The 57,288-nt window shown below is 38.9% G+C and carries 57 protein-coding genes, 1 tRNA gene, 1 other RNA gene and 2 pseudogenes (1 of these 61 only partly in view); 44 read left to right on the top strand and 17 right to left on the bottom strand.

What is annotated here, in order from left to right:
- The 16 genes from CDOM16188_RS05270 to CDOM16188_RS05195 form a co-directional block, all read left to right on the top strand.
- Positions 1-728, top strand: the final stretch of a protein-coding gene (locus CDOM16188_RS05270) for an STT3 domain-containing protein (RefSeq protein ID WP_172199891.1). Its footprint begins 1,627 nt before the window's first position; the window shows 728 of its 2,355 coding nt (coding positions 1,628-2,355); the start codon falls outside the window, past its left edge; its stop codon occupies positions 726-728.
- Between the two features lie 244 nt (positions 729-972).
- Positions 973-2,088 carry a glycosyltransferase family 4 protein gene (locus tag CDOM16188_RS05265; protein WP_172199888.1) on the top strand — a complete coding sequence of 372 codons (1,116 nt, stop codon included), beginning with the start codon at positions 973-975 and terminating at the stop codon, positions 2,086-2,088.
- Positions 2,081-2,686 (top strand): sugar transferase, encoded by a 606-nt coding sequence (locus tag CDOM16188_RS05260; protein ID WP_172199885.1) that lies wholly within the window; start codon positions 2,081-2,083, stop codon positions 2,684-2,686. The genes CDOM16188_RS05265 and CDOM16188_RS05260 overlap by 8 nt, the downstream gene beginning before the upstream one ends.
- Positions 2,673-3,278, top strand: a complete 606-nt coding sequence (locus CDOM16188_RS05255; protein WP_172199882.1) for an acetyltransferase — start codon at positions 2,673-2,675, stop codon at positions 3,276-3,278. The genes CDOM16188_RS05260 and CDOM16188_RS05255 overlap by 14 nt, the downstream gene beginning before the upstream one ends.
- Before the next feature lie 11 nt (positions 3,279-3,289).
- A complete protein-coding gene (gene pglE / locus CDOM16188_RS05250) occupies positions 3,290-4,378 on the top strand; it encodes a UDP-N-acetylbacillosamine transaminase (protein WP_172199879.1) in 1,089 nt (362 codons plus the stop codon).
- Positions 4,378-6,153 (top strand): nucleoside-diphosphate sugar epimerase/dehydratase, encoded by a 1,776-nt coding sequence (locus tag CDOM16188_RS05245; RefSeq protein ID WP_172199876.1) that lies wholly within the window; start codon positions 4,378-4,380, stop codon positions 6,151-6,153. The genes pglE and CDOM16188_RS05245 overlap by 1 nt, the downstream gene beginning before the upstream one ends.
- Before the next feature lie 2 nt (positions 6,154-6,155).
- Positions 6,156-7,055, top strand: coding sequence for a PDC sensor domain-containing protein (locus tag CDOM16188_RS05240; RefSeq protein ID WP_172199873.1), 900 nt, complete (start codon positions 6,156-6,158; stop codon positions 7,053-7,055).
- Positions 7,052-7,672, top strand: a complete 621-nt coding sequence (gene hisH / locus CDOM16188_RS05235) for an imidazole glycerol phosphate synthase subunit HisH (RefSeq protein ID WP_172199870.1) — start codon at positions 7,052-7,054, stop codon at positions 7,670-7,672. The genes CDOM16188_RS05240 and hisH overlap by 4 nt, the downstream gene beginning before the upstream one ends.
- Positions 7,672-8,382 carry a 1-(5-phosphoribosyl)-5-[(5-phosphoribosylamino)methylideneamino]imidazole-4-carboxamide isomerase gene (gene hisA / locus CDOM16188_RS05230; RefSeq protein ID WP_172200105.1) on the top strand — a complete coding sequence of 237 codons (711 nt, stop codon included), beginning with the start codon at positions 7,672-7,674 and terminating at the stop codon, positions 8,380-8,382. Before hisH ends, hisA begins: the two co-directional genes overlap by 1 nt.
- 64 nt (positions 8,383-8,446) lie before the next feature.
- Positions 8,447-8,812: a chemotaxis response regulator CheY gene (locus CDOM16188_RS05225; protein WP_169940107.1), complete on the top strand. Its 366-nt coding sequence runs from the start codon at positions 8,447-8,449 to the stop codon at positions 8,810-8,812.
- Positions 8,812-9,648 carry a 50S ribosomal protein L11 methyltransferase gene (locus tag CDOM16188_RS05220; RefSeq protein ID WP_172199868.1) on the top strand — a complete coding sequence of 279 codons (837 nt, stop codon included), beginning with the start codon at positions 8,812-8,814 and terminating at the stop codon, positions 9,646-9,648. Before CDOM16188_RS05225 ends, CDOM16188_RS05220 begins: the two co-directional genes overlap by 1 nt.
- A 15-nt stretch (positions 9,649-9,663) precedes the next feature.
- Complete coding sequence (gene ftsH, locus CDOM16188_RS05215; protein ID WP_172199865.1) at positions 9,664-11,628, top strand: ATP-dependent zinc metalloprotease FtsH; 1,965 nt, start codon at positions 9,664-9,666, stop codon at positions 11,626-11,628.
- A gap of 3 nt (positions 11,629-11,631) precedes the next feature.
- Positions 11,632-12,261, top strand: a complete 630-nt coding sequence (locus CDOM16188_RS05210; RefSeq protein ID WP_172199863.1) for a phosphatidylserine decarboxylase — start codon at positions 11,632-11,634, stop codon at positions 12,259-12,261.
- Positions 12,261-12,995, top strand: a complete 735-nt coding sequence (pssA, locus tag CDOM16188_RS05205) for a CDP-diacylglycerol--serine O-phosphatidyltransferase (RefSeq protein ID WP_253908137.1) — start codon at positions 12,261-12,263, stop codon at positions 12,993-12,995. The genes CDOM16188_RS05210 and pssA overlap by 1 nt, the downstream gene beginning before the upstream one ends.
- 139 nt (positions 12,996-13,134) lie before the next feature.
- On the top strand, positions 13,135-14,658 hold the full coding sequence (locus tag CDOM16188_RS05200) for a 2-isopropylmalate synthase (protein WP_172199861.1): 1,524 nt from the start codon (positions 13,135-13,137) through the stop codon (positions 14,656-14,658).
- Between the two features lie 100 nt (positions 14,659-14,758).
- Positions 14,759-15,478, top strand: a complete 720-nt coding sequence (locus CDOM16188_RS05195; RefSeq protein WP_172199859.1) for a vWA domain-containing protein — start codon at positions 14,759-14,761, stop codon at positions 15,476-15,478.
- A gap of 182 nt (positions 15,479-15,660) precedes the next feature.
- On the opposite strand, the pseudogene CDOM16188_RS11285 reads toward CDOM16188_RS05195, so the two are convergent.
- The 6 genes and pseudogenes from CDOM16188_RS11285 to der all read right to left on the bottom strand — a co-directional run bounded on the left by CDOM16188_RS11285 (position 15,661) and on the right by der (position 22,698).
- Positions 15,661-16,154 (bottom strand): annotated as a pseudogene (locus CDOM16188_RS11285) (DUF1963 domain-containing protein).
- Positions 16,155-16,209: 55 nt separating this feature from the next.
- Positions 16,210-18,573 (bottom strand): tetratricopeptide repeat protein, encoded by a 2,364-nt coding sequence (locus tag CDOM16188_RS05180; RefSeq protein WP_172199854.1) that lies wholly within the window; start codon positions 18,571-18,573, stop codon positions 16,210-16,212.
- Complete coding sequence (gene serS, locus CDOM16188_RS05175; protein ID WP_172199852.1) at positions 18,573-19,817, bottom strand: serine--tRNA ligase; 1,245 nt, start codon at positions 19,815-19,817, stop codon at positions 18,573-18,575. The genes CDOM16188_RS05180 and serS overlap by 1 nt, the downstream gene beginning before the upstream one ends.
- An 8-nt stretch (positions 19,818-19,825) precedes the next feature.
- A complete protein-coding gene (gene trpS, locus CDOM16188_RS05170; RefSeq protein ID WP_172199850.1) occupies positions 19,826-20,791 on the bottom strand; it encodes a tryptophan--tRNA ligase in 966 nt (321 codons plus the stop codon).
- Positions 20,792-20,795: 4 nt separating this feature from the next.
- Complete coding sequence (locus CDOM16188_RS05165; RefSeq protein ID WP_172199848.1) at positions 20,796-21,320, bottom strand: shikimate kinase; 525 nt, start codon at positions 21,318-21,320, stop codon at positions 20,796-20,798.
- Positions 21,310-22,698 carry a ribosome biogenesis GTPase Der gene (gene der, locus CDOM16188_RS05160; RefSeq protein WP_172199845.1) on the bottom strand — a complete coding sequence of 463 codons (1,389 nt, stop codon included), beginning with the start codon at positions 22,696-22,698 and terminating at the stop codon, positions 21,310-21,312. Before der ends, CDOM16188_RS05165 begins: the two co-directional genes overlap by 11 nt.
- Before the next feature lie 107 nt (positions 22,699-22,805).
- Here der and CDOM16188_RS05155 point away from each other — a divergent pair, with 107 nt between their 5' ends.
- The 14 genes and pseudogenes from CDOM16188_RS05155 (at position 22,806) to CDOM16188_RS11275 (ending at position 33,051) form a co-directional block, all read left to right on the top strand.
- Positions 22,806-23,696 (top strand): DMT family transporter, encoded by an 891-nt coding sequence (locus CDOM16188_RS05155; RefSeq protein WP_172199843.1) that lies wholly within the window; start codon positions 22,806-22,808, stop codon positions 23,694-23,696.
- Positions 23,696-24,496, top strand: coding sequence for a 3-deoxy-8-phosphooctulonate synthase (gene kdsA / locus CDOM16188_RS05150; protein WP_172199841.1), 801 nt, complete (start codon positions 23,696-23,698; stop codon positions 24,494-24,496). The genes CDOM16188_RS05155 and kdsA overlap by 1 nt, the downstream gene beginning before the upstream one ends.
- Positions 24,497-24,503: 7 nt before the next feature.
- Positions 24,504-25,739, top strand: coding sequence for an adenine-specific methyltransferase EcoRI family protein (locus tag CDOM16188_RS05145; protein ID WP_172199839.1), 1,236 nt, complete (start codon positions 24,504-24,506; stop codon positions 25,737-25,739).
- Positions 25,736-26,872 carry a DUF262 domain-containing protein gene (locus CDOM16188_RS05140; RefSeq protein WP_172199837.1) on the top strand — a complete coding sequence of 379 codons (1,137 nt, stop codon included), beginning with the start codon at positions 25,736-25,738 and terminating at the stop codon, positions 26,870-26,872. The genes CDOM16188_RS05145 and CDOM16188_RS05140 overlap by 4 nt, the downstream gene beginning before the upstream one ends.
- Before the next feature lie 50 nt (positions 26,873-26,922).
- The gene (ribH, locus tag CDOM16188_RS05135) at positions 26,923-27,393 is read left to right on the top strand and encodes a 6,7-dimethyl-8-ribityllumazine synthase (protein WP_169940120.1); all 471 of its coding nucleotides are present in this window, start codon (positions 26,923-26,925) and stop codon (positions 27,391-27,393) included.
- Position 27,394: 1 nt separating this feature from the next.
- Positions 27,395-27,790, top strand: a complete 396-nt coding sequence (gene nusB, locus CDOM16188_RS05130) for a transcription antitermination factor NusB (RefSeq protein ID WP_172199835.1) — start codon at positions 27,395-27,397, stop codon at positions 27,788-27,790.
- Positions 27,787-28,488 carry an orotidine-5'-phosphate decarboxylase gene (gene pyrF / locus CDOM16188_RS05125; protein ID WP_172199833.1) on the top strand — a complete coding sequence of 234 codons (702 nt, stop codon included), beginning with the start codon at positions 27,787-27,789 and terminating at the stop codon, positions 28,486-28,488. The genes nusB and pyrF overlap by 4 nt, the downstream gene beginning before the upstream one ends.
- Positions 28,475-28,718: pseudogene (locus CDOM16188_RS05120) on the top strand (helix-hairpin-helix domain-containing protein). The gene pyrF and the pseudogene CDOM16188_RS05120 overlap by 14 nt, the downstream one beginning before the upstream one ends.
- A 147-nt stretch (positions 28,719-28,865) precedes the next feature.
- Positions 28,866-28,956, top strand: a tRNA-Ser gene (locus CDOM16188_RS05115).
- Positions 28,957-29,327: 371 nt separating this feature from the next.
- Complete coding sequence (gene hutX, locus CDOM16188_RS05110) at positions 29,328-29,816, top strand: heme utilization cystosolic carrier protein HutX (protein ID WP_172199831.1); 489 nt, start codon at positions 29,328-29,330, stop codon at positions 29,814-29,816.
- Between the two features lie 440 nt (positions 29,817-30,256).
- On the top strand, positions 30,257-30,961 hold the full coding sequence (gene pepE / locus CDOM16188_RS05105; protein WP_172199829.1) for a dipeptidase PepE: 705 nt from the start codon (positions 30,257-30,259) through the stop codon (positions 30,959-30,961).
- Positions 30,962-31,050: 89 nt separating this feature from the next.
- A complete protein-coding gene (dcuC, locus tag CDOM16188_RS05100) occupies positions 31,051-32,340 on the top strand; it encodes a C4-dicarboxylate transporter DcuC (RefSeq protein WP_172199826.1) in 1,290 nt (429 codons plus the stop codon).
- 259 nt (positions 32,341-32,599) lie between these two features.
- The gene (locus CDOM16188_RS11280; RefSeq protein ID WP_253908134.1) at positions 32,600-32,845 is read left to right on the top strand and encodes a LysE/ArgO family amino acid transporter; all 246 of its coding nucleotides are present in this window, start codon (positions 32,600-32,602) and stop codon (positions 32,843-32,845) included.
- Positions 32,842-33,051, top strand: coding sequence for a LysE family transporter (locus CDOM16188_RS11275; protein ID WP_253908133.1), 210 nt, complete (start codon positions 32,842-32,844; stop codon positions 33,049-33,051). The genes CDOM16188_RS11280 and CDOM16188_RS11275 overlap by 4 nt, the downstream gene beginning before the upstream one ends.
- A gap of 45 nt (positions 33,052-33,096) precedes the next feature.
- Here CDOM16188_RS11275 and pepT read toward each other — a convergent pair whose 3' ends face one another.
- On the bottom strand, positions 33,097-34,329 hold the full coding sequence (gene pepT, locus CDOM16188_RS05090; protein ID WP_172199823.1) for a peptidase T: 1,233 nt from the start codon (positions 34,327-34,329) through the stop codon (positions 33,097-33,099).
- Positions 34,330-34,755: 426 nt separating this feature from the next.
- On the opposite strand from pepT, the gene CDOM16188_RS05085 reads away from it, so the two are divergent.
- Complete coding sequence (locus CDOM16188_RS05085) at positions 34,756-36,045, top strand: dicarboxylate/amino acid:cation symporter (protein WP_172199821.1); 1,290 nt, start codon at positions 34,756-34,758, stop codon at positions 36,043-36,045.
- A 67-nt stretch (positions 36,046-36,112) separates the two neighbouring features.
- Here the strand turns inward: CDOM16188_RS05085 and CDOM16188_RS05080 are convergent, their stop codons facing one another.
- From CDOM16188_RS05080 to CDOM16188_RS05070, 3 genes are all read right to left on the bottom strand, one after another.
- Positions 36,113-37,438: a cation:dicarboxylase symporter family transporter gene (locus CDOM16188_RS05080; protein WP_172199819.1), complete on the bottom strand. Its 1,326-nt coding sequence runs from the start codon at positions 37,436-37,438 to the stop codon at positions 36,113-36,115.
- 135 nt (positions 37,439-37,573) lie between these two features.
- The gene (locus CDOM16188_RS05075; protein WP_172199817.1) at positions 37,574-38,068 is read right to left on the bottom strand and encodes a peptidylprolyl isomerase; all 495 of its coding nucleotides are present in this window, start codon (positions 38,066-38,068) and stop codon (positions 37,574-37,576) included.
- A 9-nt stretch (positions 38,069-38,077) separates the two neighbouring features.
- A complete protein-coding gene (locus CDOM16188_RS05070) occupies positions 38,078-38,785 on the bottom strand; it encodes a YebC/PmpR family DNA-binding transcriptional regulator (RefSeq protein WP_172199815.1) in 708 nt (235 codons plus the stop codon).
- Positions 38,786-38,905: 120 nt separating this feature from the next.
- On the opposite strand from CDOM16188_RS05070, the gene CDOM16188_RS05065 reads away from it, so the two are divergent.
- From CDOM16188_RS05065 to CDOM16188_RS05030, 8 genes are all read left to right on the top strand, one after another.
- Entirely contained in the window at positions 38,906-39,460 is a 555-nt protein-coding gene (locus CDOM16188_RS05065) for an N-acetyltransferase (protein ID WP_172199813.1), read from the top strand.
- Positions 39,457-39,660, top strand: coding sequence for a heavy-metal-associated domain-containing protein (locus CDOM16188_RS05060; RefSeq protein WP_172199811.1), 204 nt, complete (start codon positions 39,457-39,459; stop codon positions 39,658-39,660). The genes CDOM16188_RS05065 and CDOM16188_RS05060 overlap by 4 nt, the downstream gene beginning before the upstream one ends.
- Positions 39,661-39,662: 2 nt before the next feature.
- Positions 39,663-41,831 (top strand): cation-translocating P-type ATPase, encoded by a 2,169-nt coding sequence (locus CDOM16188_RS05055; protein ID WP_172199809.1) that lies wholly within the window; start codon positions 39,663-39,665, stop codon positions 41,829-41,831.
- 35 nt (positions 41,832-41,866) lie between these two features.
- Positions 41,867-42,424 (top strand): hypothetical protein, encoded by a 558-nt coding sequence (locus CDOM16188_RS05050; RefSeq protein ID WP_172199807.1) that lies wholly within the window; start codon positions 41,867-41,869, stop codon positions 42,422-42,424.
- Positions 42,421-43,248 carry a prolipoprotein diacylglyceryl transferase gene (gene lgt, locus CDOM16188_RS05045; protein WP_172199805.1) on the top strand — a complete coding sequence of 276 codons (828 nt, stop codon included), beginning with the start codon at positions 42,421-42,423 and terminating at the stop codon, positions 43,246-43,248. Before CDOM16188_RS05050 ends, lgt begins: the two co-directional genes overlap by 4 nt.
- Before the next feature lie 93 nt (positions 43,249-43,341).
- Complete coding sequence (locus CDOM16188_RS05040) at positions 43,342-44,043, top strand: fumarate reductase cytochrome b subunit (RefSeq protein ID WP_172199803.1); 702 nt, start codon at positions 43,342-43,344, stop codon at positions 44,041-44,043.
- 16 nt (positions 44,044-44,059) lie between these two features.
- Positions 44,060-46,066 carry a fumarate reductase flavoprotein subunit gene (locus tag CDOM16188_RS05035; RefSeq protein WP_172199800.1) on the top strand — a complete coding sequence of 669 codons (2,007 nt, stop codon included), beginning with the start codon at positions 44,060-44,062 and terminating at the stop codon, positions 46,064-46,066.
- Complete coding sequence (locus CDOM16188_RS05030) at positions 46,059-46,778, top strand: fumarate reductase iron-sulfur subunit (RefSeq protein WP_169940168.1); 720 nt, start codon at positions 46,059-46,061, stop codon at positions 46,776-46,778. Before CDOM16188_RS05035 ends, CDOM16188_RS05030 begins: the two co-directional genes overlap by 8 nt.
- Positions 46,779-47,176: 398 nt before the next feature.
- Here the strand turns inward: CDOM16188_RS05030 and CDOM16188_RS05025 are convergent, their stop codons facing one another.
- The 6 genes from CDOM16188_RS05025 to panB form a co-directional block, all read right to left on the bottom strand.
- Positions 47,177-48,004, bottom strand: a complete 828-nt coding sequence (locus CDOM16188_RS05025) for a substrate-binding domain-containing protein (RefSeq protein WP_172199797.1) — start codon at positions 48,002-48,004, stop codon at positions 47,177-47,179.
- 116 nt (positions 48,005-48,120) lie between these two features.
- On the bottom strand, positions 48,121-49,455 hold the full coding sequence (locus CDOM16188_RS05020) for an OprD family outer membrane porin (protein WP_172199794.1): 1,335 nt from the start codon (positions 49,453-49,455) through the stop codon (positions 48,121-48,123).
- A gap of 272 nt (positions 49,456-49,727) precedes the next feature.
- Positions 49,728-50,774, bottom strand: a complete 1,047-nt coding sequence (locus tag CDOM16188_RS05015; protein WP_172199791.1) for an AI-2E family transporter — start codon at positions 50,772-50,774, stop codon at positions 49,728-49,730.
- A gap of 197 nt (positions 50,775-50,971) precedes the next feature.
- Positions 50,972-51,985: a Holliday junction branch migration DNA helicase RuvB gene (gene ruvB, locus CDOM16188_RS05010; protein ID WP_172199788.1), complete on the bottom strand. Its 1,014-nt coding sequence runs from the start codon at positions 51,983-51,985 to the stop codon at positions 50,972-50,974.
- 232 nt (positions 51,986-52,217) lie between these two features.
- The gene (locus CDOM16188_RS05005) at positions 52,218-53,060 is read right to left on the bottom strand and encodes a tetratricopeptide repeat protein (RefSeq protein WP_172199785.1); all 843 of its coding nucleotides are present in this window, start codon (positions 53,058-53,060) and stop codon (positions 52,218-52,220) included.
- Positions 53,061-53,083: 23 nt separating this feature from the next.
- Positions 53,084-53,890, bottom strand: coding sequence for a 3-methyl-2-oxobutanoate hydroxymethyltransferase (gene panB, locus CDOM16188_RS05000; RefSeq protein WP_172199782.1), 807 nt, complete (start codon positions 53,888-53,890; stop codon positions 53,084-53,086).
- A gap of 81 nt (positions 53,891-53,971) precedes the next feature.
- Between panB and CDOM16188_RS04995 the strand changes: the two genes are divergently transcribed.
- The 3 genes from CDOM16188_RS04995 to CDOM16188_RS04985 all read left to right on the top strand — a co-directional run bounded on the left by CDOM16188_RS04995 (position 53,972) and on the right by CDOM16188_RS04985 (position 55,300).
- Entirely contained in the window at positions 53,972-54,379 is a 408-nt protein-coding gene (locus CDOM16188_RS04995; RefSeq protein WP_169940175.1) for an Hpt domain-containing protein, read from the top strand.
- 39 nt (positions 54,380-54,418) lie between these two features.
- Positions 54,419-54,776: a transfer-messenger RNA gene (ssrA, locus tag CDOM16188_RS04990) on the top strand.
- 218 nt (positions 54,777-54,994) lie between these two features.
- Entirely contained in the window at positions 54,995-55,300 is a 306-nt protein-coding gene (locus tag CDOM16188_RS04985; RefSeq protein ID WP_172199779.1) for a hypothetical protein, read from the top strand.
- A gap of 401 nt (positions 55,301-55,701) precedes the next feature.
- On the opposite strand, the gene CDOM16188_RS11470 is transcribed toward CDOM16188_RS04985, so the two are convergent.
- Positions 55,702-55,935: a GNAT family N-acetyltransferase gene (locus CDOM16188_RS11470; protein ID WP_172199776.1), complete on the bottom strand. Its 234-nt coding sequence runs from the start codon at positions 55,933-55,935 to the stop codon at positions 55,702-55,704.
- A 516-nt stretch (positions 55,936-56,451) separates the two neighbouring features.
- On the opposite strand from CDOM16188_RS11470, the gene CDOM16188_RS04975 reads away from it, so the two are divergent.
- On the top strand, positions 56,452-56,700 hold the full coding sequence (locus tag CDOM16188_RS04975; RefSeq protein WP_172199773.1) for an EexN family lipoprotein: 249 nt from the start codon (positions 56,452-56,454) through the stop codon (positions 56,698-56,700).
- Positions 56,701-56,727: 27 nt separating this feature from the next.
- On the top strand, positions 56,728-57,246 hold the full coding sequence (locus CDOM16188_RS04970) for a hypothetical protein (protein ID WP_172199770.1): 519 nt from the start codon (positions 56,728-56,730) through the stop codon (positions 57,244-57,246).
- The last annotated feature ends 42 nt before the right edge of the window (positions 57,247-57,288 follow it).

Raw genomic sequence — 57,288 nt, 5'->3', positions numbered from 1 at the left:
TTCGTTATTATGCCGATACCAAGACGTTAATTGACGGCGGTAAGCACCTTGGCAGGGATAACTTCGCCGTTAGTTTCGCTCTTGGAGAGCCTCAGAGGGCTTCTGCAAATATGGCTCGTCTTGAGGTTGAGTATACGGAGCGAAAATTTAGCGAGAAATTCGGCTCAAATTTAGCTCAAATGATGAAAGAATATAATTTTACCGATGTGAATTTATTTTTAAACTCATTAAACGATAAGGAATTTAAGCTACCAAACAAGACGCGAGATATATATTATTATCTTCCCGATGCGATGATGCATATATTTCCGGTAGCGCTTCAGTTTTCACGTCTTGATCTAAGTAGCGGCAAGAAGTATGAAGACTTGCTTTTTCATATAGGAAGACCTTATTCGCTGAGTAAAGACAGGATAGATATCGGTAACGGCTTTAGCATATCAAATGACGCTACTACGCTTAGCTTTGCGGGTGAAAAGATACCTATGAACACATACTATGAAACAAACTATAACGAAAAAGAAGAGCTTGTAGTAAAGAAATTTGAGCGTGATAAAGACGGTAAAATTTATGTAGTTTATATGAAAGATTACGGGCGATTTTTAGTGCTTGACAAGCAGAGTTTAGACTCGACCTACGTACAGCTTTTTGTCTTTGAAAATTACGATAAGGAGTTGTTTGAGCCTGTGCTTTTAAACGGAGCGGTAAAAATTTATAAACTGTTAAAGTAGTTGATGTATCGTATCTAAAATTTAAAAAGTGAAATTTGATGATGAAATTTAGGTATTTTAGCAGATTTTGCTTGAGCTATCTTGCAGGCTGTTTTATCTTAAAGAAAGCTATGAATCATGGCTAGAATAGGCTTTTTATCTCACGCTGATATGAGCAAACAAAGCAAAGATACAAATTATCTTTGCGGCTTTGCGAACTACTTTGCGCGAATATCGGCGAGAATTTTAAATAAAGTTGCTTTTTATGGCTAAAATAGGCTTTTTATCTCACGCCGATATGAGCATTTACTTCTTTCGCTCGCCTATCATGAGGGCTTTACAAAATTTAGGACATGAGGTTTTTGCGATCTGTCCTAAGGGTGAATTCTCAACTCGCCTTGAAAGCGAGTTTAACTGCGTTTATTACGAGCTTGATAGGGCCAGCCTAAACCCGTTTGTAGTATTTAAAAACACTGAAAAATTAAGTGAAATTCTTCGTTCTTTAAATTTAGACCTCCTTCAAACTTCCGCTCACAAATCAAACGTATTTGGAACGTTTGCAGCCAAAAAAGCTGGCATAAAGCGAGTGATAAATCTTGTCGAAGGACTTGGAAGCTTTTACATAGACGATGACCTAAAGACAAGACTTATTAGAAAAAGTATCGAGTTGCTTTATAAAAAAGCTCTTAAGCTAAGCGATGCTTGTATCTTCGTAAATGAAGCCGATCCGAGATATTTTTTAAGCCAAAATTTGATAGATAAAGATAAGGTTATAAAGATAAAAAGTGTCGGAGTCGACACCGCAAAATTTGATGAAAATTTGTATCAAAGCATTGATTTTAGCGGCAAAAAAGTAGTTTTGATGATAGCTAGAGCCATGTGGCATAAAGGCGTGCGCGAATTTTACGAAGCGGCTGAAATTTTAAAAGACAGAAAGGATGCTTTGTTCGTCTTTGTCGGAGAGGGCTTTGACGGCAACAAAAGCACTGCAAATTTAGAGTTCTTAAAGGGCGGAAGCGTAAAGTATCTTGGAGCAAGAGATGATGTGGCTAGGCTTCTAAAATCATCTTATATCTTAGCTCTTCCAAGCTATAAAGAGGGCTTTCCAAGAACGGTACTGGAGGCTATGAGTATGGGCAGAGCAGTTGTGGCAAGCGATGTTAGCGGGTGCAATGAGGCTATCATAGACGGGGTAAACGGACTTCTTTGCGAAGTTAAAAATTCCAGCGATCTAGCTAAAAAGATAGAAATTTTGCTTGATGACGAGAGTTTAACTAAAAGGCTTGGGCAAAGTGGCAGGGGCATGGCGGTTATGGAATTTGACGAAAAGATAATAGCTAAAAAATACATTGAAGTTTATAGGAAATTTATAGATGTATAGGGCGTTTTTTAAAAGATTTTTAGACATTTTGGGTGCTGTTTTATTGATAACTTTAACATTTCCCATTGTGCTTGCAACGGGAATTTTTATATATTTTAAGATTAGTAAAGATGTGATTTTTACTCAGGCTCGCCCGGGACTAAATGCTAAAATTTTTAAGATTTATAAGTTTAAAACGATGAGCGATGAAAGAGATGGGAGCGGAGAGCTTTTAAGCGATGAGTTAAGGCTTAATAAATTCGGCAAAATGATAAGAAGCCTTAGTCTAGACGAGCTTCCACAGCTTTTTAACGTGCTAAAAGGCGATATGAGCTTTATCGGCCCGCGCCCGCTTCTTATAGAGTATCTGCCGCTTTATAGCGCCGAGCAGGCTAAAAGGCATGATGTGCGCCCCGGTATAACAGGCCTTGCGCAGGTTAATGGCAGAAACGCTATAAGCTGGGAGCAAAAATTTAGATACGACGTAGAATATGTGCGAAATTTAAGCCTTATTCTAGATGCTAAAATCGCACTTTTAACGATAAAAAAAGTTCTTAAAAGAAACGATATAAACAAAGCCGGAGAGGCTACTACGGTGAAATTTGATGGAACCAACTGAGATTTATATATACGGATGTGGCGGCCATGCTGCGGTTATCGCTGATATAGCGATAGAGTGCGGATATGAGAAGGTTATATTTCTTGATGATGCTAAATTTAATGGCGTAAATATACTTAAATTTAGCCCTGAGTTAAAAAAAGCCGACATCATCATAGGCGTAGGCGATAATAACGCACGCAAAAATTTGCAAAATTTAGTCTGTGAAGCAGGATTTAACGTAGTTAGCCTCATTCATCCAAGTGCGGTTATAAGCACGAGCGCAAAAATTTGTCGTGGAGTGGTTGTCATGCCAAATGCAGTTATAAACGCTCGTGCAGTTATCAAGCAAGGTGCTATCATAAATAGCGCTTCGGTCATTGAGCATGATTGCGTAATCGGCGAATTTGCCCATATCAGCCCAAATGCCGCTCTTGCGGGAGGAGTTGAAGTAGGTGATCTTACGCATGTTGGGATAGGCTCTTGCGTGATTCAAGGCATTAAGATCGGCGCAAGAAGCGTGATAGGTGCAGGAAGCGTTGTGGTAAGGGATATAACAAATAATGTTTTAGCTTATGGAAATCCCGCCAGAATTAGCAAAAACTTAGATTAAGGCAGTTAATTATGAAGCGAGTTTTTTTAAGTCCGCCACATATGAGCGGAAACGAGCAAAAGTATATAGATGAGGTTTTTAAGAGCAATTACATCGCTCCGCTTGGCGAATTTGTGGATAAATTTGAAGCAAGCGTCAAGGAGTATGCAAGCGTAAGTAGCGCACTAGCTCTTAGCTCGGCGACTGCAGGGCTTCATCTGGCGCTTAGGGTGCTTGGCGTAGCTCAGGGCGATTTCGTGCTTGCTTCAAGCTTTACATTTATGGCTTCGGTTTCGCCGATTTTATATCAGGGCGCGACACCCGTTTTTATAGATAGCGATGAGAGTTGGAATTTAAGTCCAGAGCTGCTTAAAAAGGCGATTTTGAATTTGCCTAAAAAGCCAAAAGCCCTAGTTCTTACTCATCTTTACGGACAGGCTGCCAAGATGGATGAAATTTGTGAAATTTGCAAAAATGAAAACATTGCTTTAGTAGAAGACGCGGCAGAAGCGCTTGGCGGATTTTATAAGGATAAAGCGCTTGGAAGTTTTGGCGAGCTTGGAGTTTATAGCTTTAACGGCAACAAGATCATAACAACTTCAGGCGGCGGTATGCTTGTAGGAGATGATGAGCTGGTTAAAAAGGCTAGGTTTTACTCGACTCAGGCTAGAGAACCATTTTTGCATTACGAGCATGAAGACTACGGATATAACTACCGATTAAGTAACGTTTTGGGCGCTATCGGTGTGGCTCAAATGGAGGTTTTAGAAAGCAGAGTGCTTAAAAAGCGAGAAATTTTCGCTCGCTATCAAGAGGCTTTAAGCGAGCTTGAGTTCATGCCCGAACTTGAAAATTCAAGAGGCAACAGATGGCTAACGACCGCTCTTTTTAAAGAAAAGGGCACGCATTTAAAGGTTATAGAAGCTCTTGGTAAAGAGGGTATAGAGAGCCGTCCGCTATGGAAGCCTATGCATATGCAGCCTGTGTTTAAGGGAGCTCTTGGCTTTATAAACTCAGTTAGCGAAGATATGTTTGAAAGAGGAATTTGCCTGCCAAGTGGCACTGCTATGAGCGAAGATGAATTTGAGCGAGTGGTAAAGATAGTAAGGGAAAATTTATAATGTTTAAAGCAACCAAGCTAAAAAGGCTGATATTTTTCTTAAGCTTTGATATCGCGATATTTGTGGGAAGTTTTTATGTGGCGTATCTGCTTAGATTTAGCGGCGTTATACCTGAATTTTTTAAAACAAGCCTATATATCGCGATGGTTACCGTTGTCTTGCTTAAGCTGTTTTTTATGTGGGTTTTTAAAATTTACAAAGTGCCTTGGAGGTTTTTCGGACTTAATGAAGCTAGGAAAATTTTCCTTGTGCATATCTGCACGATTTTAGTGTTTTTCGCTCTGTTTTTTAGCTTTTATGATGTCTTTGATCCTTTCCCAAGAAGCGTAATTTTAATCGATGCTATCGTATCTTGCTTGCTTGTTGGAAGCTTAAGAATTTCAAAGCGGATGTTTCTTGACTTTTCCAAAAAAGACGACACTAGCAAGCCTTGTATCGTAATAGGCGCTACTTCAAAGGCGTTGCACGTATTAAAAGGACTTAGGCAAGGATATGCCGATCTTTACGCTACCAGCGTAGTTGACGGCAGAAGTGAGCTTGTGGGGACTTATTGCGACGGATTTTTGGTGCAGCCAAAGAGTAAAATTTCAAGTTTGATAAAAGAATACAACGTAAAAACGGCTATTATCGCCCTTGCTTTGCCTCAAGAAGAGCTAAAAGAGCTCTTTGACGAGCTTACGGAGCACGGAATTCGCGATATTAAAATTTTCTCTCTTTTTGGAAATGAGCCTATTAAAAATATCTCTATTGAAGATCTGCTTGCAAGGAAGCCAAAGGATTTAGACGAAAAAGCCGTAAGGGAATTTTTAGAAGGCAAGGTTGTGCTTGTAACTGGTGCGGGCGGAAGTATAGGAAGCGAGATTTGCAAGCAGTGTCTGAAATTTGGCGTTAAAAAGCTTATAATGCTTGATCATAGCGAATATAACCTCTATCAAATAGGCGAGATGACAAACAGCGATAAAACCGTAAGCAAGATGATAAATATTACAAATTTTGATGAGATTAAGCCGGTTTTTAGCGAATTTAAACCAGAAATCGTAATCCACGCGGCAGCCTATAAGCATGTGCCTCTTTGCGAACAAAATCCAAAATCGGCTGTTGAAAACAATATCTTGGGCACAAAATTCGTAGTTGATCTATCGCTTGAATTTGGCGTTAAAAAAGTGGTCATCATCTCATCTGATAAAGCCGTTCGCCCGACAAACATCATGGGCGCAACGAAGCGGGTTTGCGAGCTATACGCTCTAAATTCAAATTTGCCCGATAAGACCGAGATCGTTTGCGTGCGGTTTGGAAACGTGCTTGGAAGTAGCGGTAGCGTCATACCGAAATTTAAAGAGTTAATCGCGGCAAATAAGCCGTTAAAGGTTACTCACCCTGATATAACGCGATATTTCATGCTTACTTCGGAAGCCTGCCAGCTTGTGCTTCAAGCAGCCTCGATAGCCGAAGGAGGAGAGCTCTTTGTGCTTGATATGGGCGAGCCCGTTAAGATAGTCGATCTTGCTAAAAAGATGTTGCTTCTTTCAAACAAAGAGCACCTAGGTATCGAATTTGTAGGTCTTAGACCTGGTGAGAAGCTATATGAGGAGCTGCTGATAAACGAAGCTGACGCAAGGACGAAATTTGAGTCGATTTTTGTAACTAAATCTCAAATTTATGATTTAACTAAGCTAAATAACGATATAAAAGAGCTTTTAAATTGCGCTGATATAGCGGGCAAGCTAAAAGAGATCGTTCCCGAGTTTAATCACGCGCTAAATACGAAAGGATAGAGTTGGTTATAAAGGACATTCAGAGGTTTTCGGACATTAGATATAAGGCAAGGGCGTATTTGTGCTATCTTTTTAGCAGAAATTTGCCAAACAAACTGCCCGGCGTTAGCTTAGAGGCTATAAACAAAGGCTTTGATAAGATAGCTCACGAGATAGAGGAATTTGACGCGTTTTACGTGCTTGATGAAAACGGCATTCAGCTTGAAAACTCAATCAGCCTAAACCCAAGCTACATAGAGGGCAAGGGCGGAGATAGAAGCAATAAGGCTTATTATTATAGAGCCGTTCGCGAAAAGCGTTGCGTGCTAACGGATCCGTATCCTTCTACGCTTACTAACGAGCTTTGCGTAACGGCTTCAACACCGATATATGATGATAAAAACGAGCTTAAATTTGTAGCCTGCATAGATATCTCGCTTGAAAAAATTCTAAATTTGGCAAGTCCCGGTGCGGTTGAGAGCTATTTCGGTAAATTTTTAAAAGTTGTTTATACCGCTTTTGCGATTGCGCTTTTTATGGTGGCTTCGTTTTTGTTTTATTACGGAGTGGAGAGCTTTTTATCAAAGAGCTTTATGCTGATAAATGTCGAGGAGATGTTTGAATCAACCATCGTTTTAACGCTTGCTTTAGCGATTTTTGATCTGGTTAAGGCGATCTTTGAAGAAGAGGTGCTTGGCAAGGGCGGGCAAAATGACGATACGGGTATGTATAAGACTATGGTTAGATTTATCGGTTCTATCATCATCGCGCTTGCCATAGAGGCGCTTATGCTGGTCTTTAAATACGCCATAACCGCGCCTGATCATATCATCAACGCTATTTACTTAATAGGCGGCGTTGCTATGCTTATGATAGCGCTGAGCGTCTATCTTGCCGTTGTTAGGCAAAAGAGCGGTCAATGAGCTCAAATATCGGTATCATCGACTATGGAGCAGGAAATTTACAAAGCGTTGTAAATGCTTTTAAATTCGTAGGCTTTGAGGCTAAATTAGTAAAAAATGCCGATGAATTGGCTAAATTTGATAAAGCTGTTTTACCCGGAGTCGGGGCGTTTGCCTTAGCGATGAATAGACTAAAAGAGCTTAATATGCATGAAGCGATAAAGGAATTTACCAAAAGCGGCAAGCCGTTTTTAGGAATTTGCCTTGGCATGCAGCTTTTATTTGATGAAAGCGATGAATTTGGCGTTAGCAAGGGACTTGAGCTCATAAGCGGAAGAGTTAAGAAATTTAACGAAGCGGAATTTAAAACTCCTCTTAAGATCCCTCATATCGGTTGGAACGGTTTAAATTTCACTCGTCAAACTGCTTTAAATGCTAATTTAGGAGCAAGTGAGTATCTTTACTTCGTGCATAGCTATCACGTGGTTTGCGAGCCGAAATTCGCTCTTGCAACAAGTGAATATGGATATGAGTTTATAAGTGCGGTTTGCGCGGATAATATTTACGGATTTCAGCCTCATCCTGAAAAAAGCAGCGACGCGGGGCTTAAAATTTTACGAAATTTCGGGAGGTTGTGATGGAAATTTTTCCTGCTATCGATCTAAAAGAGGGCAAGGCGGTAAGGCTTAGCAAGGGGGATATGGCAACTGCTAAAATTTACTCCAATAACCCTGAAGAGCTTGCGAAGGAATTTGAAAATTTGGGTGCAAAATGGCTTCATGTAGTTGATCTAGACGGTGCTTTTGCCGGAGAAGCGATAAACCTAAAAACCGTTGAAAAGATAGTTAGTGCTACGAATTTAAAGATCCAGCTAGGCGGAGGAATCCGCACAAAAGAGCGTATAAAAAGTTATCTTAACAGCGGAATTTCAAGAGTGATTTTAGGCTCAATCGCACTTAAAAATCCAAATTTCGTAAAAGAAGTGGCTAAAATTTACCCGGTAGCAATAGGCATAGACGCATTAAACGGCTATGTGGCGACTGAGGGCTGGGCTGACGTGTCAAATATGAAAGCGACCGATCTTGCGCGTGAATTTGCAGGAGCGGGAGCTGAAGCGATAATTTGCACCGATATCAGCAAAGACGGAATGCTTGAGGGCGTAAATGTAAAATTTACAAAAGAGATAGCCCTTGCTAGCGGCATAGACACGATAGCAAGCGGAGGCGTTAAGGATTTAAATGATATAACCGCACTTAAAGAGGCGGGAGGAATCTACGGCGTGATAATAGGCAAGGCTTATTATGAAGGAAGGATTGATTTAAAAGAGGCTTTCAGGCTTGCAAGATAACGTTTAAAGTTTATTTAAACAAAAATTTTGATAAAATGGGGCAAATTTAAAAAAGGATGTTATTGTGAAAATTTTGGTAGTAGATGATAGTTCTACAATGAGAAGAATTATAAAAAATACCCTTCAAAGGCTCGGACACGCTGATATTTTAGAGGCTGAGCACGGAGTTGAAGCTTGGCAAATTCTTGGTCAAAATGACGATATAGCAATACTTATAACAGATTGGAATATGCCTGAAATGAACGGGCTTGAGCTTGTAAAAAAAGTGCGTGCAGAGCAAAAATATGTCGATATGCCTATAATTATGGTTACGACAGAAGGCGGTAAAGCGGAGGTTATAACAGCTCTAAAAGCGGGCGTAAATAACTATATCGTTAAGCCTTTTACGCCGCAGGTATTAAAAGAGAAGCTTGAAGACGTTCTTGGCTAATGCAAAATTCCGCTTTAAAAGATAAATTTTACGAACTTACCGTAGTTTCAAAAAGCTCTTGCGAGCTTTTGCGCGATCTTGTTTTTTCGTTTGGCATAACTTGTATTGAAGAGATTAAAGACGGCTTTATAATTCGCGATGAAAATGAGCTTGACGAGATAGAATTCGGTTTAAAAGAATTTGCTAAAAAGCTTGAAGAATTAGGACGCAACGTTGATCTTGAGATAAATTTACAAACAAAAGAGAACAAAGACTGGATAAACGAATATAAAAGAAACATTAAGCCTATTTTAATAGATAAAATTTATATACATCCAAGCTGGAAAGAGCCAAAAGACGGTTTTACTAACATCATAATAGATCCGGCTCTTGCCTTTGGTTCTGGACATCACGAGAGCACTAATGCGTGCGTGGGATTTTTACAAAAATATGCCAAAAGCGACATGAAAGCTATAGATGTGGGTTGTGGAAGCGGGATATTAAGCATAGTTATGGCAAAGCTTGGGTGCTCGGTTGATGCTTGCGATACGGATGAGCAAGCCGTAGATAGTTCAAAACAAAATGCCGATCTTAACGGCGTTAAGATAAATAAAATTTGGACCGGTTCTATATCGAATTTGGATGAAAAGTATGACGTGGTAGTTGCAAATATAATAGCCGACGTTATTTTAATATTAAAAAATGATTTGATAAAATTACTTCAAAATGGCTCTTATCTTATTTTAGCGGGTGTGCTTGATAGGTATAAAGAGCGAATTTTAGATGCTTTCTCGTTGCTTAAGCTTGTTGAGAGTAAGAGCGAAAACGAGTGGAGCAGCTTTGTATTTCAAAAATAGTTTTTAAGGGACATAATGAATAATAAAAGATTTAATGACGATAGAAATTTAAACAATAACAATGGCGGAAATAATTTTTTCAATAAAAATCCGATTTTTATTTTTGCCATTTTTGCAATTGTTATAATTTTGGTTTTTAGAAGTTTTACCGATGGTATGGATATGGGTACGAGCTCTCTTGGAGGCGCGGCAACGACGAAAAACGTATCGTATTCTGATCTAAAAGAAATGATAAAAAACAAGCAGGTATCTCAAGTAGGAATTGCTGAAACTTCTATTAAGGCTGTGGCTAACATGGGCGATGGCAAAGCCGTTTATATAGCAAAAAGAGTAAGCGATCCTACCTTGGTTCCTCTTCTTGAGGAAAATAAAATTCCTTACGGCGCATATAGCGAGACGAATTGGTTTAGCGAACTGCTGTTTTCGTGGGTGCTTCCGATATTTATATTCTTTGGAATTTGGATGTTCCTTGCAAGCAGAATGCAAAAAAATATGGGCGGAGGCATACTTGGAATGGGAAGCTCTAAAAAGCTTGTAAATTCCGAAAAACCAAAGGTTAAATTTACCGATGTCGCGGGTGTTGAGGAGGCCAAAGATGAGGTTAAGGAGATTGTTGATTTCTTAAAGCATCCCGATAGATATATAAATTTGGGAGCTAAAATTCCAAAAGGCGTACTTTTGGTTGGACCTCCGGGTACTGGTAAAACTCTTTTAGCAAAAGCGGTTGCAGGAGAGGCTGATGTGCCGTTTTTCTCGGTATCAGGATCTAGCTTCATAGAGATGTTTGTGGGTGTTGGCGCAAGTCGCGTTAGGGATCTTTTTGAAAATGCTAAAAAAGAAGCGCCTGCAATAGTTTTCATAGACGAGATAGATGCTATAGGCAAAAGCCGTGCGGCAAGCGGAATGATAGGTGGAAACGATGAGAGAGAACAGACTCTAAATCAACTTTTAGCCGAGATGGACGGCTTTAGCTCGGACGCTTCGCCTGTTATAGTTTTGGCTGCGACAAACCGCCCTGAAGTGCTTGATGCTGCACTTTTAAGACCGGGAAGATTTGATAGGCAAGTGCTTGTAGACAAGCCTGATTTTAAGGGTAGAATTGATATTTTACGTGTTCACATGAAGGATATTAAGCTTGATTCAAAAGCCGATATCGAAGAGATTGCTCGTATGACGGCAGGTCTTGCGGGAGCCGATCTTGCAAATATCATAAATGAAGCCGCACTTCTGGCGGGAAGAAAAGAGAAAAATTACGTAGAGCAAAAAGATCTGGTTGAAGCCGTAGAAAGAGCCATAGCCGGGCTTGAGAAGAAATCAAGACGTATAAATCCAAAGGAAAAGCGTATAGTTGCGTATCACGAAAGCGGGCATGCACTGATTTCAGAAACCACTAAAGGTGCCGATAAAGTAACGAAAGTTTCTATCATACCTCGCGGACTTGCCGCTCTTGGATACACTTTAAATACTCCTGAAGAGAATAAATTTATGATGCAGCGTCATGAGTTAATCGCTCGTGTTGATGTGCTTTTAGCAGGCAGGGCTGCTGAAGAGGTGTTTATAAAAGAAATTTCAACTGGTGCGGGAAATGACCTAGAAAGAGCAACCGATATACTAAAAGCTATGGTTTCTATGTATGGCATGAGTGAAGTTGCAGGCCTTATGGTGCTTGAAAAACAAAGAAATACTTTCTTAACCGGTGGACAGAGCATAAAAGACTATAGCGATAAGATGGCTGAAAAGGTCGATGAATTCGTTAAAAGCACTCTTGAAAACAGATACAAAGAGGTTCTTGATACTCTTAGGCTTTATGAAGGTGCGATAGAAAAGATGGTTGAAGCGCTTTATGAGGAAGAGACCATCGAGGGCGCTAGGGTTAGATCAATTATAGAAGAGTATGAGAAGGAAAAAGGCTTGCCTACTCGTCTTGTAAATTTACAAGAGGCTAAAGAGGAAGATCATAAGTCAAATTCTAAAGAATAGATGATGCAAAGTACGAAAATAATCGCTAAAGAGGGCTATAAATATCTGCTAATTTTTGGGATTTTATTTCTCGTAGCGATTGTTTTTGGTGAATTTGAGTGGCTGTTTTTTGTTATTTTGCTAATTATTTTATTTTTATTCAGAGAGCCAAATAGGGCTATAAGCAGTAATGATGAATTTGCTATCTTAAGCCCTATAGACGGCAAGATAATAAGCATAGAGAAAATTTCATATTTTGATACCGAATGCACGCAGATAGTGATTTGCAAGACTATCTTTGGTGCAGGAGCCATAAAAGCTCCTTGCGATATGAATTTGATGGAATTTAAGCAAAGGCACGGACTTTTTTTGTGTAGCTTTATAAAAGCTGCCAATTTCTTAAACGAAAGAGCTCTTTATATAGCCGTAAAAGGTAAAAATAAAATAGCTTTAAGGCTTATTAGCGGCGCTATGAGCAGGAATTTATACGCTGAAAAATTTGATAGTATCAAAGCGGGTGAAAAATTTGGCTTTATGAGTGACGGAAAAGTAGCGCTTATACTGCCTGCAAATACGCGTATAAGCGTAGTTGTGGGAGAGCGCTTGAAGGCTTCAAGCCTAATAGGATTTTTTAACTATGAGGGTAAGAGATGATGGGCGGCGATAAACTTAAGCTTATGTATATATTTCCGAATTTATTTACGGCGGCTAGCGCATTTTTGGGTGTTATTAGCATAATTGCTTCTGTTAACGGACAGTATTTTAAGGCGATATCTTATATCGTTCTTTCTCTTATACTTGACGGACTTGATGGGCGTGTGGCTAGACTTACCAAGACTACTTCAAAATTCGGAGTAGAATTTGACAGTCTTGCTGATATAGTTGCTTTTGGCGTGGCTCCCGCTATGCTTTTTTATTTTTCGGTGGGTCAAAATTTCGGTCGGTTAGGCTCTCTTATAGCGGCACTTTTTGTAGTGTTTGGCGCTATCAGGCTTGCTAGATTTAACGTAATGACAGGCAGCTCCGAACCTTCTGTGTTTATCGGACTTCCTATACCTACGGCTGCTATAGTTAGCGCATTTTGGGTCGGACTTAGTTTGGAGTATGAATTTAGCGCAAATTCAAAATGGTTTTTACTTATTTTACAAGCCGTATTAGCAATTCTTATGGTAAGCAATATCCGCTACCCTAGCTTTAAAAAACTAGATCTAAAAAAGACAAATTCTTTGAAAATTTTAACTCTGCTTATCATAGTTTGTTCACTTCTTTATATCTATCCTATCGAAGCTCCGACAGCGTTAATGAGTATTTATGTTTTTTATGGTATAGTTCGGTTTGTTTATATGTTTATCATAAAAAATCCAAAATTTAAAAAGGAGAGCGAATGAGCGATATCTATTCCGTTAAATTTATCGTAACTTTATCAAAACTACTTTCAAACAGCTCTCTGCTGCTGCGCTAAGCAGCTACTACTAATAAAACTTCATCAAAATTTACAAAACTTAAAAATACCAAAAAGGATACAAAATGGATAATAATAAAATAATAATATTTGATACTACGTTAAGAGACGGTGAGCAAAGTCCCGGAGCATCGATGAATACCGAAGAGAAGTTGCGTATAGCGCTTCAGCTAGAGCGTCTTGGAGTAGATGTCATGGAGGCAGGGTTTGCGGCGGCAAGTCCCGGAGATTTTGATGCTATAACCCAGTTAGCAAAACAAGCTTCAAATATCAGAATTTGCTCTCTTGCAAGGGCTGTTGAGCGCGACATCAAGGCTGCCGGAGAGGCCGTAGCTCCTGCAAATAAAAAAAGAATTCACACCTTCATAGCAACAAGCCCGATACATATGGAATATAAGCTTAAAATGAAGCCCGATGAGGTTATAAGGCGTGCGGTGGATGCCGTAAAATACGCTAAAACTTTTTGTGATGATGTTGAGTTTAGCTGCGAGGATGCAGGCAGAACCGATATAGTATTTATGAAAGAAATTTGTGATGCCGTTATAGAAGCGGGCGCGGGAACTATAAATTTACCTGATACCGTCGGATATAGGTTGCCTACAGAAATAGGCGAGATGATAAAGCAGATGGTTGAGTTTGTAAAAGGAAGAGCGATCGTATCCGTGCATAATCATAACGACTTGGGGCTTGCTACTGCAAACTCATTAGCTGCTATCATGGCTGGCGCAAGGCAGGTAGAATGCACTTTAAACGGACTTGGAGAGCGTGCAGGAAATGCTAGCTTGGAAGAAATAGTAATGGCTATAAAGACGCGCCATGATATATTTGCACCGCTTTATACCGATATAATCTGTAAAGAAATTTATCCAAGCTCAAGAATGGTGGCAAGCATAACAGGCATAGAGCCACAACCAAACAAGGCGATAGTGGGCAAAAATGCCTTTGCTCATGAAAGCGGCATACATCAAGACGGCGTGCTAAAACACAAAGAGACTTACGAGATAATAAGTGCCGAGAGTATCGGTCTTGAGCGAAATTCTCTTGTGCTTGGCAAGCATTCGGGTCGTCATGCGTTTAAAGATAAGCTTGCTAGTTTAGGATTTGAGCTTAATAACGATGCGTTAAACGAAGCGTTTGATAAATTTAAAGAGTTGGCCGATAAGAAAAAAGAGGTGTTTGATGATGATATCAGAGCTCTTGTTACTAGCGAATTTATCAAGATACCTGAAATTTACGAGATCGTTACGCTTGGTCAAAGCAACTGCAACAAAGGTCTTGCAAGCGCGTCCGTAACGATAAAATTTGACAATGAGCTAATAAGTGACGCCGCACTTGGCAACGGAACCGTAGATGCGATATTTAAAGTGATTGACCGTATAAGCGGCATAAACGGACTTTTGAAAGATTATAAGGTAAATGCCGTAAGTCAAGGCAAAGACGCACTTGCAAGCGTAGTGGTTAAGGTCGAATTTGACGAGCAAAATGCAGTTATAGGACACGGACTTGATATAGACACCATGATGGCAAGCGCAAAGGCTTATGTGGGTGCACTAAACAGCTACGTAAGAATTAAAAATTTAAACAGATAATACTTTTTCGGGTTAAGGCTATCTTAACCCGAATTTAATTTGCTACCGATGATTTTAACTAATCTGCTATAATCCATACAAATTCACATAAGGAAAACCGATGAAAAAATTTGCATTTTTGTTAGCTATATTTTTGTCCGTTATTTTAAGTTTCGCTCAAGAAAAACCTCTTGATACAGACTGCAAAGCTCCTTGCGCAAATCATCTTGAGATGGTACTTGTCCTTGATAAATCAGGCTCCATGAGCGGGCTTGAGAGCGATACTATAGGCGGTTTTAACTCGATGATAGATAAGCAAAGAGAGCTTGGGTTAAAAACTCATGTTACGACTATTTTATTTGATACGAATTTTAACGTTATCCACGATAGAGTCGATATAAAAAAGATAGAAAAGCTAACCAATAAAGAGTATTTCGCAAGCGGCAACACAGCCTTGCTTGATGCGGTAGGAAGTGCGATAAATAAGATCGAGCGCGTGAGCGACATATACGCAAGGGACAATAGAGTGCTTTTTGTGATCATCACCGACGGACAGGAGAACTCAAGCAAGGAATTTTCAAAATCTCAAATAAAGCAGATGATAACGGCAAAACAGAGCAAATATGACTGGGAATTTATATTTTTAGGTGCAAACATCGATGCGGTTAGCGAGGCGGAGAGTATCGGCATCAAGGGCTCAAATGCTGTAAAATATCAAAATTCAAGCGACGGAGTAAGGAAGAATTTTGAAGCGGCGGCTGAATTTTCAAAAGATATAATGGATAATAAAAAAGAGAGCTCAAAATGGAAGGAAAAAGTTTTAGAAGATAAACAAAGATAAATTTATCGGCCCGTCTTGTTTGGGTAGCAAGACGGGTTGTTTGAATTTGTCATTTAAGCTATAGCGGGCTTGAAATTTAGGATTTTATTTTAATTCGGTCGGTACGTGCAAACTTACCGAGCTTTAATATTAGTCAAATTTATCAGCCACGCTGTAAAATCAGCCAGCTGTTTTCAAATTTCTTATCTTTTAAATTTTGCTTTGTAATCCACAGATAAATTTTTGCCGTAATCGCACCACATCATATCGGTTTCTTCGTTGCTGTCAATTTGCAAAAGCAACTTCCAATCAGGGATGTTTTTCTCAAATTCAAATCTTTTAGGGCTTTCATACGCTCTTTCGTCTCCGCAATATAGCCCGTTTGTTACAAGTTCGCATTCTAGCTCCATGCCGTCTTGGATATTGTTTGAGTGTCCTAGAATTTTATTGCTGTTTCTTTGTAAGATTCATAGAACATATCATAAATTTCATCTATTTCTTCATTGTAAAATTTTTCGCTATCTATAAGGTCGCTTTCATAATCGGGAAGTTCGATTTGACTGGAAAAATTAAGCTTTGAAGCGGGAAAAATTTCTGTGTTTTCAGGGGCTTGTTTTCTTTCTAGCTCATTTAAATTTCCGTCAAAATAAAATACTTTTTTGCCATATTTATCTTTTGGGTCATAACCCCACGGCATATAAATACAGTCGTAAAACAGATACAAGATGCCGGAATGTGGAGGTATGCACTCTTTATCTTAATCTATCGTAATCAATCCTGAAATCAAAAAATTTGCTCCGGAATTTATCGCTTTTTATAAGGTTGTATTGGATGGCCGCAGCTTCGATATTGCCTACTTCTTGGTAAAGATAAGCAAGTGCAAGGCGACTATCTGATGAGTTTGGATCGGTTAGCTTTGAAAGTTCTAAAAGAGCTATTGCGTTTTGCGGATTATTTGAGCCAATCGCTGCGACCGCAGCCATAAAGAGCGTGCCTGCGTCATTTATCTTAAATTCGTCTATCAAGCGGTTGTATATGCCGTAGCTTTCCTTGAAATCATTTGTAAAAATATCGATATAAGCAAGAGTTTGAAGCAAATTTGTATCATCTTTGTTGCCGTTTAGGATTAAATTTTTAAGCTTTTCTCTTTCGTAATTTAAAAGCCCTGAAATTTGCAGTAGCTTTATGTATTGCTCTTTGATGATGTTTGCACCGTGATAAAACGCTGCTTCATTTAGATTTTTGGTGTGGAAATGAATTTGTATCTGCTTGACGTACTCTTTGATATTTTTATCATCGAATTTGGCGATGAAATTTAAGATATTTGCGATGACGTCATCAGGTAATTTTGATTTTAAAACCTCGCTTTTTGCTACAAATTCGTTATTTCTATTTGAAATTTTAGCGATTATTGCATCAAAGGCCAAATTTAAAGCGTTTTGCTCCTTATCTTCCTCAAGCCATCTTATGAGCGCATTTTGATTTCCGGTGACAAGTTCGGTTAGGGCTTTATATAAATTTACCTCTTTTATCTTGCTGTCGTGCTCTAAATTTTCGCTTATCTCTTGGAGCAGCTTTGCGTTATTTTCGTTATTTATATCGTTTGCTATCGCGCCAAAGACTCCTGCAAGGTGATTTGTAGGATCAAGATGATAGCTTGTGATGAAGTGCTTTGCCGCAAGCGAGAAGTTGCCAAGCTGAGCATAGCTTAAGGCGAGATTGTAATGCAAGACCGAATGCTCTGGGTATAGCGATATTAGCGTTGCAAAGTGCGCATTGGCATCTTTTAGCTTGTAGTTTAATGCGCTTGCGATAGCCTTTGAAAGCTCTAAATTTACTTTTGATATCGTCCCGCTGGCGCTTAGATAGCTACTTGCCGAGCTTGCATCATCAAGAAATAGGCTAACTCCGCCCTTTCTTATGTAGTTTATCGTTTGGCTCGCGTCAAAAACCTTATAAGGTGCGAAATAAAACAGCACTTCATACCGTCTTGTCTTGTCAAAAAATATATCGTTTCTAAAGTGCGTTTGAGCCAAATTTACGTCAAAAAGTTCGGATTTTAAGATCGCTTTTATAGGGAATGTATTTTCGATAAATAGCTTGTCTTTGGCAAAAACCGTCTTTAAGCCGTCCGCTCCTAAGGCATAATTGCCCGTTTTGATGTCGATAAGAGCGAGTATCGTGTCTATTTTATTTATTTCGTCGCTATTTTTAAGGGCCAAATTTAGCTTGCTTCTAGCCTTATCGTACTGAGCGTTTCTGGCGTAGAGCATGCCAAGAGCCAAATTTGCGTCAAATTCTTTTTGATTTTCCAGCTTTTGTATCGCCTCTTCATCTTCTCCAAGATGTGTTAGAATTTTAGCGCTTAAGTAGTCGTATTTGTTTTTATAGTGACGCTCGGTAGGATAAGAAAGAGCGCGTAAGGCCTCGATATACTCTCCTTTGTAGTAGCGTATAAGGGCGTAATAGTAATTATAAAGAGGTGAGCCAGCCTCTTCTTGCAAGAACGAATTTGCCAGATCTATATAGTATTCAAAGCTTTTTGTGTTATTTAGCTCAAGCGAACTTACGGCGGCATTTATAGCACTTACCGCGATATTTTCTTTGTTATTTATCGCTTTTTTAAAGGACTCTATGGCTTCTGTGAATTTCTCCTGCTTCATCTGCGAAACGCCTAAGTTGTAATTAGATAGCGATTCGTTATAGATGGCTACGTTTTCATAAATTTTAAGAGCCTCAAATTTATTGCCTTTTTCGTATAGTATATTTGCTTTTTGTATCATATCGTCAATCTTTGAAGCCCCGAATTTCTCCACTTCAAAACGATCTTCGATATCTCTTGCAAGTTGGCTTGGATCAAATTCGGGCTTTTTATCTCTGGTTATAAAAAATAGTGTCGTTACTAGAGCGATTACAAGCAAAATGCCGATTGCACCAAATAAAAATAGCTTTTTCCTGCTCTTTTTTGGTGAGATATCTTCGCTTGGTGTTTCCTCGCTACTATCTTGCAGTTCATCAAGCGATATGAGGTTTTCTTCTTGGCTTGCGCCTTTTTGCTCATCGCTTGGGCTTTTAGGATCGGCCTCTTCTAGTATTACGACATTATCGTCAGCCACTACATATACCTTTTAAGAACTTCCGGAATTTCGATCGTGCCGTCGCTTTTTTGGTAGTTTTCCATGATGGCTATGAGTGTTCTGCCTACGGCTAGGCTTGAGCCGTTAAGCGTGTGAACGAGTGTGTTTTTCTTACCGTCTTTAAAGCGAATTTTAGCTCTTCTTGCTTGGAAATCGCGAGTGTTTGAAACCGAGCTTATCTCTCGGTATCTATTTTGCCCCGGCAACCAAACTTCAAGGTCGATGGTTTTTGCTGCGCTAAAGCCAAGATCTCCGCTACAAAGAAGCAGATGTCGGTGCGGTAAGCCAAGCGAAGTAAGCAGGTCGCTAGCACACGCCACCATATCCTCAAATACTTTTTCGCTTTGTTCAGGCGCGGTTATGCTTACAAGCTCTACCTTTTCAAACTGGTGCTGGCGTATCATGCCGCGAGTATCTTTGCCCGCAGAGCCCGCTTCTTGGCGAAAGCAAGCCGAGTAGCAAGTCATCTTTATAGGTAGATTGCCGGCATCGATGATTTCGTCGTTATATAAATTTGTAACAGGAACTTCGCTAGTTGGGATTAGATATAGATCTTCGTCGCGAATTTTATAAAGATCTTCTTCAAATTTTGGCAGCTGTCCCGTGCCGTAAAGCGTGCGAGAATTTACTAAAAACGGCACATTTACCAGCTCAAATCCGCGAGACATATTAAAATCAATCATATAATTAACAAGCGCTCTGCTAAGCTTTGCACCGTCTCCCTTTAGCACCGTAAAGCGGCTTCCCGCAAGCTTTGCCCCACGCTCGAAATCAAGCCAACCAAGCTTCTCGCCAAGCTCGTAGTGCTCCTTTGGCTCAAAGTCAAATTTGCGCGGCTCAAGCACTTTTTTAAGCTCGACATTATCATCCTCGTCTTTTCCAAAAGGCACGTCATCATCGGTGATATTTGGCACACCCGAAGCTATGCCGTCAAGCTTTTCGTCAAGCTCGCGAACCACTTTTTCGGCTTCATTCATCGCGACTTTATTTGAATTTAGCTCCTCTTTAAGCGTGCTTACGTCCTCGCCGTTTCTTGCTTTGATGCCAAGCTCCTTGCTTTTAGCGTTTTGGATAGCTTGAAGGCTTTCTAAATTTTGGCGTTTTGCTTTAAGTTCGTTAAAAGTCGCTAAAAGTTCGCTTAGAACCTCTTCTTTTATCTTTTTCCCTCGTAGTTTTGATACGAATTCATCGTAGTTTGTTTCAAGTAGTTTTAAATTTATCATTCTAATACCTATCTATAAATTCCCGTTGCTTCACGCACTCTTTCAATGAGCGGAAGCGCTACTTCGCGAGCCTTTTTTGCGCCCGCCAACAATATCTCATTCACCTCGTTTTCATGACTTAAGTAGTATTCGTATTTTTGCCTTGCTGAAGCAAAATACTCCCACACCAGTTCGTTTAGATACATTTTAAAGTGTCCATGCCCTTCACCGCCGCGCTCGTAACGCTCTTGCAGCGCTTTTTGTCCGCTTTGGTTTAAAAACAGCTTTGCTATATTATATACATTGCAGGTTTGCCACTGCTTAGGGGCTTCAAGCGGTTCAGATGAGGTTGTTATAGAGCCGATTTGCTTTTTAAGCGCTTTTGCATCGCTAAAGATGTCTATTGTATTTCCGTAGCTCTTACTCATCTTAGCTCCGTCCGTTCCGGGCACGGTTGCGACGTTTTCATCAACTTTACTCTCGGGTAGAGTAAAAATTTCTCCATGTTCGTTGTTAAATTTAATAGCTATGTCGCGAGCTATCTCAACGTGCTGAATTTGATCTTTGCCGACAGGAACGACGTTTGCGCTAAATAGCAAGATATCGGCAGCCATAAGCACGGGATAGCTAAAAAGCCCGTGATTTGCGCTTATGCCTTTTGCTGTTTTGTCTTTGTAGCTGTGAGCGCGTTCAAGTAGTCCCATCGGAGTGTATTGGCTTAGCACCCAGTATAGCTCAAGCACCTCTTTTACGTCACTTTGCACCCAAAATACGCTTTTGTTGGGATCAATACCAAGCGCAAGAAACGCACATGCCGCTTCAAAGGTATTTTGCTTAAGTCTGCTCGCCTCGCTAACCGAAGTCATGGCGTGGTAGTTTGCGATAAACATAAACATATCGCTACTATCTTGCGCATCAACCATTTGCTTTATCGAGGCGAAATAGTTGCCAAGATGCAGCTTGCCCGAGGGCTGAAGTCCCGTTAATACTCTCAAATTTCTATCCTTTTTGCCTGTCTTTAAATTTTTTAATAATCTCTTTTGCTATTTTTTCAGGGGTTTTACCTTCGACATCGATGGTGATATCGGCTTTTTTCTCGTAAATTTTCTTTCTTGTTTTAAACAGCTCTTTTGCTTTGTCTCTATCTTTTAAAAGCGGACGTTTGGCAAATTTCTTCTGGGCGTTTTGGCTATTTTCTATGCGTTTTATTATGCCCTCAAAGCTTGATTTAAGATATATAACAGTGCCGATTTTGTTTAAATTTTTAACGTTTACGAAGCCTCCACCGCCTGCTATCACGCAGTTTTGCACGTTAGCGGCTAAATTTTTAGCGACTAATCGCTCTTGCTTTCTAAAATACTCTTCGCCCTTTGTCTCAAAAATTTCGCGAATTTTTAAATTCTCGCTACTTTCGATAAGATCGTCCGTATCAAGCATGAGTCGCTTTAATTTTTTGCAAAGTTCCCTTGTGACCGTTCCTTTTCCAACACCCATGAAGCCGATTAAGACTAAGTTACTGCTCATCTTTTTCCTCGCTGCTTCTGTTTTTTGGTATGAGCACGACAGGAACGCCATTTAGATCAAATCTTTCGCGCAGTTTGTTTGTAAGATAGCGTTTATAACTAAAGTGAAGCGCGCGCGGACGATTCATTATAAGAGCTATCTTAGGCGGCGCAAAGCCAAATTGCACGGCATAATAAATCCTAACGCTCTTGCCTTTTTCACGCGGTATCGGGTGGATTTTGGTAGCTTCTTCAATGAGTTCGTTTAGTTTTGAAGTCTGAATTTTTTGAGTGAAATTTTTATAAACTTCAAAGATGAGCGAGTAAATTTTATGCACTCTCTTGCCGCCAAGCGCGCTAACGCTGATTATCGGCGCGTATGTTAGAAATTTAAACTTATCTTTGATGATTTTTTTCATCTCGTCAAACTCTACTTCGCTTTTGTCCCATTTGTTTAGCACGATTATCACGCCGAGGTTAAATTTGCTCGCAAGCCCTGCGATACGCTCATCAAGCTCGGTTAGGGGCTCGCTAGAGTCAAGCACGAGTAGGGTGATATCGGTGTTTTCAAGCACGCTTTCTGTTCTATTTAGCGCGTATCTTTCGATGCCTTCTATCTTGCCGCGCTTTCTGATGCCTGCGGTATCGACAAATTCTATCACTCTATCTTCATAAACAAATGTTTCATTTACGGGATCTATAGTAGTGCCTGCCACATCGCTAACTACGGCTCTTGCATCCTTAACCAAAGCGTTTAAAAGCGAGCTTTTGCCTACATTTACGCGGCCTATAATTCCTACTTTTATATTTTTTGATTCGAAATTTTGCTCTTGGATAGTATCGCTAAATTCGCCCTCTTCATCAAAATTTTCTAAAAATTCGTCAAAATCATCATCCAAGTCGGGTCTGATCTCGTCTTTAAGGTGTTTATAAATCCAGTCGCTAAGCTCATCCACTCCCGCATTGTGAGTGACGGATATGCTAAAGATATCTTTTGCGCCGAAGCTATCAAATTCCCAAGCTCTCTGCTCGTCTTTTTTGCTATCTACTTTATTTACGACAAGCGCGGTCGGCAAATTTAGCTTTAAAAGTGCATAAAACATAGCCTTATCTTCATCATCAGGGAAATTTTTGCCGTCCACCATGTAGATAATCGCGTCTGAATTCTGCGCCTCTTTGAGGGTTTTTTCCTTAACGTTTCTAAAAAGCTCGCTACTGTCATCAAGTCCGCCGCTATCTACCAAAATACACCTTTTATCATCTATCGTGATCTCGGCCTTGTTCGTGTCGCGAGTGGTTCCGCTTACGTCCGAAGTGATAGCTATGCGCCTTTTTGCCAAGCGATTAAAAAGCGAACTTTTACCTACGTTTGGCTTTCCGACAAGTATGATTTTTTGCACTTTATATTCCTTTAAATTTCGCTATTATACAAATTTTTGCCTGCGATGTTTATAAATTTAAGCCGTTTTGCACTACAATACGCTCAAATTTTAAAAAGGTTATGGAGTTGTTGCATAAATTTTTAATGAGGCATTTGGGCACTTATTATATGATTATCGCTTGTATGCTTTTTGCGATAACAGGAGCTCTTGCAAAAGTAATAAGTGCCGATATGCCGTCTATCGAAGTTGTCTTTTTTAGAAATTTGATCGGCCTTGTGATGATCGTTTATTCGCTTTATAAAAAGCCTGCGCATCAAAAGGGCGGACATCCGTATCTGCTCATATTTAGAGGAGTTATCGGCACGCTTGCGCTCTTTGCGTTTTTTTATAACATCGCTCATATAAATTTAGGCGCGGCATTTACATTTTCTAAAACCAGCCCGATATTTACGGCACTTCTTGCGGCGATGCTTATGGGCGAGAAGCTAAGCTCGCGTGGATGGATGGCGATATTTATCGGATTTGGCGGGATTTTGCTTATCATACAGCCTGAGCTTGGTATCTCAAAGACCGATTGGCTTGGAATTTGGAGCGGAGTAGGGGCTGCGATGGCGTATACGAGCGTTAGAGAGCTTAAAAAGAGCTATGATACTCGCGTTATAGTCTTTTCTTTTATGGGGTTTGGCACGGTTCTTCCGATCGTTTTTATGGCTTTGGCGGAATTTATCCAGATAGACGGCTTTGAATTTTTGTTTTCCAAATTTGTCCTGCCTGATACTAAAAATATCTTTTTGATCCTTTTAATGGGTGTTGCAGGGCTTTACTTTCAGATGTATCTTACTAAAGCTTATGCGGCTAGTAAAAAGGCGGGCACGGTTGCGGCTGTAAGCTATGCCGACGTCATCTTTACTATTATCATCGGGTATTTTATGGGAGATGGACTGCCAAACACTGTTGCATTTTTGGGTATAATTCTAGTAATTCTTAGCGGAATTATAGTGGTAAAGGAGAAATAATGATACTAATCGCAGGGCCTTGCGTCATCGAGAGCGAAGAGCTTGTTTTTGATGTGGCAAAAAGGCTTGTGAAATTTAATGAAGATAATAGGATAGAGTTTTATTTTAAATCAAGTTTTGATAAGGCAAATCGCACGAGTATAAATAGCTTTCGCGGTCCCGGGCTTGAAAAGGGTTGTGAAATTTTAGCTCGCGTGAAAAAAGAATTCGGCTTTAAAATTTTAACGGACATTCACGAGAGCTATCAAGCTAAGCCTGTAGCTGAGGTTGCCGATGTGCTTCAAATTCCTGCGTTTTTATGTCGTCAAACCGATCTGCTTGTGGCTGCGGCTAAGACAAATTCGGTCGTAAATATCAAAAAAGGGCAGTTTTTAGCAGCAAGTGCGATGAAGCATTCGGTTAAAAAAGTGCTTGAAACTCGCGGTGTAGATGGCGACGGATATGAAATAGCTAAACAAAACGGAATTTGGTTAACTGAGCGCGGAAGCACTTTTGGATATGGGAATTTGGTCGTTGATATGAGAAATTTGGTTTTGATGAGAGAATTTGCACCCGTGATATTTGACGCTACGCATAGCGTTCAGATGCCTTCGGCTCTTGGTGAAAAGAGTGGCGGAGATGCAAGATTTGTGCCGTATCTTGCAAGAGCGGCGGCAAGTGTGGGTGTGGACGGGTTTTTTTACGAGACGCATATAAATCCGTGTGAAGCGATGTGTGATGGACCAAATATGTTAAATTTAGACGAGCTAGATAGAGTTGTAGAGCAGACGCTAAAAATTCAAGACTTGCTGCAAATTTGAGTATAAAATGGCAAAAAGTAAAAATGCAAATTTGCACAGGGCAAAAAGCGGAAAGAATGATGAATTTTACACGCAGTTTAACGATATACAAAACGAATTAAAGCATTATAAAGAGCATTTTAAGGATAAAGTCGTACTTTGCAACTGTGATGATCCGAAGCAGTCAAATTTTTTCAAATATTTTGCTTATAATTTCTATCTTTTGGGGCTTAAAGAGCTGATTACGACATGCTATAAAAACGCAAGCGGAGAAGAATTCTCCGCCTTAAACAAACCAGGATTGTTTGACGGCGAAGCCTGTTCTCTCTCTCTCTCTCTCTCTCGTTGCGCCGAAAAATCGTGCTATTTAATCTATAAAGGTGTAGATGAAAACGGCAAAGAGCTAAGAGACGGCGATAAAATTGATGAATTTATCGCTCGTTTAAAGCCAAATTTATTAAATCATGATAAAAATTATCCTGCAGGAGATTTTCGCTCGCTTGAGTGCATGGAGCTTTTAAAGAAAGCCGACATCGTTGTAACAAATCCGCCGTTTTCACTCTTTCGCGAATATGTTGCACAACTTGTTGAGTATAATAAGAAATTTTTGATAATCGGAAATATGAACGCTTTGACTTACAAAGAAATTTTTAGATTAGTTAAAGATAATCAAATCTGGCTAGGAATTTCTATTACAAGCGGAGATAGAAAATTTAATGTACCTGATAGTTATCCGCTTAATGCTGCAACTTGTGGAATAGAAAAAGTTGAGAAAAACGGTGTTATGGTAGAGCAAAAATTTGTGAGAGTTAAAGGTGTTAGATGGTTCACAAATTTACAGCATAAAAAACGAAATGAAATTTTAGAGACGATTTACGATTACGATCCTCAAAAATATCCAAAATACGACAACTACGATGCTATAAATGTGGATAAAACGATTGAAATTCCGCTTGATTATAAGGGTGCAATTGGTGTGCCGATAACATTTTTGGATAAATATAATCCAAGTCAGTTTAACATAATTGCACTCGGAATTATCGGCTCGATAGATTTTTCTTGCAATAAAAAAATGGAAATTTTGGATAAAAATGGACTTCCTACCGGTAAATTTACATTCAATGCAAAAGGCACGCTTTATCGTAAATTTGATCCGCAATTAGATAAAAAACCGGCGTTTAAAGATTGTGAGACAGGAGAATTGTATTCAAGTATTTACGCAAGAATTTTAATCAAAAACAAAATCCCAAGGGGCAAGATATGAAAATAGAGCTAAAGCAAATCACCATAAGAGAACTAGTAAAAGATTATGTAAGAGACGAAGAAAACGGACAGGTAAGCGGCTACGGCGGAGCTTTAAACATACGACCGAAATACCAAAGAGAATTTGTCTATAAAGATAAGCAGCGAGACGCGGTGATAAATACCTGCCTTTGGGGATTTCCGCTAAATACAATGTATTGGGTGAAAAACGGCGAAAATGATTATGAAGTACTTGACGGACAGCAGCGCACGATAAGTATTTGTGATTTTGTAAATGGAGATTTTAGCCTTGATAAAATGGCTTTTAAAGCACAGTGGGCAAGTAGTGTAACGGGATTTCACACTATGCCTACTGATAAAAAAGAGCGGTTTTTAGACTATGAACTTATGATCTATATCTGCGAAGGAAGCGACAGCGAGAAGCTTGAGTGGTTTAAAACCATAAATATAGCGGGTGAAAAGCTAACAGATCAAGAGCTAAGAAATGCGGTTTTTACGTGTGAGTGGCTTAGCGATGCGAAAGTAAAATTTAGTAAACGTAACTGCTTAGCGATGCAAAAAGGCAAAGACTATCTCAAAGGAGAACCCTTAAGGCAGGATATCTTGGAGCGAGCTATAATGTGGAAAGTGGGCTCGAAAGATGAGGCGAATATAGAAAAATATATGGCTCATCAAAAGCAGACAGGTGTCAAAAATGCCGATGAGCTGTGGTTTTATTTTAGTGGCGTAATCGACTGGGTAGAGGCGAAATTTAGCAGATATCGAAAGGAGATGAAAGGGCTTGAATGGGGCTTTTTGTATAATAAATTCAAAGATAACTCGCTTGATGCAAAGGAGCTGGAGGAGAGAATTTCAAAGCTGATGAAAGATAGTGAAGTCGGCAAAAAAAGCGGAATTTATGAGTATGTTTTAAGCAACGATGAGAAATTTTTAAATTTGCGTGTTTTTGATGATGAGATAAAGCGTGAAGCATATGAAAAGCAAGAAGGGATTTGTCCATATTGCAAGCAATTTTTTGAGATTGAACAGATGGATGCCGATCACATAGTAGCATGGAGCAAAGGCGGTAAAACTGTGCGAGAAAACTGTCAAATGCTTTGCGGCGAGTGCAATAGAAAAAAGGGCAATAGGTAAATTTATGAAACTTTCGCTAAAATCGCTATAAATTTTAACGAAGGAAAACTATGAACATAATCGAAGGAAATTTAAAACTAAGCGGAAAAGAAAAAATCGCAATTATCAACGCGAGGTTTAACCACATCATCACCGATAGGCTTGTCGAAGGCGCTAGAGATGCGTTTTTGCGACATGGTGGAGATGAGAAAAATTTAAGCCTTATTTTAGTTCCGGGAGCATTTGAAATCCCTATGGCTCTTGAAAAAGCTCTTGAAAGCGGCAAATGGGACGCGATATGCTGCGTTGGAGCGGTTATTAGAGGCTCAACCCCTCATTTTGACTATGTTTCGGCTGAAACCACAAAAGGCATAGCAAACGTAACTCTTAAATACGGCAAGCCCGTAACATTTGGCGTGCTAACGGTAGATAGTATCGAGCAGGCCATTGAGCGAGCGGGCAGTAAAGCCGGAAATAAAGGCTTTGAAGCGATGAGCGGCGCGATAGAGCTTTTAAATTTATATAAAAATATAAAGGTTTAAAATGGCAACTCGTCATCAGGTTAGACAAGCCGTAATATCGCTGCTTTACGCTCAGGAGATGGGTAGCGAGATGAGTGAATTTAAGGATGAATTTTTAGAAGAAAAAAAGATAAGAAATGAGCAAAGAAATTTCACGACTTCGCTTTATGACGGCGTCAATGGAAATTTAACCGCTCTTGATGAGTTGCTTAATTTCCACTTAAAAGAGTATAAAATCCACGAAATCGGCGTTGTAGAAAGAGCGATACTTCGACTCGGAGCTTACGAGATGAAATTTACGGACACTGATAAAGCGGTCGTGATAAACGAGGCGATAGAGCTTGCCAAAGAGCTTGGTAGCGACTCTGCGCCAAAATTCATAAACGGTGTGCTTGATGCGGTAAGGAGTGATATATGAAACTTTGCGTAGCGCTTGATATGGCGACGATGGAGCAAAATTTAGCTTTGGCTAGAGAGCTAAAGGGGCTTGATGTATGGCTTAAAGTAGGACTTAGAAGCTATTTAAGAGACGGAGCTAAGATAATTGACGATATAAAAAAGATTGATGATTTTAAAATTTTCTTAGATCTTAAGCTGCATGATATACCAAACACGATGGCCGATGCCGCAGAAGTGATAGCAAGCTTGCCCGTTGACATGATAAACGTGCACGCAAGTGCAGGAAAAAGGGCGATGAGTGAGGTCATGAACCGCTTAAATGCACTTAAAACTCGTCCGATAGTTTTAGCTGTGTCCGCACTTACAAGCTTTAGCGATAATTCGTTTAGGATTGTTTATAATGACAGCATTAAAGATTTTGTGCTCAAATTTTGCGTGAGTGCTTATGAGGCTGGGCTTGACGGTATGGTTTGCTCTGTTTTTGAAAGCAATATGATAAAAGACGCAACATCGCGATTTTTTCTGACGTTAACGCCGGGAATTCGTCCGTTTAACGAAGAGGTAAACGATCAAAATAGAGTTGCCGATCTTGAAGTTGCAAAGCAAGAAAATAGCGACTTTATAGTTGTTGGAAGACCAATTTATGAAGATGACAATCCTCGCGAAATTTGTGAAAGAATTCTTGCCGAGATAGAGATACCTCGTGAGTCGGTTTAAGGATATTCCTTATGTTGGAGCTGCTACCGAGGCTGATCTTATAGCACTTGGGTATACCGACATCGCTTCACTAAAGGGCGCAAATGCAGAGGATATGTATGAGCGCACTAAAGCACTTGGACGAGGAAGCGACAGGTGTATACTTTATGTTTATCGTTATGATATGTTACTACGCAAATACGCCAAATCCTGATAAGAGCAAGCTTAAATGGTGGCTTTGGAAGGATTGAGCGGTTTTATTGTTTGGTTTTAGACTTTTGGATTTGTTGTAAATTTTAGCTTGAGTTTAAAATTTAAACGTTTTTAAATTGGCGTATTTGTCAAATTTTAAGTGTTTTATAAAGATAAATAAGTAAAATAACTCTTTTTATTCACATGGACAGATGGGTGAGCGGCTGAAACCACACCCCTGCTAAGGGTGCAAGTCTTAATCGGGCTTCGAGGGTTCAAATCCCTCTCTGTCCGCCACGAAGCCCTAAACTACGGCATTTCAAAGCACTTTTTAAAAAATGAAAAATCGCTCTGCCGACCCCCGCCGGCAAAATTAAACATAAATGCTTATATCTCGGTTAAAGTCATCTAAGTTTTGATTAAGGTAATTTACATAGACATCGTAAATCATTTTTGTAGATGAATGACCTAATAAATTTGCAAGTTCAACCGGAGTAGCTTTTATCTTTAAGAACACAAAATAAAACGTATTTAGTTTTTAAAAAATAAAGCTAAAATTACCTCAGTTTAAAATTTCGAATTTTTACTTTTTAAAAGGTTGATAATTATTATCTAAATTAAAATAATATGCTATAATTTTTGGAAAATTTTATTTACAAAGGATTAAAATGAAAGAAAAAGTAAAATCTCTAATCGAGAAAAATCCAAAAATTTCATTGGGCGAAATCGGCAAAGAGCTTGAGCTTAAAGAGATGGAAGTGCTTTTGAATTTGCCTTGTGAGTTTTGCAAAGTCGCCGGCGGAGATAAATTTGATGAAATTATCGGCGAGATAGGCGGCTGGGGAGAGGTTTTGTTTGTTAAAAACACACCTTCTTTCATAATAGAGTTCAAAACAAAAATTCCAAGCGGGCAGCACGCTCAGGGATATTATAATTTTAGTATGAAAGAGTCAAATTTCGGCGGACATTTAAAAGCAAGCGATATAGATAAGATATTTTTCGTGACTCAAACATTTATGGGTATGCTCTCAAAATCGGTTCAATTTTACGATAAAAACGGAGAAAATATCTTCAAGCTTTATATCGCAAGAGATGAAAAAAGAAATCTTTTGGAGTGCCAGGAGAGGGCTTTTGAGGATTTAAAAGCAAAATTTTAGACTTTAAATTTCTCTTTTTTTCTGTATTGGCGGTAATAATTTGGTTAAAATTTACCGCCACATACTCATCCTTACTCTTTTAAATAGGTCAAATTTAAGGCGATATTCTCAATAAATTTAAATTTTATTCATCGTGCTAAAACGTTTATGCACAATTAAAATTTATACTTAAGCCATAAGGCTATTTTTTAATACAAAAATAGCCTACCGATATATTATTTATCCATGAAAGCTTTGTGCAAATAGCCATGTAGTGATTTAAGCTTAAATTTATTAAACAAATATTTACCAGCTTTAGAGCTTTTAACCCCTTTTTAAGCACTGTTTATATATTGTTTTATAAAATAAATTTTTAAAAATTATTTTTAATATTTTTTTAAATTTATAAGTTATTTATTATGTCTAAGAATGCCAATCATATTTATATATAGGAGAATGTCATGAAAAAAGCTTTGCTTTTAAGCAGTTCAAGTTACAAGGATACAGGATACTTAAATCACTGCAGACCTTGGATAAATGAGTTTTTGCAAGAGTGCGGAGTAGCTGATGAGGAGATACTTTTTATCCCTTATGCAGGCGTTCGTCGCACAAACGATGAGTATGAGCTAAAGGTTCAAGACTGCTTACAAAACAAAAAAGTAAAATCAATCCACAAATTTAGCGACTTAAAACAAGCCGTAAAAGACGCTAAAGTAATATCTATAGGCGGAGGAAATACTTTTGTTTTACTTCACTATCTTTATAAATTTGACCTAGTTGATGCGATAAGAGAAAGAGTTGAATCCGGCGTGCCTTACTTTGGCTGGTCTGCAGGCGCAAATGTGGCGGGAAGCACGATAATGACAACAAATGATATGCCTATCATCATGCCAAAGCTATTTGACGCACTAAATTTGTTCCCTCATCAGATAAATCCTCACTTCATAAGCGGCAAAATCGCGGGACATAACGGTGAAAGCAGAGAAGAGAGATTGGAGGAATTTTTGATCGTAAATCAGCAAAGCACCATATATGCTCTTCCTGAAGGTGTTGCGCTTAAGATAGCTGGTAATAGTGCAACCGTTATGGGAAATGATGCTGTTTTAAAGATGATGTATAAAAAAGATACAGAAAGTATCGCAGTGGGAAATAGTTTTACATTTTAAATAGATTTTAATTTTTATTTAAATTTATGGTGAATATAATCAAACAATAGATAAATACAAAAAGACAAAATTTACAAGAAAGGTTGAATATGGCTACTTTTAAGCTAATATGCGCCGTTTTAGGTCTAGTTGCAGTTGTTTATCTGCTTATTAAAAAGCGAGAGACTAAAACCGTTTTGATCGGTGTAGGTCTTACTCTTTGTGTTATTTGTTTGACACCGCTTGACGCGCTTGCACAATTTACCAAGTCGATGACTTCGGCTGGACTCATTAAAGCTATTTGTGCCAGTATGGGTTTTGCTTACGTTATGAAGGTTACTAAGTGCGATCAGCATCTTGTAGTGTTACTTACAAAACCTATGAAAAACATAGGCTTTTTGCTTGTTCCTATTACTTTTGTTATAACGTTTTTCGTTAATATTGCCATCCCTTCTGCGGCCGGTTGTTCTGCTGCGGTCGGTGCCACGATGATACCTCTTCTTATGGCCTCAGGCGTTCGTCCTGCGATGGCGGGAGCCGCGGTATTTGCGGGAACTTTCGGCGGTGTTTTAAGTCCCGGTTCGGCTCACAACGCATACGTTTCAGAGATGGCTAAGGTAACTATTCCTGATGTTATCAAGGTTCAGTTTCCAAATGCAATGGCGGCATTTATAGTGGTTTTGGTTATATTAAGCATAACCGCACTGCTCTTTAAAGACTACCAAAAGGGTCAAGATTTTTCACATAAAGCTAACGACGGTGCAGCCGCAGAGCCTATCAAAGTAAATTTGCTATACGCTCTTATGCCTTTAGTGCCGCTTGTCATCTTGATCATCGGCGGAACCGATCTGCATAAAATTTCATTTTTAACATGGACTAAGATGGGTGTTGCCGAGGCGATGCTTCTTGGTGCAATTTTGGCGGTATTTGTTACTTGGACAAGCCCTGAAAAGATCACAACCGAGTTCTTCAAGGGTATGGGAAGCGCATATGCCGAAGTTATCGGTATCATCATAGCTGCGGGCGTTTTCGTCGCAGGTCTTAGAGCTTGCGGGGCGATAGATGCTATAACCGAGGTTTTAAAACACTCAGAAGAGTTCGTAAGACTGGGCGGAACGTTCATACCTTATCTTATGGCGGTAGTTACAGGATCGGGAGATGCTGCTACTATGGCGTTTAACGGCGCTATAACAGTGCATGCGCAAGATCTTGGATTTGAGCAAACCAAACTAGGTATGGCTGCTGCTATCGCAGGCGCTCTTGGTCGCTCGTCATCTCCTATAGCCGGTGCTGCTATAGTTTGTGCCGGTCTTGCCATGGTAAGTCCTGTTGAGATTGCAAAAAGAACGGCTCCTGCTATGGCCGTAGCTGTTTGTATAATAGCGTTTTTTATGATTTAGTATTCAAAAGGTCGCATCTTGCGACCTTTGCTTTACAAATTTTTAATTTCTCACTCTAATCAAATTCACACATCAATACGTACAAGAAATTTTAAGGAATTTATTTATGGACGCTTTTATATCGGGATTTGGTATAGGATTGTCGCTGGTTTTGGCTACCAAAACTCAAAACGCTTTTGTGCTAAATCAAAGCATTTAAAAGCAATACGTGTTTTTAGTCTCTGTATCATTTGCACCGTTTCGGATGCTGTTTTGATCTTTGCAGGATGGGTATATAGTATATCAATTTAGATATCTTAAATACATAGCCAGATACGGCGGAGCGGCATTTTTACTGTTTTACGCGATAAAGAGCTTGAGTGCGGCTTACACTATGAACCATGCGCTAACCCCAAAAGAACTTGCCACGCCATCTTTGGCTAAAACAGCTCTTTTGACGCTTGCCTTTACTTGGCTAAATCCTCACGTCTATCTTGATACGGTCATCTTGATACGGTCATCTTGATAGGGTCGGTTTCTACTAAATTTGGTGCCGATGCTTATGTTTTTGGCTTTGGAGCCATGAGTGCTTCTTTTGTGTTTTTCTTTTCTTTGGGATATGCTTCAAGGCTTCTTGCTCCTATATTTCAAAAAGCCGTAGCGTGGAAAATTTTAGAAATCGTAGTAGGTATTATCATGCTACTTCTAGCCGCTAAGTTGATTTTTGCTTAAATTTAAAGAAGAAATTCCCGCAAATTTATAGCGGGAATTTGTAAATTATTTGGCTAAAATTTTGATTATCTCTTTAACCACGTCGCTTGAAGCGCGCAATGATTTTACAGGTAGATATTCGTAAATCGAGTGGAAATTATGAGCTCCGGTAAATAAATTCGGACAAGGAATGCCTTTTTCTGAGATTACCGCTCCGTCATAGCCGCCTCTCATAGGTATGACTTTAGGCTCTATTCCTAAATTTTTGTAAGCCTCTTTCGCAGCTTGTATAGGCAGGCTATTTTCGCCGTCTTTTAGGTAGTTAAAGACGTTTTTGTATCTGTCGGCAAGCTTTATTGTTACTCTGTTTTCGCCCCATAATTTAGCGCATGTGTCGGTTAAATCCTGTAAAAATTGCATACGCTCTTCGTATTTCTTCTCGTTAAATTCTCTTATATCAAGCTTTAAGATAGTCTTTGCGCTGTTTCCGCTCAGCTCTTTTACCCAGTAGTATCCTTCGCGATTTTCGGTGTATTCGGGAGCTTCGCCGCCAGGCAGCATGGATATAAATTTATGCGCCATTAAAAGCGAGTTTATAAGCTTGCCTTTAGCGTTCATCGGGTGAGCCGATTGTCCAGTAAATGTTACTATAGCGTCTCCTGCATTCCAGTTTTCATAGATAAATTCGCCTATACCGCAGCAGTCTAAACAGTAGCCAAAATCGGCATTTATCTCGCTTGCTACAAGCGCTTTTGCGCCTCTTAAGCCTTGCTCTTCATCTGGTAAAAATCCTACTATGATATCACCATGCTCTACACTTGGGTTATCTACGAAATATTTTACTGCATTCATTATGCTTGCGATCGCCGCTTTATCGTCGGCTCCAAGCAGGCTTGTTCCGTCCGTTACGATTATATCGTCATCTACATAGTTTTTAAGCTCAGGGAATTCGCTCTCTTTCATAACGATGTTTAACTCTTTGTTTAGCGTTATATCTCCGCCTTTGTAGGTTACTATTTGAGCTTTTGTGTCGTTTGTTTGCTCCGCGCTTGTGTCAAGGTGAGCAAAAAACGCAACCGAAGGAATTTTTTTACTTGAATTTGAAGGCAAAATCGCAGTTGTTATCGAATTTTCTCGTCTTTTGATATTGCTTAATCCAAGCTCTTTTAGCTCGCTTTCAAGAAGCTTTGCAAGCTCCATTTCTACGGGATTTGAAGGCATGATGCCGGCGGCACCCGCTTCTCTATTTGTCGTAGTATTGATCTTGGTGTATCGTAAAAACCTATCTACTATATCCATATTAAGCCTCCTAGAATTGGTAATTTGATCATAAAATTATAGTGCAATAAAAATTAAAAAAGTATTTAGTAAATTTTATAGCCAAACCTTAAAATAGGCGTTTATGACTATGAAGATTTTGTAAAATTTAATGCTTATTATCAAGTTTTTAAGGAGTTTTTATATTTTAACTGTAATAAATTTAAGAGAAAAGATAGTATTTTAGGGACTAAATTCAAATTTAGTCAGCAAATTTTAGGCGGAAAATTCTCTAAGTAGAGTAGTAAGGTTATATAAATTTAGGCTTAAATTTAATGCTTCATGTAACGCTTTGATACGAAATCGCTATAAATTTTTAAATTTATTTATGTCACATTTGTCTTTTTTACGATTTTAAAGAAAACAAAGATACAATAAAATTTGATTAAATGAAAATAAGGAGAGGGTATGCCTGATAAAAAAGGTATTTTAGACTTTTATTTTAAAAGCAATTTGCTTTTACGTATTCTTATCGGACTTGTTTTAGGTGCGATATTTGGTATGATTTTTCAAAACGCAGGCGGTGCGATAGAGATATTAAAGCCATTTGGAGATCTGTTTATTAGGCTGCTTAAGATGATAGTTTTGCCTGTCATAGTCTGTACGCTGATCGTTGGAGCCAGCTCGATATCTCCTTCTCATCTTGGCAAGGTAGGCGTAAAAATCATTGCTTTTTATATGTTTACTTCGCTTTGTGCTATTGTCATAGGACTTGCCGTTGGTTCCATCCTTCAGCCGGGTGTAGGTCTAGAGCTAGCTACAAACGTAGCAAGCGCAGGTAAAGAGGCTAAAGCTCCGGGACTTATAGATATCTTGCTAAATATCATTCCGACAAACCCTTTTGAGGCTATAGCCAAGGGAGAGGTTTTGCCTACTATATGTTTTTGTCTGTTTTTCGGGATCGCGCTTGCGTTTAGTCTTGATAGTGAAAATGAGCAGGTTAGAAATTCGGCTAAAATCGTATTTTCGTTTTTTGAGGGCATGAATAGCATAATGTTTAAAGTGGTTCATTGGGTTATGCAATACGCTCCTATAGGCGTTTTTGCTCTTATTTTTATCGTATTTTCAAAGAGCGGAGCTGAGGCGTTTGGACCGCTTATAAATGTTACGGTAAGTGTTTATGTCGGACTAATTTTACAAATTTTGCTTGTTTATTGTGTCATTTGTGTTTTTATTAGGCTTAGCCCTATTAAATTTTTATCCAAAGTCCGCCCGCCGATGATTACTGCGTTTGTTACCAGATCGTCAGGTGCTACTTTGCCTATTTCTATGGAGACGGCTGAAAAGGATATGGGTGTGCCAAGAGGTGTGTATGGATTTACTTTGCCCGTGGGCGCAACCATAAATATGGACGGAACGACTATCTATCTTGGCGTTTGTGCGATATTTGTAGCTAATGTCGTGGGTATGCCGCTTGATTTCTCTCAACAACTAACCGTAGTTATCACGGCGGTTCTCGCTTCCATAGGAACGGCCGGAGTGCCGGGTGCCGGAGCCATAATGCTTCTTATGGTTCTTGAGTCTGTCGGGTTAAAAGTAGAAGCCGGAAGCGTTATAGCTATAGCCTACGGTATGATTTTGGGAATTGATGCCGTGCTTGACATGGGAAGAACATCTATGAACGTCGTTGGCGATATGATGGGAGCGATATTTGTCGCAAAAAGTGAAAAAGAGCTTGATGAAAAGCTTTGGGAGTAGAATTAAAATTCAAAGAGAGCAAAAACTCTCTTTGAATTTTTAGTAATAAACTTTCTTTGATATAAATTTACGCATGAAAATTAAACTCTTCGGGATGATTAAGAGCGTAATTAAATTTTTCCATATCCACTTTTTTATCCCATATTGAGATTATTAAGCATCCTACGGCATTTCCGCAAAGATTTCCCACTGCACGCATTTCAGACATAAATTTATCAACCCCTAACAATACCGCTACTGTAACTACGGGAATTCCTGCGCTTGGAAGAGCGGCTAGGGTGCCTGCAAGCACGATAAAACCGGAGCCCGTTACTCCCACTGCGCCCTTGCTGGTAACCATAAGGATGATTAAAATTTGTATGAGATGCTCTATGCTAAGCGGAATTCCAAACGCTTGAGCCAAGAAGATTACGCTTAAGCTTAGATATATGTTGGTGCAGTCAAGATTAAACGAATATCCAGTAGGTATGATAAGACCCACGGCTCCGCGATGAATTCCTGCTGCTTCTAGCTTTTGCATAAGAGGAGCAAGAGCTGTTTCGCTAGAGCTTGTGGCAAATACCACTAAAACCTCTTTGGCTATAAAGCGCATAAATTTAAAGATATTAACCTTTACGAGATAGCATATCAGCCCAAGAACGCCGAATATAAAAAATAAGCTTGCTGCAGCCATTACAAAAAGCAATTCAAGCATACCAAGCAAAGAGTCTATGCCGAATTTTCCTATCAGAAACGCCATAGCGGAAAATGCAGCCACCGGGCTAAATAGCATTAAAATCGTAAGCAGCTTTAAGACCCAATGTTGAACTACCTCAAGCGGCTTTAAAATTTTCTTTTTATGTTCGTGCTTTAAAAACGATATGATCACTGCCGTAACTATCGCCATAAATAGCACTTGAAGGGTGTTTGAAGTAAGAAACGGGGTGATAGGATCGCTTGGAACGGCACTTTTTAAGATGGCCCAAACTGAGCCCACATCTTTATCTATGTGAGTGTATTTTTCGACACTTCCCGGATCTAGCGTAGTGTAGTCAAGATGCATGTTGTGACCAGGCTTTAAAACCTCTCCAAATAAAATTCCCACCGCAAGCGCGATTGTGCTTACTATCTCAAAATATATAAAGCCTTTAAGTCCTATACTTCCAAGTTCTTTCATGCTTTCAAGCCCGATTATGCCTGAAACTATAGTAAGAAAAATAATCGGTCCTATTAGTGCTTTTAAAGCCTTTATAAACCAATCAATTCCCGGCTTGCTCGCTACGCCTATATCAGGCAAAGCCATACCTACTGCTATACCTGCAGCTATGCCCAAAACCACCCAAAAGGCAAGACTAGTAACGATTTTTGTGAATTTGCTTTTAGATTTTGGTTTAATTAGATGAGCTTCTGACAAGAAACCTCCTTTTTTCTTAAATACTTTCAAAGCGGTTATTTTATCAGAAACAATATTAAAAATAAAATTAAATTTTAAAAATTATAAAATTTTAAAGTAGTAGAAAGAGGGAGAAAATCTCCCTTTAAATAAGTATTATAAACTCTCTTTTATCTCGATAGATTCGATCTTGTCGCCGCCTCTTACGCTGTCAAGTACCTTTAGACTGTCTTCGTCTATCGCTTGCCCAAAAACCGTATGAACTCCGTCAAGATGAGGTTGTGCGCTATGACATACGAAAAACTGGCTCCCTCCCGTATCAGGACCCGCGTGCGCCATAGATAGGCTTCCGCGTTTATGCTTGCTCTTTTGACCTCTGCATTCGCATTTTATCCTCCAACCGGGACCGCCGGTGCCTGTTCCGTAAGGACAGCCGCCTTGGATAACGAAATTCGGTATAACGCGGTGGAAATTTAGCCCGTCATAAAATCCGTCGTTTGCCAAAGTAGCGAAATTCATAACCGTTTGAGGCGTTTCTTCGCCAAAAAGCTCAAGTTTTATATCGCCTTTTTCGGTATGGATAACGGCAAATTTAAATTTTGCCAACTCGTCTTGATCGATCTCGTAAATTTTTAACTCGTCATTTCTCATTTTTTTCCTTTATTCTATATTTGTATAAACAGCTTGCACGTCATCATCGTCTTCAAGCTTGTCAAGAAGCTTTTCTACCTCTTGCATCTCTTCTTCACTTAAGCTTATCGGCGAATTTGCTATGTATTGCAAGCTTGCCTTTTTGCTCTCAAGCCCAAGCTTTTCTATACCCTCGTGAAGCGTGCCAAAGCTTGTATAATCTCCGTATATGTAAAGCGTATCGCCTTCGCTTTCAAGCTCGGTAAGTCCGAAATCAATTAGTTCTAGCTCAATTTCGTCAGGCTCGATTTGAGGCATATTGAGCTCAAAGACGCTCTTTCTGGTAAACATAAAGCTTAAGCTTCCGCTTGGAAGCACCTCTCCGCCGTTTTTGCTAAATATCGCCTTGACGTTTGCTACGGTTCTGGTAGGATTATCAGTGGCGCATTCTACGATTATTTGCACTCCGTGAGCGGCTTTTCCGTCGTAAAATATAGTCTTGATATCGGCGCTATCTTTGCCGTTTGCTCTTTTTATCGCCGCGTCGATGTTGTCTTTTGGCATATTTTCGCTCTTTGCGGCTGCTATCGCTGCGCGAAGCTTAGGATTCATATCAGGATCCGTTCCGCCCTCTTTAGCGGCTACCGTTATAGCCTTGGCCAGTTTTGGAAATACCTTACTCATCTTGTCCCAGCGAGCCTCTTTGGCCGCTCTTCGGTATTCAAATGCTCTTCCCATAAATTTTCCTTAAAAAAATTTTGGAAATTATAGCCAAAAAAGATTATTATCTTTTTAAAATTTAAGAGGTTTTGCGAGCTGTTAGCTTAAAATTTATAGTTAAAATACTATAATTACCAAATGATTACACAAGCTACCAAACAAGACGCTTTGCGTTGTATCGAACTACTGAATTTAGCTATGGATGATATCGCTTTTGCACTTAGCGGAACTACCGACAAGTTAAAAAGTAACGAAATTCTAACCTCTTTTTTTGTTCAGGATATTAACAGATTAAGTTATAAAAACGTTTATGTTTTTAAACACGAAAAGGATATAGTTGCAGCCGTTTGCGCCTACTATGGAGGAGATGCAAATAGTCTTGACGCTCCTATTTTAGAACATCTTAAGAAATTTAATCCGGCCGCTAAAGTAGAAAAAGAGTGCTTTGAGGATGAGTTTTATATCGATAGTATAGCTGTTGATGAGAGATTTCGCGGGCAGGGAATTGCAGGAAAGCTAATAAAATTTATATTTGAAGTGGCTAAACTCAAAGAGTATGAAAAAGTATCTTTGATAGTAGAACAAGATAAGGTAAAAGAGAGAGAATTTTACGAGAGACTAGGCTTTGTAATCAATCAGGAAATGACGATAAATTCGCATAAATATTATCACATGATAAAGGAAATTCTATGAAACATTTTAAAGTTGCCAATGTGCATTGTCAAAACTGCGCAAATACCATAAAAAGCGCGCTTGAAGATGAATTCGGAACGATTGAAGTTGATTTAAGTCGTGAGCCAAAAGTGGTTAGTGTAAATTTAGACGATAAAGATGTAAGTAAATTTATATCCGAGCTTGATGATCTTGGATTTGAAGTGATAGAGCAGATTTAGCTATGTCAAAAAGTATCAAGCTCAATATCGCGGGCATGACCTGCGTGAATTGTTCAAACGCTATAGAAAGAGTCGCTAAAAAGATGGATGGCGTAGAGGACGCTAAGGTTAGCTTTGCTAATGCTACGGGCGAATTTATAGTAGCTAGTGAAGAAGTAAGAACCAAGCTTGAAGAAAAGATCAAAAAGCTAGGCTACGAGATCGCTAAGGATATGAGCGAATTTGAGAAAAAAAGAGCCTTGCATATAAAAAACCTACGCAACAACTTTATCGCCGCAGCGGTAATAAGCGCTGTAATAATGTGGCTTGAGATGACTGGAAGTATGAGCGAGCTAAAAGCATTTGTGATGCTCTTTTTGGCATTCATCGCTCTTGCGGTTTGCGGTAAGGAGTTTTTCGTGCACGCTTACGGCGCGCTTAAAAACAGAAATTACGATATGAACGTGCTTGTAGCGCTTGGCACTTCGATGGCGTTTCTTTACTCGGTGTTTGTCTTTTTAGCCCCAAATTTGATGCCTGAAAATATGCGCCATATGTATGTTTCAGGCTCTGCGATGATTATTACTTTTATCCTGCTTGGCAAATTTCTTGAGGAGCGCTCAAAGGCTAGGGCGGGGGATTATCTAAAAAGCCTTATGGATCTTTCCCCTAAGGTAGCTTTAGTGCTAAAGCCTGACGGACAGGCCATAGAAACAGATGTGCAAAACCTAAAAATAGGCGACATCGTAATGGTAAAAGCGGGTTTTCACGTGCCTTGCGACGGAGTTATCATAAACGGCGGAGCCGAGCTTGACATGTCTATGCTTACGGGCGAGAGCCTGCCTGTGTATAAAAAAACGGGCGATGAGGTAAACGCAGGCACCATAAACACAAACGGCTATCTGAATGTAAAAGTTACAAAGCCGTCAAATCAAACTTTGCTAGCTCAAATTTTACATCTATTAAGCGATGCCAGCACGAAAAAAATGCCGATTAGTCGATTTGCCGATAGGGTTGCAAATATCTTTGTGCCGACCGTTATTATTATAGCCGTGGTTACGTTTTTGATCTGGTTTGCAGTTACCGGAAATGCTGTGCAAGGCGTTTTAAGTGCGATTTGCGTACTTATCATATCTTGTCCTTGTGCGCTTGGGCTGGCTACTCCTATTGCTATTATCTCATCACTTTCTTTGGGCGCTAAAAACGGAATTTTGATAAAAAATCCCGAAGTCATAGAGGTGCTTCACACCGCCAAATACGCGATATTTGATAAAACCGGCACTCTTACAAAAGGTGAAATTTCGGTTAATTTTACCGATATAAACGAAGATGATTTGGCTCTAATCGCAGCTCTTGAAGCAAAAAGCTCGCACCCTATATCAAAAGCGATTGTTGAGTATGCAAACGAGCTTGATCTTAAAATTTTAGGCAACGACAGTGGTTTTGAAAATATCGCAGGAAAAGGCATAAGAAGCCTTGATGAAAGCGAGATAGTCGTGGGCAATGAAGGCTTTTTGAAAGAATTTGGCATAGAGATTCCCGATTCTTCAAAAGAGCAAATTTTAAAGATGCAAAATGACGGAAATGGCGTGGTTTTGGCTGCAATAAGGAAAAAATTCGTAGGATTTATAAGCCTTAGCGATACCTTAAAGGAAAATGCTAAAGAGATTATAGACGAGCTGAAAAATAAAAATATAATTCCTGTAATGCTAACGGGGGATAATGTTTTTACCGCTAAAAACGTAGCGCTAAAGATCGGTATCGAAAAGGTCTTTGCAGGAGTTTTGCCTAATGAAAAATTTGAGATTATCAAAGAGCTTCAAAAGGACGCCAAGGTCGTGTTTATAGGAGACGGCATAAACGATTCGCCTTCGCTTAAGCAAGCTGATATCGGCATAGCCATGAGCAGTGGAGCCGACATAGCAAAGGACGCGGGCGATATAGTTCTTATCAAAAATGACCTTGAAAGCGTTGTTAAAGCGATAAATTTGGCTAAAGATACGATGAAAACGATCAAGGAAAATTTATTCTGGGCATTTATCTATAATCTAATCTGTATCCCTGTGGCTGCAGGTGCGCTCTATCCGGTATTTAAGATAGTTTTAACTCCGGTTTATGGAGCGATTGCTATGTGCTTTAGCTCGGTAACCGTTGTTTTAAATTCAATTCGCCTAAGGTTTAAGAAAATTTAAATTTAGTAAAATCACAAAAATTTAAAAGGACTATGATGAAGCTTGGCGAATTTTATTCGGTTGTGTGTAGAGTTTTTGCTGTCGGTTTTTCAAATTCGTTAAATGATCAAATTTTTGAACAGATCAAGAAAAACGGCGAGTGGTTTTTGCAAAATGATAGCCAAGCCAATAATAAAGGAAGATCTCTTTATAAAGAAGCGATTGAGAGCGAAGATATAAAGGATATAGAGGCTGACTTTAAGAATTTGCAAAAGTATTTTCTCGCTACATATTTTTTCAAAGGCGATGATGAAAGGCTTGCCAAGCTTTATCAAATTTGCGGATTTGAGCCGAATTTAAAATCATCAAAGATAGACAGCATAAGCAATCAGCTATCGTTTTTATCGGCTATCTTAAAGCTTGAAGCCAATGAAAAGACAGAGGAAATTTTAGGCGTGTTTTTAAGCTCATATCTGCTTCCTTATGCTGCAAAACTCGCTCCTACGCTTCAAAAAGAGGCAAAAAGCAAATTTTACCGCGGACTTGGATATCTTTTTGAAGATTTTACCGGCGGACTTGAAAAGACTCTTAAAATAAGGGTCGTTCCTAGATGAGTTGGTGGAACGAAATTTACAATAACTTTGATCCCGTAGCTTTTAAAATTTTCGGTATAAGTGTTCATTGGTACGGGCTGATGTATGTTTTGGCTTTGCTTGTTGCACTGGGCGTGGCTAAATTTATCGTTAAATTTGATAAGGTTAATATCTCAAATTCGCTTCTTGATAACTATTTTTTCTGGGTTGAGATAGGCGTTATTTTAGGCGCTAGAGTCGGATATATACTCATTTACGACCCAAATACACTTTATTATATAACTCAACCTTGGCAAATTTTTAATCCTTTTTACAACGGAGAATTCGTAGGAATTCGCGGCATGAGTTATCATGGTGCGGTAGTTGGATTTTTGCTTGCTACGTGGGCGTTTTGTAAAAAATACAAGCAAAATACTTGGGCTTTACTTGATCTAGTTGCGCTAAGTATCCCGCTTGGATATTTTTTCGGACGAATCGGAAATTTCTTAAATCAAGAGCTTTTTGGCAGGGTTACGGACGTGCCTTGGGGGATATATGTAGCAGGTATGCTTAGACACCCTTCTCAAATTTATGAAGCGGTTTTAGAAGGCGTTGTGATATTTTTAATTTTATTTACTTATCGAAAATTTAAGAAATTTGACGGCGAACTCATAGCTTTATATGCCATTTTATACACCATAGCAAGATTTATATGCGAGTTTTACAGAGAGCCTGATTTCGGGCTTGGATTTGTATTTTTAGGTCTTTCGATGGGGCAAATTCTATCTCTTGTAATGCTTCTTGCAGGAGTGCTTGCTTACTTCTATTTAAGAGATAAAAATAGACATAATTTTAAATCTATTTAAAGTTGCTTTGTGATAATATAACAATTAAATTTTAAATTTATAATTTAAAATTATTATAAGTTATTAATAACAAATTTCAATATAGGAGTGCTCATGAGTGGGCTAATCGAAGGTTTCTTGGGGAGGCAGGCGGACTGCAAAAAGAGTCGTTTGCCGGCGGTTTGGGACAGATGGCAGAGTATCACGGGATTTATTCTCGCCTGTTTTATTCTTTGTCATATGGTTTTTACATCAACTATCTTGTTTGGCAAGGACGCTTTTAATGCGGTTGTAGGTTTTGCCGAGGCTAAATTTCTGTTTGGTGAATCCACTTGGTGGATTACAAACGTCATAGCGGCTATAATTTTTGTAGTTTTTATCGCTCATGCGTTTTTGGCTATGCGAAAATTTCCTGCGAATTTTAGACAGTATTTGATGTTTAGAGGACACAAAGATCGCATCAGACACCTAGATACTACACTTTGGTGGTTTCAGTTTTTAACCGGATTCGCGCTATTTTTCGCGGCAAGCGGACACTTAGTGGATATAGTTTTTGGCGGACATATCACTGCCGATAGCTCTGCTTTAAATTTTGCTAGACTTGAGTTTTTCTACCTTGCTTTACTTGTCTTCATGGTTGTTCATGCAGGTGTAGGTATGTATAGACTATATGTAAAATGGGTGAGTATAGAGGGTGTTAATAGAGCCGAAATGCTAGCTAAGAGAAATAAGGCTAGAACAGTTATATTTGCGGTTTTTGGCGGGCTAGCCGTGATCGCTTTGATTGCGGACTTTGTCTGGATCAGCCTTAGTTAGTAGATAGGAGCTAGTAATGAATATAAAATATTGTGATGCATTGGTTATAGGCGGCGGACTTGCAGGACTTAGAGCTGCGGTTGCTGCAGGAGAAAAGGGACTTAGCACTATCGTTTTGAGTTTAATCCCTGTTAAGAGATCTCACTCTGCGGCTGCTCAAGGCGGTATGCAAGCGAGCCTTGGAAATTCTAAAATGAGTGAAGGCGATAATGAGGATGTGCACTTTGCCGATACGGTAAAAGGAAGCGACTGGGGTTGCGATCAAGAAGTGGCTAGAATGTTTTGTCAAACAGCTCCAAAAGCTATCCGTGAGCTTGCCGCTTGGGGTGTGCCTTGGACGAGAATTACCAAAGGCGAAAGAAGTGCTATTATCAACGCTCAAAAGACAACCATAGTAGAAAAAGAAGAGGTTCACGGGCTTATTCACAGCCGCGACTTTGGCGGTACTAAAAAATGGAGAACCTGCTATACGGCTGACGCTACGGGTCATACTATGCTTTTTGCCGTGGCAAACGAAGCGTTAAAACATAACGTTGAAATTCACGATAGAAAAGAGGCTATCGCTCTAATCCACCAAAACAACCGCTGCTACGGCGCTATCGTAAGAGATTTAGTAAATGGCGAGATCACGGCTTACGTTTCAAAAGGCACCTTGATAGCAACAGGCGGATACGGAAGAGTATATAAACACACTACAAATGCCGTAGTTTGCGAAGGTATCGGTGCGGCGATCGCTCTTGAAACGGGTATCGCGCAACTTGGTAATATGGAAGCGGTTCAGTTTCACCCAACACCGATCGTTCCAAGCGGAATTTTATTAACAGAAGGTTGTCGCGGTGACGGCGGAATTTTGCGTGATGTGGACGGATACCGCTTTATGCCTGATTATGAGCCTGAGAAAAAAGAGCTTGCAAGCCGTGACGTCGTAAGTCGTCGTATCATGGAGCATATAAGAAAAGGCAAAGGCGTAAAAAGCCCTTACGGCGAGCACGTGTGGCTTGATATAAGCATACTTGGTCGTGAGCATATCGAGAAAAATTTACGCGACGTTCAAGAAATTTGCGAGATATTTAACGGCATAGATCCTGCAGATACCGAGCTTGATGAAAACGGAATCGGTAAAGGCTGGGCGCCGATACTTCCTATGCAGCATTATTCAATGGGCGGTATCAAAACCAAGCCAAACGGCGAAAGCCCGACATTGGCAGGCTTATTTAGCGCCGGCGAGGCTGCTTGCTGGGATATGCACGGATTTAACCGCCTTGGCGGAAACTCTGTTTCCGAAACGGTTGTTGCGGGTATGATTGTGGGTGATTATTTTGCTGATTACTGCAAGAGCCACGATATAGAGATAAATACAAAAGATATAGAAAAATTCGTAAAATCTCAAAACGACTACCTGCAAGGACTCCTTGATAAAGAGGGTAAATTTAACGTATTTGAGATCAAAAACAAGATGAAAGACATCATGTGGGATTATGTTGCGATTTTTAGAACAGGCGAAGGGCTTGAGACAGCCGTAAGAGAGCTTGAAGAGCTTTATAAACACTCGCTTGACGTTAAAGTTGCAAACAAAAATCTATTTGGCAATCCTGAACTTGAAGAGGCTTACCGCGTACCAAAGATGCTAAAACTTGCTCTTTGTGTAGCTTACGGCGCGCTTCTTAGAACCGAAAGCCGCGGCGCTCACAGTAGAGAGGATTATCCGAAAAGAGATGATGCAAACTGGCTAAACAGAACTCTAACAAGCTGGAAAGAGGGCGCTACAATGCCAACAGTTGAATACGAACCGCTTGATATAATGAAGATGGAAATTCCACCTGCATTTAGAGGATACGGAGCCAAAGGAAACATCATCGAGCACCCAGATAGCGCAGTTCGCCAAAAAGAAGTTGATGAAATTCGCGCTAAAATGGAGGCAGAAGGCAAAGGTAGATATGAAATTCAAAATGCACTTATGCCTTATGAATTACAACCAAAATATAAAGCACCAAATGAAAGAGCAGGTATAGGATATGAGTAGAAAAATTACGATAAAAGCTTTTAAATATAATCCATTAAGCAAAATTTCAAAGCCGCATTTTGCGACTTATGAGCTTGAGGAGACACCGGGTATGTCGCTATTTATCGCGCTTAATCAAATTCGTGAGAAATTTGATCCTGATCTTAGCTTTGACTTTGTGTGTCGCGCGGGAATTTGCGGAAGTTGCGCAATGCTGGTAAATGGTAAGCCTGTGCTTGCCTGCAGAACCCTTACTAAAGATTTTGAAAGCGGAGTTATCGAGCTTATGCCGCTTCCTGTGTTTAAGCTTTTAAAAGATCTAAGCGTAGATACGGGCAACTGGATGAACGCTATGAGTAAGCGCGTAGAAAGCTGGATACATACCGATCACGAGACTGATATAAGCAAGCTTGAAGAAAAAGTTGAGCCTGAAGTGGCGCAAGAGGTTTTTGAGCTTGATAGATGTATAGAGTGCGGAATTTGCGTAGCCGCTTGCGGAACTGCGATAATGAGACCTGATTTTATCGGTGCCGTGGGGCTTAACCGTGTTGCGAGATTTAAGATCGATGCGCTTGATAAGAGAACCGATGAGGACTTTTACGAGCTTATAGGCGATGATGACGGAGTGTTTGGTTGTATGACCTTGCTAGCGTGCGAGGATAACTGCCCAAAACACCTTCCGCTTCAAAGCAAAATCGCTTATATGCGTAGAAAGATGGCTGTAATAAAGTAGCCAGAGGGAGATGAAAATCTCCCTTAAAATTTACTCCGATAGTTTCTATCATCGTTTTTTGATATGCTTCAAATAAAATTTTACTAAGGACAAAATCTTAAATTAGTAAAATTCTTTTGCGAATATATGGTTGTTGAATGAGAAATTTGAATTTAGTTTATTAAAATAAAATTTCTTACTTTTTATTCTAAAAAGTTTAGTTTGATTGGCTATTAGCTTTGGAATTCTTCAGTTTTTCTTGGTGCGGTTTTAGGTTGCTTAAGCCGTAGACCTTATATACAAGAAAGGGTTTAAATATTCGCAATCGTTTTGTTAAATTAAATTTGGCGGGGAAGTATTTTGAATCAAATTTGCAATTGATAAAGCGGACTTTATTTATAAAAGCCCGCTTTGATTATCTATTCTACAAAGTATTTTTTAGCATATTGCGCATCTTCGTATAAAGCTGTTCCAAATTTTTGCTTGCCGTAGTTTTTAAATATCTCTTGAGCCTCGTTGCCTTTTAAAAATTCTATAAACTCATCAGCCGCTTTAGGAGCGTCTTTCGCGCTCATTGCTGCATAGACGTTTATAAGTACTTCATCACCGGAAAATAAAACATCGCTATTTTTTAGCTCATCTTTTATCATCTTATAAGTGCTTGAATCGCTCATAAAATACCCTTTCGTCTCGTCTGCTTTTCGTAGAGTAGCCATCATAAAGTCGCGATTTGGCTTGTACCACTCTCCGCTTGGCTCGATGTTTGCTAGCTTCCATATACTAAGCTCTTTTACGTGCGTTCCGCTTTTATCGTCTCTTGTGTAAAACAAAGCTTTTGCGTTTGCTATCTTTGCATATGCTTCAGAGGCCGTTTTTGCCGTTTTTATGCCCGCCGGATCTTCCTTGGGTCCTATGATATAAAATTCATTTGAGCCGATTAGAGTGCGGTTTTTGGCTAGTCCTTGTGACACCAGAGCCTTTTCTTCTTTTGGCGAGTGGGTCATAGAGATATCTACCTTGCCCTCTTTGAGTAAGCTTAATCCTTTGCCACTACCTGCTTTGATCCAGCAAATTTTAGTATCGTTTTTAGCGTTAAATTTCTGCGCTAATTCCTCTACTAAACCAAGTTCTCCTGGACTTCCTGTAGCCAGCTTAAGCTCATTTGTGCCGTTTCCGTAAATTTTTGTGCACTCTAATGCATAAAAATTTGACACCAAAATAGCACCGAGTAACAAAATCTTTTTCATAATATCTCCTTTGTGATAAGTTATGAAATTTTAGCATATCTAAGATAACAAAAAGCGTTTAAATTTTGATTAGAAAAAAGAGGGGGGGGCGGTTATACGCCCCGAGGTGTCAAAAATTAATTTAGCAGATCAAATTTATACCCAAGTTGTAGCCAAAGTTCGTTTTGATCTGTTTTTGTAACTTTGTTTGCAGTGTCGTAGTTCTCTCTTTCAAGCTCGACATAAGTTACCGATGCGGACAAGCCTTTAACTTGAGGAATGTTATAGCTTGCTATTGCAGCCCAGCCTTCTATATCCATTCTCTCACCTTTTTTAGTCGCGCCCGCATTTACGTTAGGGGCGTCTTGCTCGCCTTTTACGTATTGAAACGAGGTTTTAAGGCCGTTTAGCCCTATGGCGCCAAAATCATATCCAAGTATAAATTTGTGAGTATCCATTCCTGCAAAGCCTGTAAAGACAAAAGGTCCGCGAATAGGCAAGAAAGTGTATGATCCAGGACCGTTTCCAACACCAAAGAGTAAAGCGTCATCATCGCTTACCGTTGTATATGCGTAGCTCGCGTTAAATCCTGCCAGATCGTAAATTCCGGCTCTAAATCCAAGCATATCGCCTTCGTAGTTTAAATTATCAAGCGTATCGGTTGTGCGAGAGCCTTTGTAGTTTGCATCAAAACCCAAGCTAAATAGCTCAAGAGGGAATTTTAGATTCATTTCGGCTAAAAATAAATTTATATCGCCTTTTGCGCTTGGTTTTGCTTCAAGATCGGTTACTCTTGCATAAGCACCTGTTAATTTCAAATTTTCCATAGGCTCATTTATGATAGCGCCTGTAAAGATGTTGTCAAATTTAAACGCCACAGGTCCCATGCCGCCTATGATGGTTTTGTCTTTAAATTTAGGTGCATGACCGTTTTTGTGCCCTGAAACTACGGCACTTCTACCTTGGAATTTATAATACCAACCGCCTATTAAAGTCGTATTTGGAAGCGACTTATCTCTTATGGTAAGACCCTCGAAAGCCTCTTTAAAAGCACGAGTGTAGTTGCCCGCTACAAGCGGAGTAGTAACGTATTGACGACCGAATTTGATATCGGTTTGATTAAGCATATAGCCGATGTATGCTTCAGATAGTACAAAACCCTCTGTTCTCCACTCTTTATCATACATTGTGTTGTTCTTTTTTTTCTCGTTGATCGGCAGTAAATTCGCCTGCCCCGTAACACCTAATCTAAAGCCGTAAAATGAACCTGTTGTATAGCCAAGCTCAAACTGCACACCAAGAAGCTCTTCGTCGTGCACACTGCTTCTTTCGTCTTTTTGATCTACGTATGTGGCTTGAACCTTGCCGTTTAATTTGCCGCCCGTAAGAGCGTCTACAAGCGAATCAGAAGCGTTTGCAACACCAAAGCAGCCTATCACGGCTGCTGCCAAGCTAAGCTTAATCAATCTCATGAAAACTCCTTGTAAGATATTAGTTATAATTAATATTAAAATATAATATTAAAAGATATACTTAAAAATTATATCATACAAAAAGCTTAAAATTTGCTTTTTAAGCTTAAAATTTTACTATTTATAGCCCTTAAAATCGTATTTTTGAACTTTAACAACTTAAAATTTATATTTAAGACCAAAGTGAGATTGATATGAAATTTGATTAGTAAGACGAGTAGCTAAATTTGCAAGATTGATTAGCCGAATTTAAATCGGCTAAAGGATCAAATTTATACCACCGACCGCTCTTTAAGTAAGACGTAAAGCTTGATAGTCGATAAGAAAAACGTAACTATTGCAGGTCCAAGGATAATGCCCCAAAACCCAAATGTCGTAATTCCGGCAATCATAGCAAAAAAGATAAGCATCTCGTTTATCTTGGTCGGAATTCTCACCAAGCGATCGTTTATAAATTTTATTATAAGAGGTTTTAAAAGCGTATCGGCAACGATGGAGATAACCACGATGTTATAAACCGCAATGACGATAGCGCCGCTTAAGTTACCGTTGGCAAATTCATAAATACTAATCGGTCCCCAGACCAAAAATCCACCTACAATCGGTACAAGCGTGGCAAATCCAAACAAAATTCCCATTAAAAATCCGCTATATCCGTAAATCATTGCGATGATAGCGAACAAAAATCCTTGAAAAATAGTATTTATGATTATCGAGTAAAAAACTACGCTCATTACGTTAGCCACTTCGCTTAGGATGTATTCGGTGTCTTCAGGCTTCATAGGAACGGCTTTTTTTAAGTATTTGATAAGGTCGCTTCCGTATAGAATCGAAAAAAAGAAAAATATAATAATCATCACCATATCGACTAAAAAATTTGCGCTAAATTTGCCAATTTCTGCTAAATTTGAGATGATTTTAGCCGAGATCACTTTAAAGTCGATTTCCGTAATTAACTCTTTAAATTTAGGCTCTAGGAACTCAATTGGCGCAGGTAACGCAAAATCATAGTTTTTAATGTAATCAATCGTATTGCTTACATAATCCATGTTAAAGCTTGCTGCGTGCTTTGCCAGCGCGATGACGGCATAAAGAAAGGGCGCGATAAATAGCAAAAATAAAATCGCCGTAGTAAGAGCGGCGGATAGTGTTTCTCTGTGCTTTGTAAGCTTTAAAAATTTTACGTTTATGTTTGATGTCGCAACCGCCAATAGCATCGCGATAAAGATGTTTAGCAAAAACGGCTTAAAAAGATAAAGCAGAAGGCAAAGTGCGAAAAATACAAATATACCAAAGAAAATTTTACTATTTTTAACCATCCATATCCTCTTTACATAAAATTTGCAAGAATTTTTAACCGACAATTAGCCATATCGGCTAAATTAGAGCAATTTTAAATTTTCTTAGCATTTTAATATATAAATTCAAATTTAAACGACAAAGCAAACCCGCCGGCTAAAATTTTAGATTATTTGGGATAATTTCTCATAATTTTAGCCTTATAACGCAGATAAATTTATCCGTCAAAAAGCCCTTTTTCATCTTTAAATTTAAGCTTAAACGTATCGTAGCATTTTCCGCTTGCGATGCGACCTTTTGCGGTGCGCTCGATAAAGCCGTTTGCTAACAAGTAAGGCTCTATAACGTCTTCTATCGTGCCTTCATCCTCGCTAAGTGCCGCGGCTATAGTATTTAGCCCTAAAGGCTTGCGTTTGGCGTCAAGCAGAATTTCAAGATACTTTATATCCATTTCATCAAAGCCGATCTCATTTACTCCAAGCGCGTCAAGAGCTTCTTTGGCACGTTTTTGCGAGATGATGAGCTCATCATTTACTTCGGCAAAATCCCGAATTCGCTTTAGTAGCCTAAGTGCGATCCTTGGGGTTGCACGCGCCCTTCTTGCGACTTCAAGAGCGGCACTTTTTTCGCACTCTTTGCCAAGCTTTACCGAGGCTATTTGAACGATTCTGGCTAGCTCCTCATGGCTATAAAATTGCAGTCTAAAGTCCATCCCGAAGCGATCTCTAAGCGGAGCTGAAATCATACCCGCTCGCGTCGTAGCACCGATAAGCGTAAATTTCGGCAGGTCGATCTTGATCGTTTGCGCCGCAGGTCCTGAGCCTATGATGATATCAAGCCTAAAGTCCTCCATCGCAGGATAAAGCACCTCTTCGATAGCAGAGCTTAGGCGGTGAATTTCATCGATAAACAGCACATCGCCCTCTTGTAAATTTGTAAGCACGGCCGCTAGATCGCCACTCTTTTCTATCATCGGAGCCGCTGTCATCTTGATACTTACACCCATTTCGTTTGAGATGATGTGCGCAAGAGTGGTCTTGCCAAGCCCCGGAGGTCCGTAAAAAAGCACGTGATCAAGACACTCTCCGCGCTTTTTGGCAGCCTTGATAAACACATCTAAATTTTGCTTTATCTTTTCTTGTCCGATGTAATCTTCAAATTTTGCAGGGCGAAGCGATGTTTCAAACTCGCTTTCAAAGCTTACTTTTTCTATTTCTACGATTCTGTCCATATCTTAACTTTTTAAATTTATTGAGGTGATTTTACATTAAATTTGCTTTAAGTTGTCAAAAGGCTGAAATTTTAATCTTGTCATGCAAATTTGGATCTAAAATATCCGCTTTATCAAATTTATGTCGCGCCAAAACAAATGAATTTGCGATATAAAAGCCGCCTTTTTAGAGCAGGCTGGATTATAAAACGCCTTGTTTATTTATCCAGTAAATCTAGCCAAAATTTTAAGGCTAAAATTTAGCCAAACGCTCCTTGATAATCTCGCACGAATTCTTATCTCCAAGCTTGCAGGCTTCTGCTTCGGATTCGTATTTATCGTAAGTTGTTTTATCGATTTTGCCGTTTTTAAATTCTATACCTATTGCCGCGCATGCGTCGCTGTTTAGCATCTTACAAGCCGTAGAGTAAGAGTCGTAGGCGTAATATACATTTGACTCCACGCCATATCCGTGCTCATACATCACGCCAAGTGCGTGGCAAGCATGGGGGCTCTTGATGTAGCAAGCTTTGTCAAAAAATTTAAATGCCTTTTTATCATCTTTTGGGACGTTTTTGCCCTCGTAATACATCAATGCGAAGTTATAGCACCCTACCGCGTTGTTTAGATGGCAAGCCTTGTAGTATAGATCTTTAGCCTTTTTGTGATCTTTTTCTACAGCTTCGCCCTTATCATACATAAGCCCTAAATTTGCACAAGCACTATCTTCTTTAAGCTCACACGCCTTTGTATAAAGCTCGGCGATTTTTTTGAAATCGCGTTTTACGAGCTCGCCTTTTTTATAAATAAGCGCAAGATCAAAACAACCTGTGCCGTTATCAAGATCGCAAGCTTTACTAAAAAGCTCGTAAGCTAAATTTTGATCTTTTGCAACTCCGATAGCGTTGTAGTGCATATTTGCAAGTGCAGCACAGCCGTATCCGTCGTTTTTATCGCAAAGTTCTTTTAAAATTTCACTAGCTTTTATGTAGTCTTTTTTATCAAAAGCTTCTTTGGCTGCGTTTTTTAAGTTTGTAGTAGCAAAAACTTGAGCGCCTAACAATACAGTCAAAAATAAAATTTTTATAATTTTCAATTTCTCTCCTTTTGCTATTAAATTTATCTTTTATATTCGAATTCTTCACTTGGAAAAGCTCTTGCTTTAACCTCGTTTGCATAAGCTTTAACCGCTTCTTTTACTAAATTCGCTCCATTTAGATATCTTTTTACGAATTTTGGCTTGAACTCCTCAAAAAACCCAAGCATATCGGAAAATACAAGAACCTGCCCATCGACATCAACTCCCGAGCCTATGCCGATTACAGGCACATTTACGCTATTTGCTATCTCTTTTGCCACGTCGCTAAGGGTGCCTTCTACCACGATCGCAAATACTCCCGCTTCTTCAAGAGCCTTTGCGTCTTTTATCAAATTTTTCGCTTCGTCTTCCTTGCGACCCTTTATCTTGTATCCGCCTTCATACCTAACCTGCTGAGGCATAAGCCCTATGTGTCCCATGACGCTTATGCTGTTTTCGCAAAGCTTTTTTATGGTAGTCGCCATATTTCTGCCGCCTTCAAGCTTGACGGCATCAACTCCGCTTTTTTGGATAAATTTGATGGCGTTTTTAAGAGCTGTTCTTTCATCGGTGTAGCTACCAAAAGGCATATCGGCTACCGTCAATGCTCTTTTAGTTCCGTTTGCTACAGCCGTAGCGTGGTATAACATCATATCCATTGTAGCGCTTAGGGTGTCTTTTTTGCCGTTAAAGCTCATGTTTAAGCTATCGCCTATGAGTATGATATCCACATACTCTTCAAACAGCTTGGCAAATAGTGCATCATAAGCCGTAATCATAACTACAGGTTCTAAATTTTTCTTATTTTTTATATTATTTACGTTAATTTTTTGCTCTTTTTGGCTCATTTTCCCTGCCTTTTATGTTTATACTTGATTAATTTTATCAAAAAAATGATACAATTGCCCTGAATATTTAAGGATGGAAGTATGGGCATATTAAAAAATCTTGAGATTGACTACTCTTATGATATCGTTGAAGAATTCCTATCTCACTACTCTTTAATGTGTGATTTGATGGAGCCTTTGATCATAGGACTTACAAGACAAGATAAATTTAAAAATAATATCGAAGAGCTATTTAGAATTTTTCATAATATAAAATCCGCAGCATCATTTATGAAGGTTGAACCTATTTTAAAGCTAGCCTCTCTTAGCGAAGAGGTCTGTTCTGAAGCAAGAGATCTTACTAAGCCAGCAAATGATGAATTTGTCGATTGGCTCTTGATTGTAAGTGATCAGTTTGGTAAATATCGCGATGATATAGAGTCGGATTCGGAATTTTTTAGCGTTTTAAATCCTTTGGTTGTAAAAATTCCATCAAAGCTTGATGTTTGACAAAAAAATAAAAATAAACTACAATACGCGACTTTCTATGGGAGCGACTTGGCTTCGACAGGAGCAGAGCGGTCATGGTGGCACGTCGCTTTGAGCAAAGCGTAAAAAGCTCAAATTAAAATTAAACGCAAATAACGTTAAATTCGCTCCTGCTTACGCTAAAGCTGCGTAAGTTCAGTTGAGCCTTGCTTGTTTTGATACTATCTAAAAACATAAGCGAGTAACCCTAGATAGAGTAGGTTTGTAGTTTGACAAGCTTCAAGCTGAAATTTTGTCTTAGTCTAGCTTTTGGTTTTGGAAAGTGAGCTTTGCTAGATGAAAATTTCACTTTTGCTAAGCGTGTAGAGGCTGTGTTCGGTTTGTTTTTGGACAGGGGTTCGATCCCCCTCGCTTCCAAACCTATTACTTTTTTGACCTAACTTTCATTGTATTTCAATTACTTTTACTTCACTCAAACGCTGTAGTTTAGGGGCATTTTTGTATTTTATAGTATTTTTGTTTCATTTTATATATACTTCGTTGTAGCTTAAATAGGTCTCAAATGAGGTCTCTAGCAAAACTACTTTTGAAGTAGAGACCTAATAGTTATCGCAATAACGATTTTAAGGGTATTTTGTGGCAAATAAAACTACAAAATACTTATCTAATAAAGATGTTAGAAAACTTCCAATAAAAAATAAAAACTATGTAAGGGTAGTGGGTGAACCAAAAGAATTATATGTGAGAGTTAACCAAAGCGATATCAAAAGTTTTTGCATAAGATATAGAGATTCTAATGGCAAAAACATAAAACTTAAGCTCAATGAGTTTAGATCGAGTGTATATAGCGTAGTAGAGGCTAGAAGAGATGCAATAGCGATTGTTTCAGGATTAACAAGGAGTAGGAGTATAGGTATGATAAAAAATACTGCCAATATGTAGCAAACGCACAAGACTCTCATCATAAAATAGGCCAGAATTCCCTCATAACTTCAAATAATAGGTATTTTTTAAGCTATAGAAACATTTACTATAAAGGATCTGTCATGACAGAATCTCACGTAATTATTGTCATCTATTAAATATTAGTTTTTTTCCATTTGCTGCATAATAAGAAATATATCTAATTCATTAATATATCAAGAATCCTAATGATAATATACTATGTTTTATCACTAGGATTTCTCATTGTTGAATATCTGCGTATTTTTAGTATTAAATTTCTTGCAAATATTACTTATCAGCGGTGTTTCTTAATCTAGCGTAAACTTTGTAGTGTTCGGACTTATCATTAAACCCAAACGCAGATAAAAATTTGTCTGCAGTCTCTAATTTTTTTGGAACTATACTCCAAGTTGTGGTATGGGCAAATTTTTATTAAAAGCCGTCATTAAAGCTCTACCTATTCCTTTTCGCTGGTAATCTTTATGAACTGATATCGCATACAAATAGCTAGTAGCAAAATTATCCCTATCACTAAATGCTTGCAGGAAGCCTACGGTCTTGTCTCCTAATTTTGCAAGGGCATAATAGTCATATTGTCTAAAAATATCATAGTAGTTTTTCTTGCGGCACATCGCAATTATTGGACTTAAGTATGTCTACTATATCTCTATGGTCAAAGTTATTAGAATTTTCTATAACAATTATTTCTTTCATTGTAAGACTCCTATTTATCTGCCCGTGTTTACGAGCTTTAAAAGATATTTTCGCTATTTTATAGCTTAAACCTATTGATTAAAAACTGAATTGAAAAAATCAAAAGCAATATAATTGATATTCTGTTATTTTATTTAAGCACAATCCTTTCTTTTAAGATATTGATAATGGTAATTATATAAAATACATTGTAAATCTGGACTTAATTTATAATATATTTTAATAATTTTTAGTTATAATTAATTAAAAATTATTATATACTATAGTTTTATATCATCAATTTAGGTTTTTTCAAAATTTAAAACAATAAAACTTATATTCTATGCAGAACTAGCTATTTCAGTAAAATAAAGTAAACTTGAAAAGTTCTTAATAAATATTTCATAATTACTTTAATACAATAATTTACATATATCATACTGAAAGGTTAGATAATGAAAAAATCTATGTGCTTTATAGTTGTTGCAATGATGATTTTAGGTATTGCAGGTTGTGGTGATGAAAAGGTAAATACGGTAGAGTTTTATGAAAAGAATGATGCCGCAAGAGAGGCAACAATAAAAAAATGTGAGAGTGCAGATAAACTAAGCGCTAAAGAGAGTGCCGAGTGTAACAATGCAAAGAGAGCTCAGCAGCTTATAGGTGAAAGTAAGGCTGTAAATTTTTCTGATCTAGTAAAATAATACAAACCTAAATCAATCGCATAAATTATGAATACCAAGCTCTTTAACGGAAGAATAAATTTAACTTCTAAGATGTATACCAAAGATCAGATGGGCTTGATATATCAAGAGACTTATGGTTGTTGGATAACAATGATAGATAGCAAAGCCTCGTTTCAAATTTTTTATAATTTTTTAGGAGATGAAGACTTTACAGCAGAAGAGAGACGAGAGGTATTTTTAACAGTTCTTCAAAGAATTCTCGAAGATGGAAAAGCTATACTAGAACCTCCTTCCTATCTGTGGGATAATGAAAAGAAAAGACACAATACTCCTACAAGAGTAGTAAAGATGAAGTTCGAAAATGAGATAGCATGGGATATTCCCATAGAGGATATGATAGATTATCTTAGGCAAAAGATGATGGAAGAAGACTTTAATTCGGATAATATCTTTTGGTATGACAAATATTCTCCTAGCTTGATTTGGGATCAGGATTACGATGAAGAGTATGCTAAGTATGATAAGGATAAAACCGATGCCGTGGAAGGACAAGGGATATATTAGCCGGCTACCTGCTTTTACACTCCACTATAAATTAAGTTATCC

Source organism: Campylobacter sp. RM16188 (assembly GCF_012978795.1).
GTDB classification, from domain to species: Bacteria; Campylobacterota; Campylobacteria; order Campylobacterales; family Campylobacteraceae; genus Campylobacter_A; species Campylobacter_A canis.
Note: the sequence above shows the minus strand (reverse complement) of the source record. Positions and strands in the feature narration are given on the sequence as shown.

Excerpts from the sequence above, each read along its gene's own strand:
- CDOM16188_RS05265 (WP_172199888.1), top strand. The coding sequence starts at position 973 with ATGGCTAAAATAGGCTTTTTATCTCACGCCGATATGAGCATTTACTTC.
- CDOM16188_RS05260 (WP_172199885.1), top strand. The coding sequence starts at position 2,081 with ATGTATAGGGCGTTTTTTAAAAGATTTTTAGACATTTTGGGTGCTGTT.
- CDOM16188_RS05255 (WP_172199882.1), top strand. The coding sequence starts at position 2,673 with ATGGAACCAACTGAGATTTATATATACGGATGTGGCGGCCATGCTGCG.
- pglE (WP_172199879.1), top strand. The coding sequence starts at position 3,290 with ATGAAGCGAGTTTTTTTAAGTCCGCCACATATGAGCGGAAACGAGCAA.
- CDOM16188_RS05245 (WP_172199876.1), top strand. The coding sequence starts at position 4,378 with ATGTTTAAAGCAACCAAGCTAAAAAGGCTGATATTTTTCTTAAGCTTT.
- hisH (WP_172199870.1), top strand. The coding sequence starts at position 7,052 with ATGAGCTCAAATATCGGTATCATCGACTATGGAGCAGGAAATTTACAA.
- hisA (WP_172200105.1), top strand. The coding sequence starts at position 7,672 with ATGGAAATTTTTCCTGCTATCGATCTAAAAGAGGGCAAGGCGGTAAGG.
- CDOM16188_RS05220 (WP_172199868.1), top strand. The coding sequence starts at position 8,812 with ATGCAAAATTCCGCTTTAAAAGATAAATTTTACGAACTTACCGTAGTT.
- ftsH (WP_172199865.1), top strand. The coding sequence starts at position 9,664 with ATGAATAATAAAAGATTTAATGACGATAGAAATTTAAACAATAACAAT.
- CDOM16188_RS05210 (WP_172199863.1), top strand. The coding sequence starts at position 11,632 with ATGCAAAGTACGAAAATAATCGCTAAAGAGGGCTATAAATATCTGCTA.
- pssA (WP_253908137.1), top strand. The coding sequence starts at position 12,261 with ATGGGCGGCGATAAACTTAAGCTTATGTATATATTTCCGAATTTATTT.
- CDOM16188_RS05200 (WP_172199861.1), top strand. The coding sequence starts at position 13,135 with ATGGATAATAATAAAATAATAATATTTGATACTACGTTAAGAGACGGT.
- CDOM16188_RS05195 (WP_172199859.1), top strand. The coding sequence starts at position 14,759 with ATGAAAAAATTTGCATTTTTGTTAGCTATATTTTTGTCCGTTATTTTA.
- serS (WP_172199852.1), bottom strand. The coding sequence starts at position 19,817 with ATGATAAATTTAAAACTACTTGAAACAAACTACGATGAATTCGTATCA.
- CDOM16188_RS05165 (WP_172199848.1), bottom strand. The coding sequence starts at position 21,320 with ATGAGCAGTAACTTAGTCTTAATCGGCTTCATGGGTGTTGGAAAAGGA.
- kdsA (WP_172199841.1), top strand. The coding sequence starts at position 23,696 with ATGATACTAATCGCAGGGCCTTGCGTCATCGAGAGCGAAGAGCTTGTT.
- CDOM16188_RS05145 (WP_172199839.1), top strand. The coding sequence starts at position 24,504 with ATGGCAAAAAGTAAAAATGCAAATTTGCACAGGGCAAAAAGCGGAAAG.
- CDOM16188_RS05140 (WP_172199837.1), top strand. The coding sequence starts at position 25,736 with ATGAAAATAGAGCTAAAGCAAATCACCATAAGAGAACTAGTAAAAGAT.
- ribH (WP_169940120.1), top strand. The coding sequence starts at position 26,923 with ATGAACATAATCGAAGGAAATTTAAAACTAAGCGGAAAAGAAAAAATC.
- nusB (WP_172199835.1), top strand. The coding sequence starts at position 27,395 with ATGGCAACTCGTCATCAGGTTAGACAAGCCGTAATATCGCTGCTTTAC.
- pyrF (WP_172199833.1), top strand. The coding sequence starts at position 27,787 with ATGAAACTTTGCGTAGCGCTTGATATGGCGACGATGGAGCAAAATTTA.
- hutX (WP_172199831.1), top strand. The coding sequence starts at position 29,328 with ATGAAAGAAAAAGTAAAATCTCTAATCGAGAAAAATCCAAAAATTTCA.
- pepE (WP_172199829.1), top strand. The coding sequence starts at position 30,257 with ATGAAAAAAGCTTTGCTTTTAAGCAGTTCAAGTTACAAGGATACAGGA.
- dcuC (WP_172199826.1), top strand. The coding sequence starts at position 31,051 with ATGGCTACTTTTAAGCTAATATGCGCCGTTTTAGGTCTAGTTGCAGTT.
- pepT (WP_172199823.1), bottom strand. The coding sequence starts at position 34,329 with ATGGATATAGTAGATAGGTTTTTACGATACACCAAGATCAATACTACG.
- CDOM16188_RS05085 (WP_172199821.1), top strand. The coding sequence starts at position 34,756 with ATGCCTGATAAAAAAGGTATTTTAGACTTTTATTTTAAAAGCAATTTG.
- CDOM16188_RS05075 (WP_172199817.1), bottom strand. The coding sequence starts at position 38,068 with ATGAGAAATGACGAGTTAAAAATTTACGAGATCGATCAAGACGAGTTG.
- CDOM16188_RS05070 (WP_172199815.1), bottom strand. The coding sequence starts at position 38,785 with ATGGGAAGAGCATTTGAATACCGAAGAGCGGCCAAAGAGGCTCGCTGG.
- CDOM16188_RS05065 (WP_172199813.1), top strand. The coding sequence starts at position 38,906 with ATGATTACACAAGCTACCAAACAAGACGCTTTGCGTTGTATCGAACTA.
- CDOM16188_RS05060 (WP_172199811.1), top strand. The coding sequence starts at position 39,457 with ATGAAACATTTTAAAGTTGCCAATGTGCATTGTCAAAACTGCGCAAAT.
- CDOM16188_RS05055 (WP_172199809.1), top strand. The coding sequence starts at position 39,663 with ATGTCAAAAAGTATCAAGCTCAATATCGCGGGCATGACCTGCGTGAAT.
- CDOM16188_RS05050 (WP_172199807.1), top strand. The coding sequence starts at position 41,867 with ATGAAGCTTGGCGAATTTTATTCGGTTGTGTGTAGAGTTTTTGCTGTC.
- lgt (WP_172199805.1), top strand. The coding sequence starts at position 42,421 with ATGAGTTGGTGGAACGAAATTTACAATAACTTTGATCCCGTAGCTTTT.
- CDOM16188_RS05040 (WP_172199803.1), top strand. The coding sequence starts at position 43,342 with ATGAGTGGGCTAATCGAAGGTTTCTTGGGGAGGCAGGCGGACTGCAAA.
- CDOM16188_RS05035 (WP_172199800.1), top strand. The coding sequence starts at position 44,060 with ATGAATATAAAATATTGTGATGCATTGGTTATAGGCGGCGGACTTGCA.
- CDOM16188_RS05030 (WP_169940168.1), top strand. The coding sequence starts at position 46,059 with ATGAGTAGAAAAATTACGATAAAAGCTTTTAAATATAATCCATTAAGC.
- CDOM16188_RS05025 (WP_172199797.1), bottom strand. The coding sequence starts at position 48,004 with ATGAAAAAGATTTTGTTACTCGGTGCTATTTTGGTGTCAAATTTTTAT.
- CDOM16188_RS05020 (WP_172199794.1), bottom strand. The coding sequence starts at position 49,455 with ATGAGATTGATTAAGCTTAGCTTGGCAGCAGCCGTGATAGGCTGCTTT.
- CDOM16188_RS05015 (WP_172199791.1), bottom strand. The coding sequence starts at position 50,774 with ATGGTTAAAAATAGTAAAATTTTCTTTGGTATATTTGTATTTTTCGCA.
- ruvB (WP_172199788.1), bottom strand. The coding sequence starts at position 51,985 with ATGGACAGAATCGTAGAAATAGAAAAAGTAAGCTTTGAAAGCGAGTTT.
- panB (WP_172199782.1), bottom strand. The coding sequence starts at position 53,890 with ATGAGCCAAAAAGAGCAAAAAATTAACGTAAATAATATAAAAAATAAG.
- CDOM16188_RS04995 (WP_169940175.1), top strand. The coding sequence starts at position 53,972 with ATGGGCATATTAAAAAATCTTGAGATTGACTACTCTTATGATATCGTT.
- CDOM16188_RS11470 (WP_172199776.1), bottom strand. The coding sequence starts at position 55,935 with ATGTGCCGCAAGAAAAACTACTATGATATTTTTAGACAATATGACTAT.
- CDOM16188_RS04975 (WP_172199773.1), top strand. The coding sequence starts at position 56,452 with ATGAAAAAATCTATGTGCTTTATAGTTGTTGCAATGATGATTTTAGGT.
- CDOM16188_RS04970 (WP_172199770.1), top strand. The coding sequence starts at position 56,728 with ATGAATACCAAGCTCTTTAACGGAAGAATAAATTTAACTTCTAAGATG.